Below are 57671 nucleotides of genomic sequence, written 5' to 3' on the forward strand. Positions count from 1 at the left end.
TTTTTGTAATCACTAAAGCAATCTTCATCGCTAGTAATTCCTGTGGATACATAAGGAATCGAACCTTATAAATGTCGTAAAAAACACCCTACTCCTGTACTATCTCTAAACTTATGAACTTCGCTCTGTTTCTGTAAGCGGGTGCAAATATACAACCCTTTTTTATTCTACAAAGCTTTTTTTAATTTATTTTTGAAAAGTTTTTCTAAACCTCAAATCCAATATAAAATCCCAAAAACATAACCGCTCTGAGCGGGCGCAAACATACAACCCTTTTTTATTATATCAAGAAATTTATTAAGAAAATTTAAAACATCTTAAATCCCTAAAAAAATAAACCAAATCTCAATGAACTAAACAAAACAATACCCCGTTTTGCGGGTGCAAATATATACTAATTAAAACAAAAGTAATATCTTTTTTTAGAAAAATTCTCAAGAAATAAGGAAACTCCTGATTTTAAAAAAGATAGAAAGCTAAGATAATAAAATTAATTAAACTGAGTACGAGTTTTTTAGACTTTTTTACTTAACTCTGCCCTATTCTAATTTTTATCTAATACCTGTATTAAGGATGGAAGTGGCATCCTTTTGTTTATATTATATGGTTTAAAATGCATTATTCTTAACATCACAACTTCTAATCCCTAATAGAAGATCTTCCTCTACAACAAAAGATATAACGGACAGCCTGACCCCAGCATTGGGGAAATACCCAAAAATTAATTCTTACCTGAGGCTGTTTTTGTTGTATCTGACCATTTGTTTCTCAAATCATAAAAACTAAAATCTAATGCAGTTTTTTGCTCTTTAAGAATATTTGATTGAAAACTACGCTGTAAAATATCCTCTATCCAGTAATCTTCCTCTACATTAATAGGGTCATATTTCTCTTTTAATGAAATATTAAACAATTTGGCAGTACTATTGTACCAAAAAGCTTTCCATCCACTTCTATATTCTTTCACCAATTGAAACATGGTATTACCTGTTTGACGATAAATCAATTTTACAAGTATCTGCCCTTCTGTACGTGTGAGTTTTTTTAACTCTGCTGTAAACTCCTCCTCCATATATTTTTGCAATATTTTTATATATCGCTTTTTCTTTTTCTTGGACTGGATACTTTCTAATCGATTATTAAGTGTTGTTAATCTTTCTGCAGCTAATTTTGCATAAGGATATACTTTTCTAGTTTTACGTCTAAGTATGAGATATCGTCTTCTGGACAGTTTATCTTTAAATTTTAATCTTCGTAAAATAATAACCTCATCGAGATTTATAGCTTCATGAGGTATCGTATCCCCATCAATAATATAATACTGTATAAATCCTGTAGTATCTACTAAAGAAGTATCAATCTGCTTTTGAGTTCCTTTTTGAGAGTATAGTAAGGACACAAACATTAGAGATGTTATATATAATATTGAATGTTTAGACATAATAGACTTTGAGAGCTTCTAAAATTGTTCCAAAATTAGCAATTAACCAATAGTAAACTGTAAAATGAATGTGAATATTATTATTTTCGCAATAAAACCAAATAATACCATGGCAAAAAAAAGCATTCTAAATAAAAAGTCCTTGACTTTTCTTGAAAAATATTTAAATAATCCTGCTCCAACCGGATATGAATGGGAAGGGCAAAAAATCTGGATGAATTATCTAAAACCATATGTAGATGAATTCATAACAGACACTTATGGAACTGCTGTTGGTGTAATCAATCCTAAGGCTAAATACAAAGTTGTTATTGAAGGACATGCTGATGAGATTTCATGGTATGTAAACTACATTACAGATAACGGGCTTATTTATGTTATCAGAAATGGAGGAAGTGATCATCAGATCGCAACTTCTAAACGTGTTAACATTCATACAAAAAAAGGTATTGTAAAAGGTGTTTTTGGATGGCCTGCCATACATACAAGAAAAGGAGCAAAAGAACAAGCTCCTACTCTAGAGAACATTTGTATTGATGTGGGTTGTAACACTAAAGAAGAAGTTCTAAAATTAGGAGTTCATGTTGGTTGTGTTATTACTTATCCTGATGAGTTTTTTATTTTAAATAAGGATAAATTTGTCTGTCGTGCCCTTGACAATAGAATGGGGGGATTTATGATCGCTGAAGTTGCCCGTTTATTAAAAGAAAATAAAGACAAGCTTCCTTTTGGATTGTATATCACTAATTCTGTGCAAGAGGAAATTGGTCTTAGAGGTGCAGAAATGATTACACATACTATTAAACCAAATGTTGCCATTGTTACTGATGTTTGTCATGATACTACTACTCCGATGATCGAAAAGAAAACTCAAGGAGAAACTAAAATCGGAGATGGTCCTGTAATTTCATATGCTCCTGCTGTTCAAAACAGGTTAAGAGAGCTTCTTATTACTACTGCAGAAAGTAAAAAAATTCCTTTTCAGCGTATGGCTTCCAGTAGAATGACAGGAACAGATACTGATGCTTTTGCTTATAGCAATGGTGGTGTTGCCTCTGCTTTGATATCATTACCGTTGCGTTATATGCACACTACAGTAGAAATGGTACACAGAGATGATGTAGAAAATGTTATAAAATTAATTTACGAAAGTCTGTTAAATATTAAATCTGGGGAAAGCTTCAGCTATTTTAATAAATAGTATTTCTTTTTAGAATAAGACTTTAAAAAATACTTAAGACCGCAAAGACGATTATCGACTTTGTGGTCTTTTTTCATTTGGAATATTATATTTGTCTTTATTAAGTTTACGTAAAACTCTCAGAATGAATAAAAAAACTACTTTAATAGTATTTTTACTATATCACTTAGTATTGTTTCCTCAAAAGAATATTGACCCTACTTCTGAAGATATTCAACTCGCTAAAGAATTAAAAAAAAAGTACCTAGAAGATGATGTTGCTATTTTAAACCATGTTGAAGATATTTCTTTTGATTTTGACAAGAAAACAGAACAAGTAATTGTAAAACACAACAATAATCAGGAATACATTAACCTGGACTCCAGAACCAAAATACCTCTTTATCTATTTTATGACGAACAATCTACAATAGATAGATTAAAAGTATCTTATAGAAATGATAAAAACGCAGGAATATATTTTGGTGATGAATACTATAATAATGAGGAATTGTTTCATACCGATGCCAGAGTAAAATGGACGACATTAAAATTTCCCCTTTTAGGTTATAAATACAACTTTAGCTATACCAAAACATATAGCGATATAAAATATTTTGTCAACACTTATTTTGACGACACTTATCCTATTCTTAAGAAAACGATTAAAGTTCATATCCCGGATTGGCTGTCTTTAGACATAAAAGAGATTAACTTTGATAATGCATCTATTACAAAAGATTCTAAAAGAGATGATGAAAATGGTATTACTACCTATATTTATACTCTTGAAAACAGCAATGCTATTCCAAAAGATGAGAATAAACCAGGGCCAACATATTACAGACCTCATTTACTGTTCTTGGCCAAATCTCATCAAAAAACCGGAGAGAAAAAAACACTTTTAAATAATACTGGAGATTTATACAATTGGTATTATTCTCTTGTTCAACAACTAAAAGATGATCCCGAAACTATAAAAGAAAAGACCTTATCAATAATCAAAGACAGCCAGACAGAAGAGGATAAAATAAAAGCAATTTACTATTGGGTCCAGGATAACATAAGATATATAGCTTTTGAAGATGGAATTGCCGGGTTTAAGCCCGATGAAGCCCAAAATGTATATCGCAAAAAATATGGTGACTGTAAGGGAATGGCTAACCTTACTAAGCAAATGTTAAAAATCGCAGGTTTTGATGCAAGACTCACATGGATTGGTACCAAGCGTATTGCATATGATTATTCCTTACCAACTATAGCTGTAGATAATCATATGATTTGCACAGTTATTAATGGTGATAAAAAATATTACCTGGACTCTACAGAAAAATACAACCCATTAAATTATAGCGCAGAACGAATACAAAACAAACAAGTACTTATCGAAGATGGAGACAGTTATATTCTTGACAAAATCCCTTTATATGAATCAACTCAAAATCTTGAAACATTTGTAGGCGATTTTATTATTGAAAAAGAGGAGTTAATAGGTAAGATTTCCAGAGAATATAAAGGAGAAAGTAAGTCTCACTTCTTATATAGTATTAACAATTTAAAAACAGATAAAAGAGAACAAATATTAGAATGGTATATCAAAAGGGATGACAATAATTTATCCATAGCTAATATAGATGTTACGGATATTACAGATAGAGATGGTGATCTAAGTCTAAAATATAATATTAATCAGAAAAATGCAGTGAGTGCTTTCGAAGACGAATTGTATATTGACATTGATTATTATAAAGAATATAAAAACCTTAACCTTGACAAGAGGTCTATCGATTATATGTTTCCATACAAAATCTTTGAAAAAACCGCTATCAATTTAGAAATACCAACAGATTATAAAATTAAAGAATTACCAAAAGATTTAAAAATCAAAAATGACGATTTCGAAATCATTTTTAGTTACAAAACAGATGGTAAGAAAATAAAATATGAAAAAACAATTCATTTTAAGAACGCAAAAATTAGTGCTAATGCGATTGATGCATGGAAGGGTTTTCATTATAATTTAAAGGAACAATACCAAAAACAAATCATTTTAACAAAGGGAAAATAAAATTTTATACCCACTAAAAAAACATGAAAAAATACCACAATCATCAATCTACCTATTTCTTTACTCTATTTTTCTTATGCATTACTTTATTTGCATATGCACAACCCAAAAAATCCGAAGACATTAAGGCTTTTATTTGGGGAGAAAATGATACCTATAAAAAAATCCCTACTATACCAGAAAAATGGAAAAACGAATCTGCTGTTGTTATTTTGGATAACCAAAATCATTATTATAATAAAAGTAAAAAATCATTAGATAATTTTTTCTTAACCAGAAGAATCATTAAACTAAATGATAAAGCAGCTGTTGAAAAATTCTCTGAATTTAATTATCCTACTTTTCTAATTGAAGGAATTAAAGAGATTAAAACCTGGATGGGGATAAAAATCATCAAACCCAATGGAGATGTAAAAGAGGTTGATGTCGAAAAAGAAAAAATCAAAACCTCTTCTGATAAAGCCGTATACTATTATGGTTTTATAAAGAGTAAAATTAAATCTGATGAAATCTATAAACTTGCAGTTCCAGAATTAGAAATTGGCGATATTATTGATTTTTACATCTATTCTTATGAAGAATACAAAACCTCCGGGAGTTATGTAATGGATGCTATAGAAACTACTTTAGGAGGAGAATACCCTACCATGGATTTTTCACTGAAACTAAAAGTAGAAAACGATTTCTTTATTAACTTTAATTCTTATAATGGAGCTCCCCAATTAAAGGATATTACCGCACCTAAACAACGTGATAAAGAATATCAATTATCCGCAAAAAATGTAGAGAAAGTAGAATCTTTACAATGGTTATACCCATTGGTAGAATACCCGTCTTTTAAATATCAAATATCGTTTGCTAAATCAAATGTATACGAAGATAGAACAAACGCATTTTTATCAGAAAAAGAAGACATTATAAAAAAGGGGATGACTTCTGAAGAAATGCTGGAGGAATATAAAAATGGATATCCTTTAAAGTATGTAGCCAAAGACATCAAGAAATTTTTTAAAGAAAAAGAGCTTAGTCAAAAAGAATTAGTAGAAGAAGCTTATTACTATATGCGTCATGTCTATCTCAATCAATATCTAGAAGGAGTGATAGCAACTGAAGAGAAATTAACCGACTTATATTATCCACTAGTATTATATAAAGACCCTATTTTGGTAACAAAACAGTCCCAGTTTTTGCTTCGTTTTGGTTCCTTTCTAAAAAGAAATGACATTCCGTTTGAAATTATAAAAGCTAAGCATAGGTATGATGGTAGTATTGATGATCTATTAATCCGAAAGAATCTCACTTCGATAATAAAAGTGAACTTAGAAGAACCTATTTATGTATACCCTTTTGGCAACAATACCTTTTTTAACTGGATTCCTTCTTCTGTTGAAGGCACAAAGGTTTATGCCATGAAGTTTACTGAAAAATATGATAAGCTGGAAAAAGTCGAGAAATCCAAATTACCCATATCAAAATATACAGATAATAACACAAAAGAAATTTCGAATATTACTTTTGATGATACATTTTCTAAAATCACAGTGCATAGAGAGTCTTTTCTTAAAGGACACAATAAAGTAAATCAAATGAACGAAAGGCTGTTCTTTTTTGATTATGTTGAAGCCGAATATAAAAAATATGGAACGACTCCTTTTATAGATCTTCTAAATAAGAAAAATAGAAAAAAATACGATCAAACCTTTGTTGCTTATAAAGAAAAACGTTCTAAAAAGAGACTTAAACGATTAGAAGAAAGTACTCAGGGCGAATTCGATTTTAAAATTGAGGACTACACCTATGATATAGTAAATACTGGAAGAAATTCTACAGATGATTTATTAAATTATAAAGAAAAATATATTATAAAAGATGATTTAATAAAAAGAGCTGGACCTAATCATATCTTAGAAATAGGAAAGCTAATTGGTAACCAGGTTTCTATAGAAGACAATGCTAAAAATCGAAAAGAAAACATTTATATGCCATATCCAAGGTCATATAATAATGAAATTATTATTAACATCCCAGAAGGATATACGGTCTCTGGTTATGAAAAGTTAAACATGAAAGTTGAAAATGAAACTGGTGGATTCATTAGCGAAGCTAATCTTAACAAAGATACATTAACGGTAAAAGCATATAAATACTACAAAAACAATTATGAACCCAATGGTAACTGGAATAAAATGTTAGAATTTTTGGAAGTTGCTTTTCAGTTTTCTCAGGAAAAAATTCTGCTTAAAAAGAAATAACTAAGTTTATACTATAAAATTCAAAAAGACAGCCCTCTATGATTAACATAGAGGGCTGTCTTTTTAACAAAACACTTAAGCAAAAGCTGATAAATCTCATATTCTTCAGGTTACTTTTTACATAAATTAGTAGTATGAAAAATACAATTGCAGAAAGAATTTTTGATTTTTTAAAAGACTTTCCTCCTTTTCATCTATTAACTCAAGAACAGCTTTCTAACGTATCAAAAAACGTAAAAGTTGTTTATCTACAAAAGGAGAAATATGTATTCAAAAATAATGATGAAATTCATAATCATTTCTATGTGGTAAAAGATGGGGCTATTGGAATTTTCAGAGAAGAAGATAATTTATTAGTTGACAAATGTGATGAAGGAGATATCTTTGGTCTACGTGCACTCATAAGAAAAGGAAATTATATTCTTAGTGCTAAAGCTATAGAAGAAAGTATTATATATAGTATATCCTCTGAGTTATTAGAAAAGATTATTACCACAAATATTGAAGTCAATAAATTTCTATTGGCAAGTTTTGCTACAAATACTCGAAATCCATATTCTAATGAAAACCAGGGCACTCTCTTTGGACAAATAAAAAAAATTCAAAAAAACGAATTAAACTTTACCGAAATTCAATCTGCACAATATTCAAAAAACCCTATTACATGTACTCTGGATACTACTATTTCAGAAGCTTCTATACTTATGACCAATAAAAGAATTGGATCCATAGTCATTACAAAACAAGGTAAACCAATAGGTATAATAACAGATAAAGATCTAAGGACCAAAATTGCTACTGGTAAATTTTCTATAGAGGATAAGGTTCATAAAATCATGTCTTTTCCGGTAATAACCTATCCAGAAAACATCTCTATTGCAGAAGCCCAGATCGCTATGCTTCAAAACAAAATTACGCATTTATGCATTACCAAAGATGGTACCGTAAATTCTAAACTGACAGGGATTTTATCAGAACATGATATTGTGGTTATTCATGGAAATAACCCTTCTGTACTTATTAAAGAAGTAAAACGAGCCACAAAAGCAGAAACATTAAGGTATATCAGAAATAAAGCAGAACAACTTATCCAAGGATATATTAATCAGCATATTCCTATTTTTTTTATATCTAAAGTTATATCTTCTATTAATGATGCTATTATTCAAAAAGCTATTGCTCTTTCTTTAGAAGAAATGGATACTCCCCCACCAACAACTTTTGGTTGGTTATCTTTAGGAAGTCAAGGCAGAAAAGAACAACTGCTACTCACAGATCAGGATAATGCTTTAGTTTTTGAGAATGTTCCTCAAAAAGATTATAATAGAACCAAGGATTATTTCATTTCTTTATCTAAAAAAGTAACTCAAAAACTTAATACTGTAGGTTTTGAATTTTGTCCTGCAAAAATGATGGCCAGCAACCCTAGATGGTGTCTATCCTTACAAGAATGGAAAAATCAATTTAATAATTGGATTACTCAACCCGACCAAGATAAAATAATGCTCTGTACCATATTTTTTGACTATACTCTAGTTTATGGCAATCAAGAATTAGTGAATACTATGTCTGATAGTATTTTTAAATCCATAAATACATATGAGATCTTTCTAAATTTTTTAGGCCTAAATGCACTAAAAAACCCTCCACCTTTAAGTTTTTTCAGAAATTTTCTGGTTGAACATAGTGGTCGTCATAAAGATCAGTTTGACATCAAAACCAGAGCCATAATGCCAATGGTAGATGCTGCACGATTACTTGTCTTATCCCATAACATCAAAGAGTATAATAGTACAATTTTGCGTTTTGAAAAATTAACTCAAATTGAACCTCAGAATAAAGACTTATTTACATCATGTATCAATGCTTTTGAAATATTACTTACGTTTAGGACTCAGCAAGGATTACTTCATAAAAATTCTGGAAGGTTTATTGATCTTAAGTCACTGAGTAAGGCCGATCGATTAAAACTTAAAGGTTGTTTTAAATCTATAAAAGATATTCAAGACCTCATCAGAATACGTTTTAATTTATCTCAATTATTGTAACATGTTGTATTGGTTTAGACATAAGAATTATCCTGACTTCTGGAATCAATACCGAAATCATTTTATCAAAAAGAAATCATTTGATCTAGACATAACCCGTTTTATTGTATTTGATACTGAAACTACTGGGTTACACATAAAAAATGATCGTATTTTATCAATAGGTGGAATTAGTATTATTAGTAATACCATGGATGTTTCAGATAGTATCGAATTGTACTTAAAACAGGATACATTTAATCCAGAAACAGTGGAAATACATGGTATTCTAAAAGATGGGAACAATATTAAAATCAATGAGAAACAAGCTATAATTGAATTTCTGGAATATATCAGGGATGCCGTTTTAATTGCTCACCATGCCTCCTTCGACATTGCAATGATCAATGAAATTTTGGCAAGGCAAAGATTACCTAAACTCAAAAATAAAGCACTGGATACTGGGGTGTTATTTAAAAAAACTGAATTATGTCACGTCAACAGTAAACCTTATTCTTTAGATGAACTCTGCGCTATATTTAATATCAAAAAACATGATAGACATACAGCCTCTGGAGATGCATATATAACCGGACTGATATTCTTAAAAATCCTTGGTGAATTAACCAGTAAAAAAAGGATAACTCTAAAGGATCTATTTTATAATCGCAACAGACCAGGATTACTTTAACAATATACTAAGAGCAAATACTTTCTCCTATTTACCATAAAAACAATGAAGTATTAAAAAAATACTTCATTGTTTTATTTCATACTTATATATCACAACGCTTTATCCATAATTTCCTGAACAACTTCAGGGTTCAGCAATGTACTAGTATCCCCTAGATTACTAGTATCTTTTGAAGCTATTTTACGTAATATTCTTCGCATAATTTTTCCACTTCGTGTTTTAGGAAGCCCTGGTACAAATTGTATTTTATTTAACTTAGCTATCGGTCCTATTCGATCTGTAATTTGTTGATTCACCTCTTTACTAAGATTATCCCTATCGCGATACTCGCCTGTTTCTTTAAGAATAATAAATCCATATAGAGCATTTCCTTTGATATCATGAGGAAAGCCTACAATGGCAGATTCTGCCACTGCCGGGTGTTCATTTATGGCGTCTTCAATTGGTGCAGTACCCAAATTATGACCAGACACGATTATCACATCATCTACTCTTCCTGTTATCCTATAATATCCAACTTCATCTCTTAGTGCTCCATCTCCTGTAAAATACTTATTTTCAAAAGCTGAAAAATATGTCTCTTTAAAGCGTTTATGATTTCCATATATTGTTCTTGCTATAGATGGCCATGGAAACTTAATGCATAATCTCCCATCTACCTGATTCCCTTTTATTTCCAGACCATTTTCATCCATTAGAGCAGGTTGTATTCCTGGCAATGGTAAAGTAGCATAAGTGGGTTTGGTTGGTGTAGAATATGGTATTGGCGAGATCATTATACCACCTGTTTCGGTTTGCCACCATGTATCTACAATTGGAGATTTTTTTTCTCCTACATGATCATTATACCAATGCCATGCTTCTTCATTAATAGGTTCTCCAACGGTTCCCAGAACTTTTAAACTAGAAAGATCTCGATTTGTTACATAATCCAGGTTTTCTTTAGCCAAAGCTCTAATTGCCGTAGGTGCAGTATAAAATTGAGTAATCTTATGTTTCTCTACAATATCCCAGAACCGTCCAAAATCGGGATAGGATGGTACTCCTTCAAACATAACTGTTGTTGCTCCGTTTGCCAATGGACCATACACAATATAAGAATGTCCAGTAATCCAGCCAATATCAGCAGTACACCAATAAATATCATTCTCGCGATATTGAAATACATTTTTAAAACTGTATGCAGTATATACCATATATCCTGCTGTTGTATGTAACATCCCTTTAGGCATCCCAGTGGAGCCAGAAGTATATAATATAAATAAAGGATCTTCTGCATCCATAATTTCTGGCACACAATCCTTATATGCTTCATCAAGCAATGGTTGCAACCATAAATCCCGGCCGTCTTTCATAGCAATATCTGAATTGATTCTTTTTGCTACTAAAACCGTATGAACACCGGGGCAACTTTCTAAGGCCTCATCTACAATACCCTTCAAATCAATTGTTTTAGCCCCTCGATAAGATCCATCAGACGTTATCACCATTTTTGCTTCACAATCATTGATTCTTGTCGATAATGCACTTGCAGAAAACCCTGCAAAGACAACAGAATGTATGGCTCCTATCCTAGCACAAGCCAACACAGAAACCGCCAATTCGGGAATCATAGGTAAATAAATACATACTCTATCTCCTTTTTGAATTCCTTTTTCTTTAAGTACGTTGGCAAATTTACATACCTTTTCATGTAATTGTTTATATGTAATATGTTGTGCATCTTCATTTGGGTCATTAGGTTCAAAAAGAATAGCGGTTTTATGTCCCCTATTGCGTAAATGCCTATCTATACAATTTTCTGTTATATTTAATTTAGCCCCTTCAAACCATTTTATTTCGGGTTTTGTAAAATCCCAACTTAGCACATTATCCCATTTCTTTCGCCACATAAAATGTTCTTCTGCAACTTCTGCCCAAAACGTTTCGGGATCCCTAAGTGATTTTCGATATACTTGATAATATTCTTCTAGATGTTTTATGTGATAATTACTCATTGTAGTTGATTTTTATATTTTCCTAATCTATGTGTTTTATATATATATTCGATTTCTTTTATTATAGCTACATCATCAATCGTTGATGGAGTCTTATATTCTGTATTATTCGCAATATTGCGTAATAATTTTCGTAAGATTTTTCCAGAACGAGTTTTGGGTAATCTCTTTACAACTAAAACATTTTTAAAAGATGCTACTGCCCCAATATTATTACGTACAGTATTGACTATTTCATTTTGTAATTGTTCATTGCTCGTTGTTTCTCCAGCTTTTAAAACAACCAATCCCAAGGGTTTTTGTCCTTTAATATCACAATGAATTCCAAAAACAGCGCATTCTGCAACGGATTTGTGTGAAGCTACAATTTCTTCCATTTCTGCCGTAGAAAGTCTATGTCCTGCTACATTAATTATATCATCTACTCTTCCTGTTATGAATACATAACCATCCTCATCTTTATAGCCGCCATCTCCCGAAAAATAATATCCTTCAAAACGTTCCAGATATCCTGCTTTATATCGTTCAGGATTTCGCCATAAATTTGATAATGTTCCTGGAGGCAATGGTAATTTTACTGTTACATATCCTTCAACATTTGCAAAGGTTTGTACTCCATCTTCATCTAGAATCTGAATATCATAGCCGCAAACTGGTTTGGCTGAAGAACCAGGTTTTATCTTTAGTAATTCTAATCCAACCATATTTGCCAGCATTGGCCATCCTGATTCTGTTTGCCACCAATGATCTATTACAGGAACTTTTAGTTTATTTTCTGTCCATTTTAGAGTAGCTACATCACAACGTTCTCCTGCCAGGAATTGATATTTTAAGCTAGACAGATCAAATTGTTTAATCAATTCTCCTTGAGGGTCTTCCTTTTTAATGGCTCGAATAGCTGTAGGTGCAGTAAACATAACTTTTACCTTATGTTCACTAATTACTCTCCAAAAAGTAGACGCATCTGGTGTTTTGATAGGCTTACCTTCAAAAAGAATAGTTGTATTTCTATTTAATAATGGTCCGTATACAATATAACTATGCCCTACCACCCAACCTACATCGCTTGCTGCCCAGTACACATCTCCTCCATCTACACCATACACATATTTCATTGAAAATTTTAAAGCCGTAGCATACCCTCCAGAATCTCGTATAATTCCTTTTGGTGTACCGGTCGTTCCTGACGTATATAAAATATATAAAGGATGAGTTGATGATACAGGCACAGGTTCTGTTATCGAAGCTTTTGCAATGAGTACATCATAATCTATATCATATGATTTATTTGAAATTTCTACTCCTTGTTTCCTATCATAGTTAACAACATAATTTGGTTTATGTTTTGATTCCTCTATAGCTTTATCCACAAAGGGTTTATAGGGAATAATGCGTTCTACTTCAATTCCATTAGAAGCTGTTATTATAACTTTAGGTTCACAATCATCAATTCTTATCGCTAATTCGTGAGGAGCAAAACCTCCAAACACCACTGAATGAATGGCCCCTATACGGGCGCAAGCTAACATAGCGTAGATCGCTTGCGGAATCATTGGCATATAAATAATAACTGTATCTCCAGTAACAACCCCTAGATCATTAAGTCCTCCTGCCAGTTTTGAAACCTCATATTGCAGTTCACTATACGTAATATTTTGTTTTGTATTGGTTACAGGTGAATCATATATAATAGCATTTTGATGACCATACCCATCCTCGATATGTTTATCTATACATAAGTAACTTAAATTAAGTTCACCATCTTTAAACCATTCAAAATGATTATCGCTATCTCTGGATAATATTGTATTTGGTTTTTTATACCAAGCTAAGTTTTGCATTTGTTCTTTCCAAAATTCCTCAGGATTTTGTATGCTTCGGTTATAAAATTCTTTATACTTCATGGCTTGGTGTTTTTAGTCTTAAATAAACCAAACCAATTTGGGTTTAATACTTTTAACTTTATAAGAACCCAAAGTATAATTACAAAACAAGCTCCCATTACAATAGAGTTAAGAGGGCTTATCGGTGTTTCGTTTTCGAACTTAAAGCGAAAGTATAATGAAACGATCACATAGATACATATAACAATATCAGATATTAAAGGATTTAATCTTAATTTCATCTTTACTAACTTTAGTTAAACAATTGTTTTATTCATCTTAATAAAAATCAATTCAGTAATTCTTCTATTTCTATAACTAATTTTTTAACTGAAAATGGTTTTGTCAAATACTTGTCTGCTCCTAACTTTAGGCCTTTTTCAATATCAGCTACTTTATTTTTGGCAGAAAGAAATACTACTTTGGTATTTTTAAGTGACGGATTACTCTTTATTTTTTTTAATGTTTCATATCCATCTACATTAGGCATCATAATATCCAAAAGCACCACATCTGGAATATTATCCTTTGCAATTTGTAAAGCCTCTCCTCCATCTCTGGCTATAAATACTTCAAAATTCTTTTTCTTAAAAGTATATTCAAGCGACATTACAATATTTGGTTCATCATCTACTATTAAGATTTTTTTCATAGGTATAAGGGTTTCTGTACTGTTGATTTTGAGACTATCCTCTTTATTTATTCTTATTTAGGTATGGTAAATACAAATCGAGCTCCTTTTTTATATTGTTTATCAATCCATATTTCTCCTTGGTGACTTTCAATAATTTCTTTACTAATTGCTAAACCTAGTCCGCTACCCATAGGTTTTTTGATATTTTGATGTTTTGATTGGTAAAATTTATCAAAAATATAATTGAAATCCTCTTTTGGGACACCTTTTCCATTATCTTCCACAATAATCATAATTTCATTTTTCTTTTCTTTTGTTACAACTTTAATAATTCCTTTCTCGGGTTCTGTAAATTTTAAAGCATTAGAAAGCAAATTCGTTAATACTTGTAACATGCGATCTTCGTCATATTTTGCGATAGTTTCTGATCCATTTTTATGAATTACATTTATACCTTTACTATCTGCAATTTGTGAAATCCCATAAATTGCTTTTTCTATGGTACTGCTTATTTGATTAGACTGTATCTCTAGCTCCTCTCTGCCACTAGATAGTTTTTCTAAATCTAGTATATTATGAATCAATCTAGCTAATCGGTCTGCATCGGTCACAATATTATTTAGAAATTTACTTTGAAGCTCGTCTGGCATATCATCTCCATCTGTTAAAACTTCTGAAGCAGCCTTTATAGAAGTAATTGGAGTTTTTAATTCGTGAGCAATCGTATCTAAAAACTCATCCTTTAAACGATCCTGAAGCAACAGTTCACTATTGGCTTCTTTTAATTGATTAGTAAGAATAGTTAATTCATTTGATTTTTCTTTTAATGCTTTATTTGTGGCTATAGTTTCTTTAGATTCTTCCAAAATTTTTAAAACCTCTAGTAAGCTTACTGGTTGTTCTTTGGCAACACTACCAATAAGAATTCGCGCAGAGGCACTACCTATACTACCTGTTAAGAGTTTTTCTGAAAAATTTATAAGTCTTGAATCTGCTCTTTCTTCTTCTTTTGATACTTTGTATTTTAAGTTGAAAAGGTTTAATGCCCGTTCTGTTCGTTCTTCTCCCAAAAATCGAGTCAATACATTTCTAATATCAGAAACATAGGCTTCTCCTTTCCATACAAATGCTCCTTCTTGTAAATTAGCATAGTTACTGCTATTCACAAACATTTCTGCATAATTACGTTCTCTATAATTACCTTTGGATAGTAATGAAAAAATTAGGAAACTAAATGTATTAAAAAACATACTCCAGAAAAAAGCATGAGCCTCTGGACTTAAAAAATCTATACCAAATAATGCATATGGTTTCAATAGTTCAACTCTGAACAGTCCTTGATCTACAAATGAATTATTTTCTGCTAACACATTAAACACAAAAGGCAAAATCAAAGTGTAAATAACTATAAAAACTCCTATGATCATACCAATTTTTGCTGCTCTTGCAGAACCTCGATTCCAAAAAAGACCTATAAAAAACGAGGGGGCAAGTTGTGCTATTACAACAAAGGAGATCAATCCTATTGAAAATAATGATAACTCATATGAAAAATTAATATAGAAAAAATATGCTATAATAATTAAAGAAAAAATTGATATTCTTCTGATATTCTTAATGTAATTTGCATTCTTTTCTGGATTACTTTTAATAAATTTATCTAGAAATCCATATGGAATAATCAAGTTATTACTTACCATAGTAGATAAGGCTAATGTAGAAACAACTACCATAGAAATTACTGCTGAGAATCCTCCTAAAAAAACTAGCATCGCCAATATAAGATTATCATGGTGAAGAGGTAACAACAGTGTATAATAATCCTGGTTTACTTCATCTGTTAAAGTCAAATTTCCTCCCCAGGCAATAAAAATTACAAAAACATTAAACAACAACAAATAGAGTGGAAATAACCAAATTGCCTTTTTTAGATATTTCTCTCTGTCATTTTCTACTACAGCTACATGAAACTGTCTTGGCAATAAGAAGATTGCAAAAAACGAAAGCGCAATCGTGAACATCCAATTAAATCCGGCTTCCAATCCATTGAAAGATGTGATTTCACGAAAATTATCGAGCTGAGAAGCTTTCTCATATATCTGTGTTGTTCCATCAAACAAAAAGAAAGTTACATAAATACCTATAACGAGAAAGAATACTAATTTTAAGATAGACTCTACAGCTACTGTAGTCATAATACCCTTTCTACGTTGAGAAGCATCTGTTGCTTGAGTACCAAAAAAAGCAACGAACACCGCTAATAACACAGCTATGTAAAATGTAGAATCATCCAAAACAGATGTAGATACATAACTGGTTTCATCAGTAATAATTTCGAAGGTTTCTGAAATTGCTTTTAATTGTAATGAAATATAAGGTACTATTGCAAAAACACAAATCATAGTGACCAACGCTCCTAAAAAACGGTTATTACCATATCTCAAGGAGATAAAATCTGCTATACTAGAGATTTTATGTTGTTTAGAAATTCGGATAATCTTTTTCATCACCACAATCCATAGCGGAATAGAAATTACGGGACCTAAATAGATTGTTAAAAAACTAATCCCAGATTGTGAGGCAATACCAACGCTTCCATAATATGTCCACGCAGAACAATATACCGCCAGAGAAAGCACATATATATATGGGTTGTTAACCCATCTGCTTTTCGAATTTTTTTCAGCCCAAAAGGCGATAAGAAATAAGAAAGCCAGATAGATTACAATAATCGTTATCAGGAGATAGTTATTCATAATGCTTACGCAAAATCACAAATGATATGGCAACGGCAATAATCCATATCAGGAAAATAAAGAAATAAATCATTGGAAACCCTAAAAATTCGCCAAACTGATCAAAAATTAATATCAAAGGGACATTCCAGAGTAAAAACAACACTAGAGATAGTACGATTAGCTTTTGTTGATGTCTTTTTTTCATTTTTATAAAATCACCCTTATAAATTTAGTAAAAAAACGGTGCCATACGAATTATACAGCACCGTAATCTTCTAACTAAAAAATTAATGTGAAGACGCTTCTCCAGCCCCACTCGGTATTCTAATATTTTCAACTATTTCTTGCACTTCTTTTGGAGGTGCAGCTGTCATTCTTGAGACTACTACAGAAATGATTACATTAACAATCATGGCAATAGTACCAAAACCTTCTGGTGATGTACCAAACCACCATTCACTAGCTGGTCTTGGGTCCATCACTCCTATTAATCCTGTTTTATATCTAATCATATAGAATAACATTAGAACAATACCTACTACCATGCCGGTTACTGCTCCTTGTCTATTCATACGTTTATCAAAAATTCCAAGAATTATAGCCGGAAAAAACGATGCTGCTGCCAGACCAAATGCTAATGCAACAACAGCTGCAACAAAACCAGGTGGATAAATACCGAATAATCCTGCAATAATAATAGCAACTAAAATACTAATGCGTGCTGCTAAAAGTTCTCCTTTTTCAGAAATGTTTGGTTTGATTTGTTTTTTGATCAAATCATGAGAAATCGAAGTAGAGATGACTAATAATAATCCAGCTGCTGTCGATAAAGCTGCTGCTAACCCTCCAGCTGCTACTAATGCAATTACCCAGTTGGGTAGTTTTGCAATTTCTGGATTGGCAAGTACCATAATATCTCTATCTACGTATAATTCATTGGCAGAATCATTCGCATTAGACACCAAACGTTCTCCATGTTCACCTCTCTCTCCAGTATACTTAGGTTTCCCATCAGTTGCTTTTCCATTTACATATTGAATTTTACCATCATTATTTTTATCAGACCAAGATATCAAACCTGTATTTTCCCAGTTTTTAAACCATTCTGGCACTTCTTTATATTGTGTGTTACTTACCGTTTCTATTAAGTTTGTTCTTGCAAAAACTGCAATTGCTGGTGCTGTAGTATATAAAATCGCAATAAACAATAATGCAAGACCAGCAGATTTACGAGCATCTTTTACTTTAGGTACAGTAAAGAAACGTACAATTACATGTGGTAGCCCTGCTGTCCCTACCATTAATGCCAATGTAATCGCAAAAACGTCCCATGTCGATTTTGATCCATCTGTATATTCATTAAACCCTAACTGGGTATGCAAAATATCTAATTTGTCAAGCAAAAATGTACCATCCTCTACAGTACCTCCCATACCTATTTGAGGTATGATATTGCCTGTCATTTGCATTGAAATAAAAAAAGCAGGAACCATAAATGCAAATATTAACACACAATATTGTGCTACTTGCGTATATGTAATCCCTTTCATTCCTCCTAAAAAAGCAAAAACTAAAACAACTGTCATACCTATGATTACACCTAAATTAATATCTACCTGTAAAAATTGAGAAAAAACAATCCCTACACCTCTCATCTGACCTGCCACATAAGTAAATGATACAATTAAAGCGCAAATTACTGCTACTGTTCTTGCCGTATTAGAATAATATCGATCACCAATAAAATCAGGAACTGTAAATTTTCCAAATTTCCTAAGGTAAGGAGCTAACAATAAAGCTAAAAGTACGTATCCTCCTGTCCATCCCATTAAAAACACAGAACCATCATAACCCATAAATGAAATCAATCCTGCCATCGAGATAAAGGAAGCGGCACTCATCCAATCTGCTGCGGTTGCCATACCATTAGCCAAAGGTGATACTCCTCCTCCTGCTACATAAAATTCTTTTGTAGAGCCTGCCCTTGCCCATATAGCTATTCCGAAATAAATAGCAAAAGTAATCCCTACTAAAATCCATGTCCATACTTGAACGCTCATAATAATATATTTTTTTGGTTAGTATTAAGATTACTCGTTGTAACCATATTTTTTATCCAGTTTATTCATCAATCGTACGTATACAAAAATGAGTATAACAAAAACATAGATAGAACCTTGTTGAGCAAACCAAAAACCAAGTTTAAATCCCCCAAGTCTAATACTGTTTAGCGCATCTTTAAATAAAATTCCTGCTCCATAGGAGACTGCAAACCAAATAGTCAATAAAATGACTAAATACTTGAGGTTTTCTCTCCAATAAGCAGTTGCTTTTTTTTGTTTTTCTGACATAATTATTAATTTTAGAGATAGATCATTGCTTGTAAGGTAATAAAACTTTGAGCGTCATTATCACCATACTTTGTATTTAAATATTCTAGTGTAAGTTTAGAATTATGACCGCTGAAGTATGCATTTGCTCCCACTCCAAATGTGGTTGCATTATCATCTATAAGGTCAATAGAACGTAAATTAAATGACCCATACGGTTGAAATTTAATCTTCTTATTATCATTAGGAATAACATACCCTACATGACTGTAGACCATAGAACCTGTTTCATATGTTTGTCCTAGTGTAAAATTGTCTCCATAATCATTGTTCTGATAGGATGCATAAGCGGTTATTGCAGATCCATTCTTTCCTATTGGAGCATCATAAAAGGCATCAACCGCAAAAATTGCGACATCTTGCCCTTCTAATGTTAGATCATCATTAACAAGAACACTTCCATCTGGGTGATAAAAAAACCCCGCTCCTACATTAAAAACTTTTTTACCTCCTAAATAAGATCCAACTTTATAGGGTAAAAAATTAGATTCCTGATCTAAAAAATTATAATCAAAATATCCTGCAAAGTTCTTCCCTGCATCTTTTGAACCTAATAGATCTCTCCCTGCATAATAAGTATCACCAGCAATAAAAGTATCTGGATTGGCAAGATCAATTGCAGAATCTAAAGTGTTTTTACCAGATTCATTAACTGAGACTCGATATTGGAGTTTTCCAAATGATCCTTTAAGATAAACTCCTATATGACGTGCAAACTGATCAGATAAACCTATAGTAGCCCATGATTGACGATTATTATCTAATGTCATGATATTAAGCGTACTTTGGTTATTAAGGCGTGAAATACCGTTCCAATAATGTAATCCTCCCCCGATTGCATGTTTCTCGCCTAAGCTATATTGTAACCAAAAATCGTGGAAGAAGAGTTGAGAGCTATCTCCTTTTCCTGTTGGACTTTGATTATCTCCATTTAAGCTATTTAATCCGAAATGAGTAAGAATCAAGAAATCTTTATTTATTTGAGAAAATGTTAAAATACGTGCTCTTCGAATGCTAAAATTTGTTTTACTAACATCGTCAGGCACTTCATCCTGATATCGTGCCCAGAACTGACCCCAAGAAATTATTCTAAAATATTTTGATCCATCTTCATTTAGTTTAACTTTTAGCCCACCTGTATAATCAGGTGATCCTTGAGAAAATCCTAAATATGGTACCAAAAAACAACCTAAAAAAAGTAGTAATATGAGCTTTTTCATAATTTAAGAATTAGATTTTAGAAAATGATTTGTACTACTGATGTAGTGTTGTGCACTTGTTAAAAGTCTAAAAATTATGTTAAGCAATAAAAATTAGTATAGTTTTTTGCTAATCACTATAGTTATTCTCTAAAACGTTCCCATTTAATAAGCATAAATTTATCCCCCAATTCTGTTACAACAACACCAGCTCCTTTTACATTATCGGGAGATTGAAAAAAAGTTGCTAATTCTGAAGCATTTAGAATCTTATAAGTCGGATGATATTGCGAATTATATGGTCTTTTAATATTATATTTCTTTACCCAATTGATTACGCTAACGTGAGAAATCCCCAAAATGCGTTCAATTTCGCGATATGTTAATCCCTCTAAATAAAGCTGCAAAGCTTTGTTCACATAATAATCATCTATCTTCTTACCAAGCTTATTTACTGTAAAATTATAATTACAATTTTTACATCGATATCGCTGCCTATGATTAATTACACCACTTTTAATATACTCTGATGAATTACAATTTGGACATACTTTTAAATTCATATATAGTATTTTTGCATAAATATATCATTTTAGCAATAAAAATATAACAACTATTTAATACTAATCATAAATAAATCTAATTTTTAAACGATAATTATTAAAAATATATCTTTGAATATTAATAAAAAATGAAAAATCAGTAATTACTTATGTCAGATGAATTGATAGATATATTAGATGAGCATGGAAAGAGCACCGGAGAAATCAGATTAAAATCTGAAGCTCATCAATTAGGGTTATATCATGCTAGTGTACATATTTGGTTTTTTACGGATGATGGTCGGATTTTATTTCAGAAACGTGCAAAGAATAAAGATAGTTTTCCTGATTTATGGGATGTATCTGTAGCAGGTCATATTGGAGCTGGAGAAAGTCCAGAGAATTCTGCCATTCGCGAAATTGAAGAAGAAATTGGTATATTGGTTCCGGTACATAAGTTAGAGTTTATTGGCACATATTTAGCAAAAAAAATACCCAAACCTGATTTTCTAGATAACGAGTTTCACTACATCTATCTAAGTAAACTAGATGTCTCTATCAAAAAATTAAAACTACAAGAAGAAGAAGTAGCTGGTGTTATTCTTTTTGATAGTAATGATTTTAAAAATATTCTTCATAACCCTATTAAGTATAAAGATTATGTACCTCATGGTCTGGAATATTATCACTTTATTCTTAAGGAAATCACAAATCGATTATAATAATACTTCTATTACAACTAACTATTGTAACTTCTACCGCTAATCTTTTATTATAGTATTTTTGTATTAAAATAACAAAAACAATAAATAAAAACTATAATGGATTTAAATAATAAAACTGTAGATACTTTAAATATTTTACTCGCTGATTATCATATACATTATCAAAAACTCCGAAATTTTCATTGGAATATAACAGGCCCACATTTTTTTGAACTTCATGCAAAATTTGAAGAGTTTTATGAAGATGCTAAATTAAAAATAGATGAGATTGCAGAGCGTATTCTTACACTAAGAGGAAAACCTGTGAGTAATTTTAGTGTATATTTAGATATTTCTAATATTAATGAAGCAAGTACTATACTTACAGACTATGAAATGGTTTCTACTATTTTAGAAGACCATAAACTACTTTTAAAACAACTCAAAATAGTAACTGTCGCTGCAGAAGAAGCTAAAGACGATGGGACTCTTGATATTACAGGAACGTATATAGGAGAAATAGAAAAAACAAGCTGGATGCTCAATGCCTGGAATCAGAAAAATTAAAATAATAAAACTCTCATATCTTATCCTTTTGACAACAATGACAATGAGTTGTCAAAAGGATAAACATTCTGATTTAACTAAAATCAAAAAACTCTCGCACTCTATTAACGAAATCTCAGGTATTACTATGTTGTCTGATGCTAAATTATATGCTATCAATGATTCTGGTAATGATAACACCGTATTTTGTCTAAATCAAAAAGGCGAGATTATAAATGAAATTAAAATTCCTGGCACTAAAAATATAGATTGGGAAGATCTTGCTTACGATCAAGAAAACAATATCTACATTGGAGATTTTGGAAATAATAATAATGATCGAAAGAACCTTGTTATTTATAAGGTCAATGGACTATTATCAAATACAATATCCGTAGAAAAAATTAGATTCATTTTTGAAGATCAAAAAAAGTTCCCTCCCAAAAAAAAGAATTTCAATTTTGATGTTGAAGCTTTTATTCACCTTAACGGAAATTTATATTTGTTTACTAAAAATCGTGCTAAAAATTCAAAAGGAAAAACCAAACTATACAAAGTATCTGCCACCCCAGGAAAGTATATGGCCAAACTAGTTGGAGAATACAAAACATGTGAAGATAGTTCTAATTGCTTAATTACCGGTGCTGCGATCAATCATTCTGGGGATAACATTGCACTTCTCACTCACAATAAAGTTTTTTTAATAACTGATTTTACAGAGGATAATTTGTTTAATGGAAATATTAAAAAAATAAAACTAAAGCATAATTCACAAAAAGAAGGTTTATGTTTTAAAAATGACAGTACCCTTTTTATTACTGATGAGAAAAGTAAGTATGGTAAAGCTACTTTATACGAATATAGAATTAAAAAATAAGTGATTTAATCTTATTGATTATCGTATCTTAGGATTTTTGATTTTAAAAACTCAAACCAAAACCAAACGTAAAACGCAACCCATCATCACTCCCAAACAACCCTAATTGCCCTCCTATAGTATCAATTGCATTAATCCACATTCCTCCTCCATAAGAGTCATGCCACTGATCAGAATTCTCGCCATCAAGCCAAACTCTTCCGACATCATAGCCTCCAAATATTCCTAATTGTAACGGCAATATACCCGTTTTAAACTTATTAAAACTATATCTTAAATCATTACTAAATGCTAATGCACTTTCTCCTGTAAAACGTTCTTCTCTATACCCTCTTAATCCATTAATCCCTCCTAAAACTGCTCCCTGATAAAACTCAAAACTATCTCCTATAATTACCTGAGCCATAACATCTGTTTTCAAGACTAATTTTCTATTTCTTGTAATTGCATTATAAAAGCCTAGTTTTGGATAAACATACCCATAGGTACGATCAGTATCTTCTACATTCATCCTCGCTCCTGTTTGCAATTTAAACAGCATTCCTCGAGAAGGGTTCACAGCATTATCATAACTCTCAAATTTATAGTGTAAATCAATATTTCCAAAAAGCTTTCTTTCAAAAAAATCAGGATCTTCACTTACAAAATCGAGACCAGAAGTAATAAATCTTCCTCCCGTATCCTGCACTTCTATTCCTTCATAATTTGCCTTTATCGAAAATGTAGAACCATAATTTCCTTTTTTAGAAAAGCCAAAACCTAAAGCCCATGTACCAATCTTTACCCTATTATAATCTAAACCTAATTCATCATCATTATTCACAGAACTATTACCTAATCCAAAAAAGTTTTGCGCATAATTTTCACTTGTGATTAAACCGCTAAGTAAGATATTCCAATTACCAAGGGCATTCATATATTCTCCTAAATAAGATATATCATATCCTCCTTGAGTCTGAAAATAATATGCCGCTTTAAAAGTATGTTTACTATGATATGGGTTATTTTTAAACCCTTTTATAGTAAACACATCGGTAAGACTTACATTTAGACCATCATCTGGATTAAAACCAATAAAAGGAGTTACGACATTAGTTTTTTCTATGTATTTATTATAGTCATACAGGTTATACTTATAAATATCGCTCCATATAAATTTTGCTCCACCTTTCTTTTCAACGGTATTAGGCTTTGAATGATGATCATACACCTTAACTTTTCTTCCATTTTCTATAGTATACACATCATTATTTTGTCCTCCTATAATTCTTATTCTAATAGGCTTCTTCCCCTTACCTCTTACAACAAACTGATCATCATCATCTAATCCATAAATCCAAATTTCTTTTGTCTCTTTAGCATTAAAAACTCTTTGACTATAAGGCTTTTTTATTTTCCCTCCCTTTATTCTTGATATTTTTATTGTTGTTTTATAATCTCCTCTTATGATTTCTATAAAATCATCTTTGTCTGTTCCTGTTAAAATAGCATGTCTTGATAGATATTTATAATATCGCTTAGCGATATCTTCTATATTATCTCTTCGTGATTTTAAATCCTTTTGGATTCTTTTGATCGTTTCATCCTGAAGTTCTTCTGGGAGATTTTTAAATGCTTTTTCTATATCATTATCAGATAGATTTTCTTTAATGTATCTAGCCTGTTCTATCCAAATCTTTTCTCCAGAATTCTGAGTTAGCTTTCTATCTAATGGCAGTCCTGATTGATTTACCCATCTTACCTTTTTAAGTTTTTCATCATAAACCTGAAATTTCCTGGCCAGTGGAACTACAAATTTTATAATATCTAAAAGTAATCCATCATAATTTGAAAATACCTGATCTCTATCCCTGGGAATGGGCTTAAATATCTTTTCCTTTTCTTTATCAAATTGAGCCCATCTCCACTGATCAGAATGACGATCCCAATCCCCTAAAATCATATCAAAAAGCCTGGTTCTAATATAATGTTCTTCATCCATTTTGTATTTTTCATCCTTCCTTAATTTACTAAGAAGATCATCTGTACTTTCTATATCATCAGGTTTTCCAAAAGACACTTCATCTTTGTATTCTTTTCCCGGACGTTCTTCAAGAAAATAGATTTCATCCCCAAATTTTTCATTATACTTCCCTAGTGCAGGATGTTTAGGAATATAATATAATTTTGGATTAGCATGATAAACTCCAATAGCATCGGCTAGGGTTCCTACGGTTAAAAATGCATAAGGATAACTTGACGTATAAAAATCAGAAAGCACATCTTCTGTAAGCGTATTATCAAATCCATCATCCAAATAGGTATATTTAAAAGCTCCTTTTTGTAAAAACTGCGTAACACTTTTTCTCATAGCTCTTAAACTATATCGTTTTCCTTCCTTATCTACAAGACGTAACGATCGTGTTACTTGTCCTCCTCCTTGTCGGTCAATAGTAAAACCACCCATAAGAGTATCTAGAGTTGCTACCGGTACTTTGATATCTGTTCCGTATATATTGCGATAATGATCCCCCCACATCGATTTATAAAACTTAGATTTCTTCACTTCTTCTTTTTTATAAATTGAAGCCGACACTTCTGTTTCAAAAGAATTTGGGATATCGTTAAAAGAATATTCTTTTTCTTTGGGATGCACCTCTGTCTGATAGACTAACTTAGGCTCTCCATTTTCATTTGCATAAAATCGAACGTTTGAAGCGCCATTTTTATATACATCTAATACAGCAAAACCTTGACCTGGATATGAAAATAATCCATCTTTCCCAAGAGCCGCCGCAGAAACCTTAGATCCAGAACCTGAAATAATTTGCTTGTCTCCGTCACTATCAATATACTGCAAAGAGTGTTCATGACCGGATACAAAAACTACTCGATCCATAGCTCTGGTCATTGTAGAAAGTCTTCTCATTAACTTGCTATAGTGAACATTAGATACATCCTGAGCTGTAACCCCTCCTTGAGAACGAATTAGAGTTGCTAACGAACCTAAGATCGGAAGAGGAATCTTTTTCTTTGAAGGAAAAATATGTTTACCAAAATTGTATTTCCCACCATGAGGGCCATTAGTATACATTGGATGATGCATTGCAATAAGAATTGTCTTCTTACTATGTTTCTTCAACTCTCCTTCTACCTCAAGAAAGAATTTTTCTCGTGTCTTAATCTCACACTCATCATTTATGGTTGGGTTTTTATCCCAATTTGCAAGATACCATTGTGTATCCAAAATTAACAAATGGACTTTGTCATTTATTTCTACACTTTCCAGAGGGCAACCTTTAGCAGGTAAGAATGCATTATCATTTCCCATTTTCTCTATTACATATTCCTCTTGTCGGTGTAAACCTTCTACTCCATTATTGTACCAATCATGATTTCCAGGAATAAAAGCCACCTTACCTTTAAAGTTTTCTATGCTTTTAATTTGAGCGTCTATTCTACGTTCTGATAAAGCTCTTTCTGGTGATTCTTTCTTAGGCATTCCCTTTTGATAGATATTGTCACCTAAAAAGAGTACATAATCATCGCTAGACTTGACCGTATCCAGGACTTTTTTTAAAATTGCTAATCCATCTGAAGTTTTTTTCATAGTGGCATAACCTGCATCTCCAATCAAATAAAATCTTTTTTCGATTGTAACCCCCTGACTGGGTAATGTTTGAGTGAATTTTTCGACTTTATACTGAGGAGAGTATGTTGCACATGAACTAAGTAATAGAGCAACACAGATTATTAGAATCTTATTATATTTATTCATTGTTTGAAGTACAATCTCTTTTTTTTAATTATTTTGGTTACCGAAAAAATGTACATATGTCTTCTTTATTAGAAAAAACAGATAATTTTGTTTCAGAGCTCTTTGAAAATGAGCTTCCGAACTCCTGTATTTACCATAATTACGATCACACCAAAAGAGTATTTAAAAGTACAAAAGAAATTATTGATAACACAAATTTATCTGATGAAGATAAAGAAGTTTTATTATTAACTGCTTTATTACATGATACTGGGTATTCTAAGAGTTCTGACAACCATGAAGAGCACAGTGTTGAAATTGCAAAAGATTTTTTATCTCAGCAAAATGTCTCTCAAGAGATCATTGACAAAGTTTCTAAACAAATTATGGCTACCAAAATGGAGCATCAACCTAGTGATCTAATGGAAGAGATCATTAGAGATGCTGATGCCTCGCACTTTGCCAAAGATTATTATGGTGAAACAAGTGAGTTATTGAGACGAGAGTTTAAACTAAATTCTGTTAAAGATTTAACCACTTCAGAATGGCTTAAAGCTAATATTGATTTATTTCAGAATAAACATCACTATTATACAGATTATGCCATTTCAAAATGGAAACCAAAAAAAGAAGAGAATCTTCATAAGATGATTGAAGAGCAGGCAAGAATAAAAAAGGAGAAAAAGAAAGAAAAAGAAAAATTAAAAAACATATTAAAGGAAGAAAGTCCAGAAAAAGGTATACAGACTCTTTTTAGGGTTACTTTAAGAAATCATCTAAAGCTAAGTGATATTGCTGATACCAAAGCCAATATTTTACTTTCTGTAAATGCTATTATTATGTCTCTGGCTCTGTCAAATCTCATTCCAAAACTTGACAACCCATCAAACCAATATCTTATTTATCCGACTTTAGTTTTTCTTATATTCACTATTGCCTCTATAGTTTTATCTGTATTAGCTACCAGACCCAATGTTACCAGCGGTGAATTTACCCGCAAAGAAATAAAAGAAAAGAAAGTCAATCTATTATTCTTTGGAAATTTTCATAAAATGCCATTGAATGAATATAAATGGGCTATGACAGAATTAATGGGAGATAAAGATTATATCTATGATACCATGATAAAAGATCTTTATTTTCTAGGAAAAGTATTACACAAAAAATATAAAATACTACGAATAACATATACCGTATTCATGATAGGAATAGTGACTTCAGTAATTTCTTTTGTCCTGGCATTTAACACTTTACAATAAGTACAAAAAAAGAGCTTTAATTAAGCTCTTTCATTAAATCTTCATACGTATAATATTCTTTGTCTTTTTCATTTTTATGATAAAGAATATTGACTCTAAGTGCTTTTAAACCAGTAACTCCCTGAAGATCATCTAATTCAACAATCTCTATTTCTTCTTCAAGATAGTTCTTAGATTGCAAAAAGTTAATATACTTAATATACTCACGTTCATCAGAACGTTGAGAATATATAATTACGAGTTTACCCTTCTCTGTAACACGTTGATCAGTACCTTTTATTTTTGACTTATCAACACGTTTCTTAACTACCTCATATCTTGCATTATATGTCCCATCTACATCAAATCGTTTTTCATCCATTCTAAACCTCACAGATAATGAAGTGTTAAAAACAAGAACCATTGAAGCAACATCCAATGCAACAGGTAAATCTTTTTGCATTTGATAATAAGCATTTTCCATCTCACACATAATCTGCAATTGCCATAACCTTAGATTATAGAGATACACCTTATTAAAACTATCCTGTTTGGTTATTGATTCTCCAATGTACATGTTATGCTCAACCCCATCAGACTTGAAACGTTCGAAATAATGAGGGTACATTCCCTGAGCTTCATCTTGTTTTTGATCTAATAAAGCCGCCATTTTTTTATTGATAAGCATTACTGACTCATCATATGCCTTTCGATGCCTATAAACCGTCTTAATACTAACATCAAGGATTTCTTCATATTCATCTATAAGAGTATCGAGTTCGACATTCTTCTTTTTAAGATGCTTAAACAACGGAGTAATCTCTTTCTTAATAAAATTAAGAATATTTTGTTCGCTATCTACTTGTAATTGCTCTGTTATTGCCGTTACATAACGATTTGTTCTGTATGCTAGTTGCTCATATATTGGTAATGGATCTGATTCAATTATTTTATTAATGATTTTAGCTATACCCTTTAGCTGTAACACCAAATCTTTTTGTATTGCTTCATTACGAGCATCTGAAGAGCCTTTTATATCTATTTGTCCATATAATGGATATACATTTTCAAAAACTACTTCTCTGAACGAAACTGGATTTTCATCCACCATAGCTCTCATAAATCGTTTCGCTTCTCTCTTAAATTTCCAATGCACACTTGGATGTATGGATGTACATTCTTGCTGAATGATTAACTCTAGCTCATTCTCTGATTTTGCTTTTGAACGTAAAACAGAATCTACAAGATATGGCATAACATCCTGCAATTTGTTTGCATTAATACTATTGAGTTCGTGGACATTTGGAGAAACAATCTCTAAAATTCCCAATAAATTACCATCACTTTTAATTGGAGCAAGAATTGCGCTATTAATACCTTGTGCCACCAGATTTTTATACATTATTTCATCTGGAGTTGATTTCTGATATCTTTTTACATCAGAAATTGCAAAGTATGTAGATTCTTCAAAAAGATAATGATACGTTCCTTTACACAAAGCCGTTTCACAACAATCTGTATATCTATCATACAAAATGTAACTATCTATATTTTTAAAAGGCACACGTTCTAGTACCTGGTCTTCTGGATTATAGTTCGAAAAACCAACTTTGATCTCTCGAAGATTAAATATCGCTCTAAAAATATCCTGAAAACTACCTACAAAATCTCCTTGAGTTTTATCATACTTTATTAAGCTAGTTTTAAAATCGGATAAAGAAACATCTGTAGTAACATCAAACATGTTTGCAATGATAATCCCCTTAAAAATCCAACTATGAGGAGGGAATTTTTCTTTCCAAATATCTATGTTATCAAAATTATCTAACAATTCGGCTACATCTGCATCTGTAATTTCTTTTGCTTTATCAGTTTTAATGATATCGATAAAATCACCATTATACATAATTCTATAATTCCTCATTACACCGAAAGCATCAGGAATATCATAAAAGAAAGGTCTTCTAAAATCTATATTATAGTTATAATAGTGTCCCAGAATAATACTACATCCCATTATATAATAGTGATCCTCATTCAAATTCTTGATTTGAGGTTCAAAATTCTCTCCTGCAGCTTTTACAATATTTTGATAGCGTGAAGTAGACTTTAATACTTTATTATGAAATGGAATTGTAGCAATTTTAATTTCATTTTGCTGTAATATATCAGGAAAAGAATCTTCTAGAACCAAATGAATAGGTTCTAATAACTCATATACTCGTTTTTCTTCTTTGATCCCATTATCTAATTCAGGATACTGCTCTGCTATCTTTAAAATACGCGCAGCTCTATCCTTGATAATTTCATTATCACTTTTCAGTAATTCTTTATATTGTTCAAAAAATTTCGAAAAGCTAATCCAAATATCTAATGGAAAATCATGCTCTAACCCCGTCATGTTTGCTCTTTTATTCTAGGATACAAAGGTAATACAAACCAAATTGTATCACTAGTTATTAACAATTAATTAAACTATATTTTTTTAACTTAAAAAAAACTTCTATTTAACATTTAAGACGATTGAATTATTAAAATTTGGACATTGATTTAATCTTTATATCCAAAATATTAACAAATATTATACCATAATAGACGAACTACCATAGTGTTTTGTTACACAAAATATAAGATTTTTATCCGAGTTTTGCACATTATTGGTAAAAGTATCTTAACAATTCTTCTATATGCAACGTTAATTTTTGGAGTATGTAATGAGGATTCTTTATTTTTACAACCAATAAATCTAATTGCCATGAAATGAGTATATCAATAATTAATTACTATTTTTAATAATGAAATTGATTAATTCTTAATATACTGATTCCCAAATATGCCAATTTTTTTGTCATATCAAAAAAATAAAAAAACGAAAAAATGAAAAGAATTGCACTTCTGGTTACAACACTTTTACTTGTAGCTTGTCAAAAAGATCAAAAAAGATATTCTATTACTGCTGACACCGAAGGTTTTGAAGAAGGAACCATGGTATATGTAAATGCTGTGAGTCAATCTAGAAGGCCAATAATTATAGATTCTACAACTATACAAAATCAAAAGTTTCAGATTAAATTACCTGCCCCAGAAAGTAATGATTTTAATTATTTAACATTTAAAGATCTAAGAGGAAATGTTCTCTTTTTGGCAGAAAACAACCCTATAGAAATGACTATCTATAAAGATAGTATGAGATCTTCTATCGTTAAAGGAGGAACAGAAAACGAACTCTTCTTTTCATATGCCAAGACTGTTAAAAAATATGGGGAAGAAAAATTAAAACTTAGTAATGAATATCAAATTGCTACTAAACTAGGAGAAACAAATAAAGCTATAAAAATAGCTGCAAAAAGGGAGGAATTAGTCGAAGCAGAAAAACAATTTAGAAAAGATCTAGCGAATAATAATTCGAGTTCTCTTGTATCAATAATGGCTTTAACTGACCTTTTAAACCTTAAAATTGTTTCTGCAAAAGAAGCTAAAGAACAATTTAACTCTATTGCTGACACCTTAAAAACTAGTCGATTAGGCAAAAACCTTAATCAACTTATTGCTAATGCAATGGCTGTATCCATGCAAAAAAGAATAGATATTGGCAGTACTGCCGAGGATTTTTCTGCTCCTACTCCAGAAGGTAAAATGTTATCCTTAAAACAGTCAATGGGTAAAATCACAATTATTGATTTTTGGGCTTCCTGGTGTAAACCATGCAGAATGGAAAATCCTAACGTAGTAAATGTGTATAAAAAATATCACGATAAAGGACTTAATATAATTAGCGTTTCGTTAGATAAAAAACAAGAAGCATGGACCAAGGCTATTTCTGATGATAATTTAGATTGGAATCATGTTTCTAATCTACAATTCTGGCAAGAACCTATTGCACAGGCTTATGGAGTACGATCTATCCCAGCTACTTTTATTCTTGACGAAAAAGGAAATGTAATTGCTAAGAATTTAAGAGGACCTGCATTAGAGGAAAAAATTTCAGAATTGCTTGCTCAGCAATCTCTATAAAATATATAAACATAATATCATAAAAAAGGCAACCAATCTATCATAGACATAGAGTTGCCTTTTTTTAATGTTATAATTTCCCCATTCTTTGTAAAACAAAAAGAATGATAATTGGTATCGCTAGTAAACCAATCATGAACAGGTTTTCTTGAAACAACCACGGAGCCAGTATCAAAGTAATAATATATCCTCCTACTGCACCTCCAAAATGAGCATCATGTCCTATATTTCCGACTTTATTTTTCATCCCGAAAATAGAATATAATAAATATCCGATTCCAAATATATAAGCAGGAATAGGAATTGGAATAAACATCAAATACAAACTCATGTCTGGTCTGAATAAAATCCCTGCATATATTATCCCAGATACAGCTCCACTTGCACCGACAGCGCTATAGTAGTATTCATCTTTATGAAAAAATAATGAAAATAAATTTCCAACTAACAAGCTTCCAAAATAAACGATTAAAAACTTAATATTACCTAAAAACCCAATTACCGTTGGAGCAAAAAAGTAAAGTGTAAACATATTAAAAAACAAATGCATCATATCGACATGTAAAAATCCAGATGTTAGCATTCGTATCTGCTCTCCTCTACGTATTCCACCAATATTGAATTTATACTTTTCAAAAAAAGAAAAATCATTAAATCCCTTTAATGACATCAGTATATTAGCTCCAATAATTATGATAACAATAAGATCAAGTTTCTCCATTAACTAAAATTTTTGTTCAAAGATACATATATTTTTACCTCAAGAAATCTAAAACAATTGTACTTTCTAATTAGCAAAAGTTTATGAAAAAAAAAGAAGGATGTTTTTATATTTGTACCCTTTAATTTAGGGGTTTAATGCAATTGTTAGTTTATCGTTTGGTCTATCCAATCCTATGGGTAATCTCAAAGTTACCTTGGCGTCTATTATATATCCTATCTACCGGAATATATGTACTCATGTATCATATTGTTGGATATAGAAGAAAAGTAGTTTCTACAAATTTAGCTCTCGCTTTTCCTGAAAAATCGGACAAAGAAATTAAACGGGTATGTAAAAAAATTTATAAACATATGTGCGATATGTTTATGGAAATGATAAAAAGCTTATCTATATCCAAAGAAGAAATGACTAAACGTTTTACGATAATTGATCAACATACATTCAAAGAATTACAAGCCAAAAACAAAAGTATTATTGTACTTATGGGACATTATGCCAGTTATGAATGGGCCATTGCTGCCCAATTTGTAATGGATTTTCCCATTGTTGGAGTATATAAAAAGATTAAAAACAAGTATTTTGATCAGCTAGCACATCGTATTAGAGGAAAATTCAATACAAGACTAATAGATAACCACAATGTGATTAAAGAGATCACCAGAGATAAAGTACATGGAAGACTCTGCGCTTATGGGCTATTATCAGATCAATCTCCAAAATTAAAAAATGCTTTGTATTGGACTGATTTTATGAATATTAAAGTTCCTGTAATTACCGGAGGAGAAGTTTTATCCAAAAGATTGGATATGCCTGTGACTTATCTAAAAGTAGAAAAAGTAAAACGTGGATATTATCAAGCTAAATTCATAACCATTACAGATGATCCAAAGAATTGTGATGATCATTATATTACAAAAAGATATCTGCAATTATTAGAGCAACAAATAAGGGAGAAACCAGAATATTACCTCTGGACTCACAGACGATGGAAACATAGAAATGCAAAACTTCCTAAAGGTGCACAAGTAGACTAAACAATAAACAAACATAACCAGCTGACTAACAGAACTTTTAGTTCCTCTTATTTTATTTAGTTTTTTTATTTTTAACAGATGAGTTTGGTAAAATACTTTTATTTTCGCAAACCAAACCCCATCTATCTATGCAATTATTAATTTATAAGCTAGTTTATCCTGGTTTATGGCTAATTTCAAAATTACCATGGAAATTGTTTTATGCTTTTTCTACTAGTATTTTTTTTATCATTTATTATATTATTGGATATAGGAAAAGAACCGTTACAGAAAACTTAATATTGGTTTTTCCTGAAAAGGCTGAAAAAGAAATCAAAAAGATTAGAAAAGAGTTCTATAAGCATATGTGTGATATGTTTTTAGAAATGATCAAATCTATTTCTATTTCTAATCAAGAAATGATGGAACGCTTTAAAGTCACTAATCTGGAAAAGATACAGAACCTAGAAGCTAAAGGACAAAACATTATGGTTTTTATGGCTCATTATGCTAGTTATGAATGGGCAAATGTAATAGATATACAAACAAATTTTCAAGCGGTTGGTATATACAAACCTATAGGGAATATATATTTTGACAGATTAGTCCGTAGAATACGTGCTCGTTTTGGTTCTCGTGTTGTTACAAACAAAAATGCTATGAGAGAAATTACCGAGGACCAAACCAAAGATGGCTTATATATGTATGGATTAGCAGCAGATCAATCGCCCAAATTACATAAAGCCATGTATTGGACTAATTTTATGGGTATAAAAGCACCTACCTTCTTAGGTGCCGAAGTGTTATCAAAACGCTTAGGAATAAACACTTACTATTTACAAGTAGAAAAAATTAAAAGAGGGTATTATGAAGCTACATTTGTTTCAATAACTGAAGATCCTAAAAACTGTGAAGATTATTCTATTGTAAAAAAATACTTAAGACTTCTCGAAAAACAAATTACCAATAACCCTCAGTATTATTTGTGGTCCCATAAGAGATGGAAGCATAGAAATGCATTGGCTCCAGAGGGCGCAACAATAGATTAAACACATCTGTAAACTATATCTAATAAATAAGCTTATATTGTAAGCTTTTAACCATCCATATGCAATTACTAATATATAGCCTGGTTTATCCAATTATACTAGGGATTTCAAAACTACCATGGCGATTATTTTATGCTTTTTCCACTGGTATTTATTTTATTATTTATTATATCGTACGATATAGGAGAAAGACAGTAACAGAAAACCTACAATTGGTTTTTCCAGAAAAGTCCAAAGAGGAAATTTTTAGTATTCGTAAAAAATTCTATAAACATATGTGTGATATGTTTTTAGAAATGACAAAATCGCTCTCTATTTCTCGTGAAGAACTTATAAAACGGTATAAAGTAACTAACCTTGATGAGTTTCATGAGTTTGAAAAGAAAAACAAAAGTATAATTGCCCTGATGGGGCATTACGGAAGTTTTGAATGGTCAAATGCAATAGATTTAGTATCTATTAATCCATGTGTTGGTATTTATAAACAGATTGAAAACAAATATTTTGACAGATTGGCACACCGTATCCGCGGACGTTTTAATTCAAGGCTTATTGCTAGTCATAAGGTCGCAAGACAAATTATAAAAGATAAACAAGAAGATACTGTATGTGCTTATGGAATGATCTCTGATCAATCTCCAAAAATTGGAAATGCAAAATATTGGACGAATTTCATGGGAGTAAAAGTTCCTATATTTTTAGGTGGTGAATTTTTAGCACAGCGACTTGATGTAATTGTTCTATACTTACATGTAGAAAAAGTGAAACGAGGGCATTATGAAGTTCGATTTATACCTATCTCAGAAAATAGTAAAACCGAAGAGAAATATCACGTTACTAAAGAATATCTAAGATTATTAGAAGGTCAGATACGAGAAAAACCTCAATATTATTTATGGACTCATAAACGTTGGAAACATAGAAATACTCCAATTCCTGAAGGTGCAGTTGTGGATTAATTTGATGTATTTCTATAGCGTATTTGTAATCTATGGCCTTAAATCGATATACTTAAATATTCTTCAGAAATTGAACTTATTATTATATAACGTAAATGACTATTATTTTATACAGTAAAATAAGTAAAGAATTTCAAGATGAATGTTTTGAAACTCATATAAATACTATACCTGAAAAACTAAAAAATAAGATTAATGCATTTAGAAGATGGCAGGATAAGCAGACCTCTTTACTAGGATTATTACTTTTACGACATGGGATTTCCAGGTTTTCAGACTCTCAGGATGATCCTCTACATCTTTTGAAATACAATTCATATGGCAAACCATTTTTGGATATTGATCTAGATTTTAATATCTCGCATTCTGGAGATTTTACTTTTTGTATCATCAGCAATGATAATAAAGTAGGTATTGATATCGAAAAAATAAGGGATATTGATGTGACTATATTGAAGTCACAGATGACTATTACAGAATGGGAAAATATAGTAAAAGCAGATCCCGTAAAAGATTGTGCTTTTAAATACTGGACACAAAAAGAAGCAGTGGTCAAAGCTATAGGAAAAGGACTTAGTATTGCACTATCTTCCTTTGCAATTGTAAATGATAAAGCTACAATTGACTCAGACACCTGGCACGTTTATCCTCTTCCAATAAACATTGATGGCTATAGTAGCCACATAGCAATTAATAAAGAATTATCACCTATAGAATTACCTTGTGAGTTTGTGAATTTTTATAAAAGCTAACCCAATTTTATAACTCCATTTGTTTTTTTATTATTCCTAAAAGCTATACTTTAATCGGGCTTGAATTCTATTGTTATCCTCATAATTACCAAAAAATGTTTTTCTTTTACCATTAAAGAAATCTCCTATCAAACTAAGGTTAAGACCACTACTTAAATCATATTGTAATTCTGTTTGTACATATGTATTATCTACTTTGATATCATGAGTCGCCTCAATTATAAATTTTGCAGAATTACTAATTTCATATTCTGCTCTTCCAACAAAAGACTCTTGAAAAATATTATTAAGATTAGTATTCGGAACATCTTCTCCACTTTCAATAATCTGATGAACCCATTGTAAAATAATAAATAAGTTATTTTCTCCTATTACGCTTCCAAAAGTCCTATCTAACCCCACTACATATTGATAAAAAGAATCGTCAATAAAAGGATTAGTTCCTTTATGATCTTCTGTTCTAAAATATCCAACTTCACCTCGTAAACCATAGTTACCAATTATAGTAGAAAAGTCTGCACCAAACACTTGTAATTTTTTAATTTTTGGAGTAATCAAAACATTGGTAACTCCGTCTTGACCCAGTATAAACTCCTGATATAAAGAAGGCAAATCATCGAATCCATTGAAGTAACTTACCGAAAAATCCCACCCTTTAAATGTTGTACTTACTTTAAAAGCAAACTGAGCACTTCGAATATCTTTTTCGGGTTCATCAAAATCTTGTAGTTCGAATAATGCAGGTACTATTTCACCTGTTGGAAGAATTGCTTGTTGAGGAAAATCAACAAACCACCTCGAGTTCGTTGCAGGAATAATACTAGATTGAAAAACAGGAATAAATACACCGTGTATTGTAATATCATCAATATAATATTTAGACAATATAGAATATACTCCAATACGTTCATCATCTGTATCAATAATATCAGAATAGTCTATGGGGTTTAAATTATTGGTAGGGTTAATCCCATCTGCCTCGCCCCATGTAATTATTTGTTTTCCTATTCTTATATCCATAGTATTCATATAGATATCAATGTAAGCTTCATCTAAAAACACTCGTCTTCGATCAGGATCTGCTATATCATCACGGATTTCAACACCACCAAAAAAATGATAATTTTTAATAGCCTTGCTTTCTACTTCTAGTTGTAAAATCCCTTGATTTCTCGAATTGATTTTCTCTTCTTCAATATCATTATTCTCAAAATAACTAATGTGATCTAACTCTATAAAACCACCTATTTGGTATTTTTTTTCCTTTTGAGCTTGCAATGATGCCATACAAGCTATAATCATTAATACAAGACTGAAATATTTCTTTTTAGAAAAAAACTCAAATGTACTTTTTTTTATATCGTGTTTACGTTGTTTATAATTCAAGGTTATAGTCAATTATAAATTAAAGAATTCTTTTTTTTCACAAAAGAGATTACTTTTGTCAGGGTAATATTTAATTAAGAATAAGTATCCGATTAAAATACATGATGATTAAAACACAAATCAATCATTAATAGACCATCATCACCTCTTCAAAAGGACACTTATTCTATTACTTTTTAGGTTATTTTGATACTATACTTTCATAAGGTTATTAATTAAGGTTAAACATTCTACTTTATTATTCATAAGAGTATTCTTTCTCTAAATTTCGTTTAGAAAAAATATCGGTTTCCACTCCTGTATTTATTTGAAAATCAGCAAATTTTAAAATAGTTTTATGATTTGTTTTATGATTATTCATAGTAATTACATAAGCTCTTGATTTTTCGCTATTAGCCACTTTTTTTACATCAGAGGTCGTTAATGTTTTTATATGCACTTTGTTTTTATTGTAAAAGTTTATTTTGGCAATTACAAAATCAGATTTTCTTACATATATTTCTCTTTTTGAATATCCAGTTTCTTTGATTTTTGATGTCGAAACCGGTATTGCTTCTACCAAGAAACAATTTTGTCCATCTATAGTTTCTTCTTTGATAATAGTATATTTAAAATCTTCAAGATCCTCTGTTCCCATATCTTCATAAGTAAAATCAGATCCAACAAAATTATCGGTTTGATTACTGGATGAAATTCTTCTGGTTTTACCTAAAGCAGGTAAATACAACCATTGATCATCATCACGATCAGAATACTCTATCGCCAAAAAAGAAGTTCCTTTGACATCAGAAGGTGATGTAAATCTTATAATTGATGATCGATTTCTTGTCTCATCACTTTTTATAACCTGATTTATAGTCCTAGCTCTTGTTTTTCCTTTTTTATTTACCAATGTCATGGTAATATCTATTTTCTCATCATCTGCAAAAACTTGTCTTTCATTTTTGGTCATCACCTCTAAGCCAGTTTGTGCAGATAGCATCGAAATATTAAAAGAAAACACGGCTAGAATTACTGATATTCTTACTATTTTAAAAGTTCTCATTGTTTTAAGTTTTATAAAGTTTTAATTAGATTCTTCAGATAAAGCCATTGTCTTTTTTATAACTTTCTGAGGTGTTTCTTCTTTGATTGCTTCTATGGTTTTTTCTTCTTGTTGCCCCTTTTGTTGAAACAATGATTTTGGTTTAAAAATTCCTAAAAGCGAAGGAAACAATACCAATGATCCAAATGCTACTGTTATCATTGTTAATGATATTAACCATCCGAAATATTGTATTGGCAGAAACCCTGAAAAAACGAATACGATGAAACCAAGAATATTAGAAACTACATCATAAATTATGGCTTTCCCAGAAGTTAAAATAGTGGTTTCTGTTGCCCTTTCTAAATTAGAATCTATCATCATTTCTTCTTTAAATCGTAATAGATAATGAATTGCAAAATCGATCCCGATTCCGATTCCGATTGCAGTTATTATAGCGGTACCTGTTTCTAGTCGAATCCCCAGAAACCCCATAAAACCAAAGGTTAATATGCTTGATACCGTAAGAGGAACAATACTTAAAAATCCCAGTGACATGGATCTTAAAACGATCATACAAAAGATCAAAACGATTAAAATAGCCAGAAAAATATTTTGGATTTTTCCATTTACTATATATCGTATTTGCGCCAGCCAAAACATTACTTCTCCTCCAAATTCTATATTAGCATCGCCTTTAAAATTTTCATTTACATAAGTCTCAAAAGTTTTATACAATTGTATATGTTCTTCTTGTTCAGAGGTAGTCAAGAAGAGTTTTACTTTTGCTCTCTGATAATCATAATCGATAAGATCTCCAAAATCCCCAGGGTCACCAGACATGGAGTATAACAATAGATACTGTGCTATTGTGTTTTTTGAATCAGGAATGGTGTTATACCTTGGATCTGCATCATTCATCTGCAGATTCATTCGTTTTATAATATCTGAGAATGAACTACTATATCCAATTCCTGGTTGAGATTCTGCGAATTTTTGAAAACCAGCAATCTTTTTTAAGAATTCAGGATCTTTTATCATATTGGCTTCTTTGGCCTCTATCATGATATCCATGGTACGTACTCCTCCTAATTTGTCATTAAATTTCTCGAATGTAGAACGTAAGACATGTTCTTTTGGGAAATACTTCACAAAGTCGTTTCCTACTCTAATCTTACTTATTCCAATACCCGAAATAACAAATAAGAGTAATGTACCGATCAAAATTCTTACTCTATACTTTAATGATACTTTGGCAACCCATAATAAAAACTTATTAAGAAGAGCTTCTCTATTTTTTCTGGTTTTCTTCTCTCCTTTCTTCTTTGATAATGATAAAATTGCAGGAATAAGTAATATAGATACCAACAAGGTAGAAATGATACCTAAAGAAGTGATGATTCCAAATTCTTGTATCGATGTTACTTTAAAAATAATTAAAGTAGCTGATCCAATAGCCGAGGTTATCCCTGTCATTAAAACTGCAGGGCCAATCTTTTTTACAGTTTCTCTAGCGGCCGCTTTTCTATTCTCACTAGTCAGAATTTCTTCATAATATCGATGAAGAACATGAATACCATAAGAACTCGATATGGCAATCATAAGCATTGGAAGAACTGAAGACACAACAGTTATAGGAAAACCGATATGCCCCATTAATCCCATTGTCCAAATAATACTTAAAATAACAACCACAAAAGGCAGTATTACTCCTTTTGCCGAGCGAAATGAAATAAAATATCCTATCAATACTAATAGCAGTCCTAATGGTAAAAGAAGATTAACATCATCTTGAATACCTGTATCAATTTCATGAGAATTTATTGGTGCTCCTGCTAGATAAAATTTCTCATCTCCTTCATACTTTTTAATGATTTCAGAAATTTGATTATACACTATCGTTTGGTCATAATCCTCATTGAGATTAGCAATAATAGATGTAAATTTAGCATCCTTAGATACTAAACGTCCAATTACTAACTCATTAGAAAACACCTCTTTTCTCAATTCCCATATCTCTTGTTTGCTTGCTGGAACTTCTTCCATCAAAGGACCAACATCTAATCCCCAATCCTTACCTTGTATGTTATTGATTGTGGATAAACTTGTAATTTCATCTCCGATAACACCTTCAACAGTTTCTATTTCTTTAGAGATATTTATAATCTTATTAAGTGTTTTTTTATTAAAGATATTTTCAGTTTCTATACCTACGATTAAAACATCTTTTTTACCAAAAACTTCTTCCAGGTAATCATTTGTTTTTACAATAGGATCATCTTTTGGAAGTTCTGAATCCTGATTATTTTTGGTTTTAAGTTTAGTTACTCCTGTTCCTAAAAGAATAGTAGTGACCAAAAGTGCAATAAGAATCAACCATGGTCTCTTATATATAATATTGGCTATAAATTTCATTTTGAAAGATTATAATTGGTTAGGGGATTTAATAATTTAGACACTCATCATACTTTGAGAGATCAACTTGTTAAGATTAGTTCCATCTTTTTTCATGACTTTCTCAGTAGCTTTTTTTATAATCATCAGCGGAATTAGTCCAAAGTATTTTCCTGGATCCATTTCAAAATACCAGTCAAACTTTGTTGCTTTACCATTTTTAATAGATTCAAAACTTTGCTGCCCTTTCATAGGAAAAGCTCCTTCGACACTTTTATAATTTCTAAGATGAAATGCTTCGGTGCTAATTTGCATAACGAAGGTTTCTTTTCTACCTAAGAAATCATATTGTAACCTTAGTTGATCATCAACCATTTGCTCAACTTTTTTTACAGAAGAAACCCAGCTGACTTCATTTACGGGATCATTGACGAATTCATAAACATCTTTGATGTTATGATCTAAATAAAATGTTTGTTTAATAGATATCATAATGTTGTTTTAGTTTTAGGTCGACCTTATTTAAATATGTATAATTGGTTTATGGAAACTTATCAGAAAGTATTCATATGGTTACATAATACGTTCATTAGAATTAGCCAAAACTTGCGAAACATACTCTCTGACAAGTCCATAAAATGAAATGTGATATATAAATTTTAATAGTTCTGCTATATCAATACAGCACTTTCAACCTTGTTATATTCTGTGAATATTTGTTGTAAAGTTCCTGCTAATACTGTTGCATTAGGTTGGTACATCATTGTACTATGATTACCGGGTACATCATACACTTTTAAATCTTTAATATTACAACGATCCCACCCTAGATTAATTCCTATTTGCTCTATAAGAGGCTCTTGTACAGCTCTTAATAAGTTAATCTTACCATTATAGGGTTTTGCTTCATATAGAGATAATGCTGTACCATTGGATATATACACATCAAGATATCTTCTCATCTGATCCTTATTGATGTCATCAGTAACAATATGACCTTTCTTTGCCCGCTCTATTACCATGTCAAACATTTTATCTACAGATTCACATGCTCGAAGTTCTTCTGGGTTAATAGTAAGTGTTTTTCCGTAAGGTATTGCCAAATCTCTGGCAAACCAGGATAATAAAATAGCATCATCAAACTCTTCTGAATCATCATATAAAGGAGATCTGGTATCTAATAGTGTCACTGTAGCGACTTCCTCTCCTTGATCTTTTAATTGATGTGCGATTTCTGTAGCGATTAAACCACCAAAACAATATCCAACCAAATGAAAAGGTCCTTCTTTCTGTATCGATTTAATGTTCTTTATGTAATCTGTAGCGATATCTTCTACCGTGATATGCGGAGTTCCATCCTCATATAAATAAGGAACCTGAAGTCCATAAATACTATATGAATCTTTTATTGATTCTACCATCGAAGAATAACAAAACACATTTCCGCCAATAGGATGAATACAAAATATAGGTTCTTGAGCAGAAGTTCCTTTTTGTAATTGAACTACAGGGGAACCTTTAGAAATTTCTTTTTTATCTCTTATTATTTCTCCTAATTTTTCTATTGTAGGGTATTGAAACAATACTGAAATTGCTAAACTATCACCAAAAATCAATTTAATATCACTCATTATACTTACAGCAAGCATAGAATGTCCTCCCAAATGAAAGAAATCATCTTTTACTCCAATTGGAGAGATTTTTAGTGTTCTCTCCCATATCTTTTGCAGCTCTAATTCGACTACATCTCTTGGAAGTACCAATTCTGTTTCTTCTCTTTTATATTCTGGTACAGGAAGTTTCTGATAATCAATTTTTCCATTGTTTGTTAAAGCGAACTCTTTCATTTCAATAAAAATTGAAGGAATCATATAATCAGGGAGCTTGTCTAATAAATAATTTCTTAGTTTTTTATCGATAGCTTCCCCTTCTTCCTCTAAAATATAGTATGCAACAATGCGTATATCATCATCTTGCATAATCCTGGTGGTCACGACTGCATTTTTAACTTCAGGATGAGAAACTAATAATGTTTGTATTTCGCCAAGTTCAATTCTAAATCCTCTTATTTTAACTTGTGCATCTGCTCTACCTACATATTTTAGATCTCCATTTTTATATAGCTGAGCCAAATCCCCGCTTTTATATAATCGAGCTTTAGAATCACTACTAAAAGGGTCTTTAATAAACCGTTCTGATGTAAGTTCTGGGCGGTGTAGATACTCTACTGCCAAACCTTCTCCTCCAACATAAATCTCTCCAGTCACACCATATGGTACAGGTTTAAGTTCACTATCTAATAAGTAAATTTTCATATCAGGAATAGGTTCCCCAATCATACTTTTTGATGATAATAAATCATCTTTAGTTATTTCTCTATATGTAGTATGTACCGTTGTTTCAGTAATCCCATACATATTAATGAGTTGAGGTTTACTATCTCCATGATAATCCATCCAAGGTTTTAAAGTGGGAATATCCAAAGCTTCTCCTCCAAATACCACGTATGATAGTGCTAATTCTTTTGATTCATTGACAGAAACCTCATAATCAATAAGTTGTTTAAATGCAGAAGGTGTTTGATTTAATACAGTAACCTTATGATTAGCTAATAAATTATAAAATGATTCTGGAGTTCTGCTCTCTTCATAAGAAACGACTACAAGTTTGGCTCCATATAAAAGAGCTCCCCAAATTTCCCACACACTAAAATCAAAGGCATAAGAATGAAACAAACTCCAAACATCATTCTCATTAAATCTATACCAATGATCCGTAGCAGAAAATAATCTTAATACATTGTGATGTGTATTTAATACTCCTTTAGGTTTTCCTGTAGAACCAGAAGTATAAATTACATATGCTAATTCATCTTTTTGAGTTATTAGATTAAGGTTTTTTTTTGAATTGGTTTCAATTACCCTCCAATCGGTTTGTAAGTCAACTATTTCGATTTGCTCTCCTAATGTGGTTAATTTCTCTTTTCCATGAGTTATAACTATTGGTGTTTTTGCATCATCAATAATTAGTTCTAGTCGTTCTTTAGGATTTGTAGGGTCTAAGGGGACATATGCTCCTCCAGATTTTAAAATCCCCATTATTCCTATGAGTACTTCGATAGATCTATCAACGCACAAACCAATTAAAGTTCCTTTTTCTGCACCTAAGCTTCTTAAATGATGTGCTAGCGCGTTTGCTTTTTTATTAAGCTCATCATAAGTTATTTCTTTGTCCTCAAAAACGGCTGCTGTGGCATTTGGATTTCTGGCAACCATAGTTTCAAACCCTTCATGTAAGGTGGCAAAATCAGGAGTTTTTTGTGGCTTTTCTTTCCATATGTTTAAAATTTCTTGTTGTTCTTCTTCCAACATTATTGGTAGTTTTGCAACAGATGATTTTGGATTTTCAACTATTGCATACAATAGATTTTTAAAATGTTTAATAACCTGAATCACCGTCTCACTATTTAACAAGTCGGTATTATATTTAAATAATCCTTGTAATTCTTCATTGACTACATTACCCATTTCGAGGCTAATTTCGAACTGTCCTTCTTGTTGATCTACATCAAATAATTGTATATCTAATAACGAATTCTCTTCATTTGCCCCTAAAGACGCCATAACATCATCTAGAACCGGTAATTTTTCCCATGCAAATGCTGTTTGTATCAAAGGTGATCTTCCCGGATCTCTATCCGGAAGCAATTCTTTTACAAGTTCTGAAAAAGGATATTCCTGATGTTTCATTCCATCAATGACATCTTTACGAATATCTTTTACAAAATCAGAAAAACTAGATGATATGTCTAAAGAAGAACGCAATACAATTGTATTCACAAAATTTCCAATGATGTTTCGAGTTTCCTTTTTGTTTCTTCCGGCAACAGGTACACCAATTAAGATATCATCTTGATTAGAATAACGTTGTAAAAGGATTCTATACGTAGCCAAAAGCAACATATATAAGGTAACCCCTTCTTGTTTAGCTAACTCAGCAAGTTGAAAACTTAACTCTTTATCTAAAGCAAAACGTTCTATATTTCCTGAATATGTTAATAGTTTTGGTCTTACTTTATCAATGGGGAAATCTAATACTGGTAATTCTCCTGATAGTTTTTCTTTCCAATATTGTAATAATGTATCTCCTTTATCAGAAAACAAAAGTGTTTTTTGATCATTTACATGATTTCTAAAATTTGTCGTAATAGTTTTTAATTGAGGTGTATCATTAGTACATAATGCAGTATATACCAATCGTAATTCATTAAGCAATATTGCCAGTCCCCATAAATCCATGGCAATATGATGAGCTGTTACAACCAAAATATAATCTTGGTTAGCTTGATGGTATATATTGGCACGGATTAATCTATCAGTACTTAGATTAAATGGTTTTTTAGTATCTTGATCAATACGACTCATTGTTTCTTCTATACCAGAAACACCTCTATCTATCTGAATATCAAAGTTTTTATCAATATTTTTTTCGAAATTCTGATAAGGTTTACCATCAACTATCTCAAATGTTGTATTTAAAACATCATGACGTTCTATCAAAAAATCGAAGGTCTTTTTAAGAACTTCTATATCTAATTCTCCTTTTATTTCTCCTCCAAAAACAACATTATAGGCTGAAATATCGGGGTCCAATTGTTGAAGAAACCATAAGCCTTCTTGTTCTTTTGATAGCGGATGTAATTGAAGATTATTTTGATCTGTGTTAAAATCAGTTTTCATTATTTTTTTAGGTTTTAAGAATATTGCAAGCATTAAAAGTTGGTAAAAAAATGAGCAATAATGCATTTGTCTGTCTCCTCGAATTTTATAATTCGCTATGTTTTTTTTACATTTTGTCTTTAAGAAATAACATAATGTCGTGAATTGTAGGATAATCCCATAAGGTAGTAGAAGGTAATTCTACATTTAATTTTTCTTCGATATCCCCAGAAATCATGATGGCACTCATAGAATCTAAACCATAAAGAACTAATTCTTCATGTATAGAAATCTTCTCGCTATCCATACTTAAATGTTCTGCTACTCTATTGATTAACCAATTTTCCATTTCAGTTATAGAAGCACTTTTTGCAGCTACTTCTATTGCTCCAGTTTTTTCAGACATATATTTGATTTTTAATTAATTTGAAAGTTGAAAAGGCGTTATCGAAAATAATTTGCCTTCGGTATGTAATGTCAATAAATGTTTTGCCGTATTCTCTAGATATTCCTTATCCAGTTCTTTTTTATAAATAGTAAAAGAATCCAGAGTTCGTTGCAGTGAAAGCACAAGCCATTCTCCTTTAGAAAAATACTCCCCTAACTCTTCCTGATTATAGACCCACATAAATACAGAGGTTGCTGCTGTATGCAATTTGCAATAGCTTTGAGCCAGATCAAAATATTCGGTTTCAAGATTATGTCCTGATTCTACAACAGGTAATTTATCTACTTTATTCTCAAGATCCATTAAATTACTAATAAGGTCTATTGTTAAATTAAGTATTTCGGATAATGTTTTAGGAGAAACACTATTCTTTCCTTTTAGATTACCAAGCTTGGATAGAGCAAACTCTATTCCTTGTAAAACAATGTTGTTTCCTTTACTAAAAAGATCAAGTTTGTTATAGTCAATATCGCTAACCTCTTTATTCAAAGAAAATATATTTTCTAAAGTTTTTTCTAGTTCTATACCTGTGCTTTTAGCTCTTTTTTTTGCCAGAAATTTAAGTTGAAGAGAGAGAGAATGTTTGTTAATAATTGTACTACCATCAAATAGGCTTATGATAGAATTATCTCTCATCATTTTTTGGAAAACACCATGATCATGATCATCTCTAAAATAAAATCTTGACCCTAGGATAACAGACAACTCATGTATGCTTTGTTCTACTTTTTGAGGAATGTAATTTTTGACAATTGCAGACCAAACACTAAACTGAGAAGTAATCTCATGTAACCCTCTCGAGGAAGCTATTGCAAGGCAATCACAGCTTATAATATCGATGAAAATTTTTGCCAGGGTGTGTCTTGAATGCTGTATATCAAAAACAGTTTTTCCATACAATTGTCTTTTTAAAACAAAGTTTAGTGTTGTTCTAAGAGCAGTATCTACAGCTCCCAAAGATAAACCTGCACATAATGTCCTGGTTATCTGAAATCCTTTTAAAGTAATTTCGAGGCCGGCTCCTTCTTTTCCTACGAGCATGTTTTTTGATAGTACTGCTTTATTAAAAACAATTCCACTTATATCACATCCTTTTATCCCCAAAGTATTAATTTTGGGCTGATAAGCATATGTATCGGGTGATAATTTCTCTTTATCTACCATTAAAATGGATAGGCTTCGGGAATCTTTTTTATCATTAGTTTTTGCTAAAACACATAAAATATCAGATAATGTAGCTTTATTAATAGGCCATTTTTCTCCGGTTAATAAATAATTGGTATTATCATCAGTTTTTACTGCACATACTCCATTTGCATTGAGATCACTACCATGTGATCTCTCTGTCACTGCTAAACAAGCAGATCTGCTATTTCTAATTTCTTTTGCCAATTCCTGCTTTTGCTCTTCTGATCCAGCAATCCAAACTGGTAATGCACCTAAAAGTGTATGAGCATCGGTTATAGAAATCGATAAATCTCTTCTGGAAATTGATCTTGTTAAAAAAAGTAATTCTTCAAATGATTTTAATTTTCCGCCAAGCTGTTCTGGAATATAATATTCATTATACCTCCATTTATGCAGTTCTTCAATTTCCTGATAAGGAAAAATTTCATTTTCATCAAGCTCAGCTGATTTTTTAAATGATACTACTGATGATTCATCAAATGGGCTTTTCAGAAATTCTTCAAGTTCCTCTACAGCAACAAGTCTATCAAAGATTGTTGGCCTTTGTATTTTTATTATATCTACAGACATATAGTTTCTTAATTTGGTATGATGATTTATCAAAATGATAACGAGAATATCCATTAAGGTATAGATATACCTATCCTTACACGAATATTTCTGAATGCTAAAAAAATAAATTAACTTTTTCTATTTGGTACAGTTAATTGGCGTTTAACAGACCAAATAAGCTTTTATCGGTTGTAAATTATTTTTTAGATATAACTCTTTTGAAGCCAATCTTTGTAATTTCCCACTAGTTGTTTTAGGAAATGAAGAAGGCTCTATAAGTACAACATCTTTAACCTGAATTTGATACTCCCTGGACACAGCCAAGTATATAGCGTTTGTAACCTCTTCTATATCAATTTTTCTTCTAAATTCTCGTTTAACTTCCTGCACAATTATCAAGGATTCACCACCATCTTCACTTTCTATCGCAAAAGCAGAACCACAACCTGGTCTCAATGACTCATGTGCTGTTTGTACCGTATGCTCAATATCCTGTGGGTAATAGTTTTTACCTCTTATAATGATTAAGTCTTTATGCCTTCCTGAAATATATAAATTTTGGTCTATCATAAATCCAAGATCCCCTGTTCTAAAAAATCCTTCTTCATTAACATCCTGAATATAAGCATTAAACACTTCCTGTGTCAGTTTTTCATTCTGCCAATAACCAACAGCTACACTAGGGCTTTTAATCCATATTTCTCCTATTTCTCCATCTTTAGATAAAGTACAAGTTTCGGGATTTACGATATGTATTTCATGTCCCTCTTCTTTACTTCCGCAGGAGACAAATGATATTTTATTAGTGTCTTCTTTGGTTATTACTTGTACTTTTTGATTTTTAAGAGCTTCTTTATCTATATTTATAGTGAATGGTTCTTTTGTTTTTTCTCCAGAAGAAACCAATAATGTTGCTTCTGCCAAACCATACACTGGTAAAAATGTTGACATTTTGAAGTTAGACACTTTAAATTTTTGAAAGAAATCAATCAATGTACTCTCTTTCACGGGCTCTGCTCCACTATAAGCTACTTTCCAGTTACTAAGATCTAAAGATGCTAATTTTTCTTCTGATATTTTTCTCACGCACAATTGATATGCAAAATCGGGAGCCCCACTAATCACACCTCCTTGTTCTTTTCTTTTAGAGATTTGATCTAACCAAAGAAAAGGGTTTCTTAGAAATGTCATCGGAGCCATTGAAGTTAATCCAATCCCACTATATAAAGGCTGAAGAATCCCTCCTATTAGTCCCATATCATGATAAGGAGGTAACCAACTTACCATATGTGTTCCAGAGTAACATCCTAAAGCATCTCGTATTGCTTTTAGGTTGTCTAACAAATTAGTATTATTAAGAATTACTCCTTTTGGATTTCCTGTTGATCCTGAAGTATATTGTAAAAAGACTATATCTGTTGGTTTTACTTTTTCTGGAACATATTCTATATTAGGTGAAGAAACAATCAAATCGGTTGCTATCCATCCTATCTGACTTAGACATTCTACACCTTCTCTTCTATCATCATTTACTATAGTAGCTTCAGAAAGGGAATCAACATAATTCATTATACCAGATGTACTTAATGCATATTTAGATTGAGAATCCTTTATTATCATTAATAATCTTTCTGTATTTCTACTATCTGGCGGATAAGCAGGAACAGGAATAACTCCTGCATATAAGCAACCAAAAAAAGCACTTATATATTCGATTCCCGGGGGATATAATAATAAGACTCTATCTCCAAAATCTAATTTCTGTTTTAATTCTAAAGCTATTGCTTTTGCCCTATTGGATAACTCTCCATAAGTAACTTTCTCTTCTTTTTCTTTAGACTGTAAGAAAATGATAGCGGTTTTGTCTCTTTCAATTTCACCCCTTAGATATAAAATCTCAGCGATTGATTTAAATTCTTTTGTTTCCATTTAAAAGGTTTTAAGAGTAATTTGTATATAATTAAAGTTGGGTTATTTATAATTTTTTTTCAACATCCTGACACACATTAAAATAAAAAATATAAAAAAGTGATGACAATTAATAAGAACATGGTTAACTATCCTTATCTATCGTTATATAAAACTAAAAATTATTTAAGTTCAATATATTTCATCACATTTCATTATTAGCTTTATGCATTGCTCCATTCTTTTAAATTCAAAATTATCAGACATACAAAACAACATCATTAATTATGAATTTATAAATATATAGCAATAGGTTTTAATTAATTATATAGTCAATCAATATAATATATTCATCACTTATTTATTTATTCTTTCAACCACTATAATTAATTCAATAATTATATGATATTAGAATAAAAATAAACAACTAGGGGTAGGTAATTTTACTTGATTAACAATACAAATATGGATAATTAAAATCTAACAAAAAGTAATTCTGCTTTTAAATAAATGTTAAATAAATATAATCTTAAAATAGGTGCTTTAAAATCATGAAAATAAAAAAAACACTGTTTTTATTAGAAGATTTTACATTATTATTTTATTCAACCTCTTTATTTTGAGGTTAAAACCTCAACCGTTTTATTATGATTACTTGTTTATTGTATAGTCTGTAAATATGTAGAAGCTATTCTTTTTTGTGTTTTTGGGTAGTAAACATTATTTAACATTAGAATACTAAAGTCTAATTATTTTTTTACTTCTTGATTATATAACACTTCTAATTCTAACTTATTAATTTGTTTTTTTAATGATTTCAAAGAGCTTTTATCCTTGTTTTTGATTAAAGAATTAACAGCAGATAATATTTTTCCTTTTATCAAATTAAGTCTACTGTCTTGATCTAAAAACAAAGTATCTACACCACTTACTAATTCATATGAAGTATCTACTTTATCGTATTGAGCAATACTCTTTTTTCTTTCTAAATTTTCTTTTGTAATTTTTATTTTATGTTTTAAGTCCGATTCGTTAACAATAACCCAATCTTCTGTACCTTCTGCCTGTAGCAAAATAGCGAGGTCTGATTTTTTCATTTTAATCTCACCCATTAATATTTGCAGTTTAAGCTTAGGGTTTGTTTCACTAATCAAATTAAGAGCCATTGAATATTTTTCATCACGTTTAATCGTACTTTCACTTACATTAAACTCTTTAGAAAGTAATTTAGATGTCGAAAGGTCAATTTGACCCTTCGATGATACATTTTCATATCCACCCTTATTTTTTTTTGTCATACAGTATTTTAACCCTCGATAATAGCTTAATTGGTCTGGATTAAGGTTTCTTCTTCCTAACTGATTATTTAACATCCAAAATTTTACTTCCTCGATGTCTGCAAAAACCATTTTTTTAGTTCTATAACGAATATTATTCTCTGTGCAGATCTGATAACGATTATGACCGTCAATTAGAATTAACTCATCATTTTTTTCCCATACCAAAAGAGCCTCTCTACACCCTTCAGAAATTATACTTTTACGTAGTAATTGATATTCTTCTTTGGATAAAGGAACAATGTGCTCCTTTAATTCCTGAATAATCCTTATGTTTTTCATGCAATCGGAAATAATATTGGCTTAATGATCAAATATACAAAATTCATTAAGTCTATAAACCTTAAAGCATTACTCTATAGAAAAAGAGAATATTACTTGAAATATACTAGTAAAAAACAACAAGTATCAAATTATTCTAATTTTAGAATTCTACAAATCATCAAAAAAAATCAAAATTCTGATTATCAGATATTTAAATGCAAAAAAACTTAATTATGGATACAAACTAGGTTTTATATTCCTGCAATGCTCTTTAATGTAACAATAGTATCTTCTGCTAACTCATCTGCTTTTTCCTGACTTAAAGCTTCTGTATATATACGAATGATAGGTTCTGTATTACTTTTACGTAAATGCACCCAATTATCCTTAAAATCAACTTTTACACCATCTACGGTAGAAACTTCTTCAGATTCATGTTTTTTATGAAACCCTTTCAAAATGGCGTCAACATCTAAACCAGGAGTTAACTGAACTTTATTTTTGCTCATAAAATAAGACGGGTAGCTATTTTTTAATTCGCTTACGCTACATTTTTTTTCTGCTAAATGCGTAAGAAACAAAGCTACTCCTACCAAAGAATCTCTTCCATAGTGTGATTCTGGATAAATAATACCTCCATTTCCCTCTCCTCCAATGACCGCTTTATTTGCCTTCATTTTTTCAACTACATTAACCTCTCCTACTGCACTTGCTTCATAAGTTCCATTATGTTTTTGAGTTATATCTCTCAATGCTCTGCTAGATGATAAATTTGAAACCGTATTCCCTGGTGTTTTACCTAATACAAAATCTGCACAAGCTACCAATGTGTATTCTTCTCCAAACATTTCACCATCTTCACTCATAAAGGCTAATCGGTCTACATCTGGATCTACTGTAAGTCCAAAATCTGCTTTCTCTTTTACTACTAAATCAGATAAATCTGTCAGGTGTTCTTTTAATGGTTCTGGATTATGAGGAAAATGCCCATTTGGTTCACAATACAACTCCACAGTCTCTACTCCCATTTTTTGAAGTAATTTTGGTATTGCAATACCTCCTGTAGAATTCACCGCATCAACAACCACCTTAAAATTAGCTTTTTTTACTAATTCTGCATCTACTAAAGAAAGGTTCAATACTTCTTCAATATGTTTATCAATATAAGTGTCATTTACAGTAATACTTCCTAAATCGTCAACTTCTGCAAAGACGTATGTATCATTTTCTGCGATTTCCAAAATCTTTTTACCATTATCGGCATTCAAAAATTCTCCTTTATGATTTAAAAGTTTTAAAGCATTCCATTGTTTTGGATTATGACTGGCCGTGAGAATTATTCCTCCATCCGCTTTTTCTAATGTTACTGCTATTTCTACCGTTGGTGTAGTAGAGAGTCCTAAATCAATCACATGAATTCCTAAACCAACCAAACTATTCATTACTAATTGTTGAATCATAGAACCAGATATTCTGGCATCACGCCCTACCACTACCTTTGGATGTTTTGTTTTTGTTTCCTCTTTTAGCCAACTACCATAAGCAGAGGCAAATTTAACCGCATCTACTGGTGTTAAGTTATCTCCAACAGTTCCTCCAATTGTACCTCTAATTCCTGAAATTGATTTTATTAATGTCATGCTTATAATTGATTGTATATTTTTAAGTGTAAATGTACGAGCTATGGCAGACTACTACAACTTTAGTATTAAAATTTACAAAAAAACAATATTAACTTTCTAAAAAATTGTAAATTCCCATAATGAACTTTCTAGCCCATATTTATCTTTCTGGGGAAGATCCAGAGCTTAAAATAGGTAATTTTATTGCTGATTCTGTTAAAGGAAAAAAATACCTAAACTATCCGAATCGTATTCAACAAGGAATTACATTACATCGTAAAATTGATTCTTATACCGATACTCATCCTATTGTAAAAAAAAGTGTGTCACGACTATTTCCTAAGTACAGGCATTATAGCACTGTTATTGTTGATATTCTATATGACCATTTTTTAGCTAATAATTGGGTGGAATATTCTGAAATTCCTTTAGAGGAGTACACAGTCTCTTTTTATGAACTGCTCCATCAATATCATCAGGTTTTACCTAAGCAAATTCAAAATTTTTTACCATATATGATTAAGGACAATTGGTTACTAAGTTACGCTTCTATTTCGGGAATAGGAAGTGCTTTATCTGGTATGAATAGAAGAACAAAAAACAAATCCAGAATGGATCTGGCAGTAAATGAGCTAGAATTTTACTATTCGGAATTTGATAAAGAGTTTCGTTCATTTTTTGAAGAACTCAAAGTATACACCGAAAATGAAATAAAAGTATTATAATATATTACAATGTATTGCTAAATCATCTTAATCAGCATATTATAACGGTTAAAAATAAGATATCAAAACTACACCTAATGAAACACACATTTCTTTTATTACTCTTCTCTCTTTTCTTCTCCTGTAAAAATAATAGTATTGATCAACAAAAAGAAACCGAACCTGTATTAGGTCTGATTACTCAAAAAGCCATGGTAGTTTCGGCGAGAAAAGAAGCTTCAGCAATTGGTGCTGCTATTATGAAAAAAGGAGGTAATGCTTTTGATGCTATGGTCGCTACAGAAATGGCACTTGCTGTGGCCTACCCATTTGCCGGAAGTCTTGGTGGTGGCGGTTTTATGGTATATCGTAAAGCAGATGGAGAAACAGGAGCATTAGATTATAGAGAAAAAGCCCCTCTTGCCGCTTATAAAGATATGTATCTGGATGAAAATGGCGATCCGATACCCGAAAAAAGTCAAGTCGGAGCTCTGGCAATTGGAGTTCCTGGTACAATAGCTGGAATTTTTGCCGTACACAAAAGGTTTGGTACATTGCCAATAGAAGAAATACTTAGTCCGGTAGTTGATCTGGCTAATCGTGGTTTTGCAGTTACTGAAAAACAAAGAAAACGGTTTGAAAATTATAAAGAATTGTTTTTTGAAGTTAACAAAGACACTATTCTCTTTGCCAAAAATTACAAAGCAGGAGACACTATCAAAAACATAAAACTTGCAGCAACGCTAAAACGTATCATTAAAAATGGAAAAGAAGAATTCTATGCCGGTGAAACTGGTAAAAAACTAGTTGAACACATACAATCAAATGGAGGAATAATTACTTTGGAAGATTTGTCAAAATATGAAGCAAAATGGAGGGAACCGGTACGGTTTAACTACAAAAATCTTTCTGTAATATCCATGTCTCCTCCATCTAGTGGAGGGGTTTGTTTAGCACAAATCATGAAAATGATAGAGCCCTATGAAATTTCTAAATATGGTCATAACCAACTTAAAACGATTCAGGTTATTACAGAAGCTGAACGAAGAGCATATGCAGATCGTAGTTTTTATCTTGGTGATCCAGATTTCACAAAAATACCAATAGACACCCTAATTGGGATGCCATATCTTACCGATCGTATGTCTGATTTTAACTTTGAAAAAGCAACACCATCATCAGAAATAAACTGCGGAATGATTCCTGGTTATGAAAGTGATGAAACCACCCACTACTCTATTGTTGATCAATTTGGTAATGCAATCTCTGTAACGATAACGCTTAATGGTGCATATGGATCTAAGTTATATGCTCCAGAAATCGGAACGTTCTTAAATAATGAAATGGATGATTTTAGTGCTAAACCAGGAGTTCCGAATATGTTTGGTCTAATTGGTGCACAAGCCAATGCAATAGCGCCTGAAAAAAGAATGCTAAGTTCTATGACTCCTACTATTGTAGAAAAAAACGATACATTCTGGATGTCTATTGGTACTCCAGGAGGATCTACAATTATTACCTCTGTATTACAAACGATACTCAATGTAGAAGAATTTGGGATGACCATGCAAGAGGCCGTAAACGCTCCTCGTTTTCATCATCAATGGTTACCTGATGTTGTAGTTTTTGAACCAGAATCTTTTGACCCCGTATTATTAGATAGTTTAAGTCAAAAAGGATATAAAATTGATGAAGAAACTTCAAAAATTATTGGTAAGGTTGATGGAATACTAGTTTTACCAAATGGCACCCTGGAAGGAGGAGCGGATAAGCGTGGAGATGATACTGCAGTTGGATTTTAATTTAGTACTCCATTTTTTTCTTATTGTGATACAAATACCAAATAAAAAAACCAGATAACAGCTATGATTATCCGGTTTTTTGGAAAATAAATTATTGATAAAAAACGGTTTTTATCAAATTTAAAATTAATTTACTTTTTTGATTTTACCTATACCTTTATGATCTAACTTCGTAGTTTTGGCATTTCCTTTATAATAAACACTTCCAATACCTGAAGATGTGATACTTATTTCTTCTTCTGCATTAACTTCAACTTTTCCGATGCCAGAATTATTAACCTCTAATTTTTGTGCAATTAAATTATATGCTCGTAACGCCCCCGTTCCATTATTATCAAGTTTCATTTCTCCAACTTTTCCTTCAAGGGTTAAATTCCCTACCATAGAAATCTCTCCTTCTAATTTATTACAGTTTAATTTTAACGATGTATTTCCTACTCCTGAAACTTTTAGGTCAAGTTCTGTCAAAGAAAGTTCTGAAGCCGTTTTAACATTTCCAACTCCGGTAACTTTAAGTCTTTTTAAATCCTTTAAAGTTATGTAAACATTCATTTTTGTTTTTTTCTTGACATTCATTCCTTTTTTCCAACCTAAAACAAGAGTATTACCTTGGTTCTTTACCGTAACTACCTGTTGTAAATTTTCATCTGCTTCTACAGTAACAGATTCTTTTTGTCCTTGTGCTAAGTATACATTATACACTCCTTTTACTATAAGCTCATTAAAAGAAGATATTGTTCTTTCTTCCTTAGTAACATTACCATTACCTTTTATTTTATTTTGAGCAACGCTCAAATTAATTGTAAATAATGCAATCACAATGAATAATAGTGAATTGATGATTTTGCTGTTTGTTTTCATATGATTCGTTTTTAAATAATGAATGAATTGATTTGTTATGAGATTCCTTTAATGATTGTATGTTTGATAAATAGACAAAATTCTTCTCTTATTGTTACAGTTTGTACTATAAATTTTACTTGTTTGTTTATTCTCTACATCTATTAAATTTAAAAATGTGCATAAAAAAAATGCGCAACCTATGGTTGCGCATTTTTATCATTATGTATAAGAATAATCTACTTTACTTCTTCAAAATCAACATCCTCTACATCACTTCCTTCAGAACCATTATCTCCAGAAGGTTGATCTGAAGCTGTATCAGGTCCAGGTTGTCCATTCTGTTGTGCTTCGGCCTGAGCTTTGTACATTTCTTCACTAGCTACTTTCCAAGCTTCATTGATTTTATCAAGAGCAGGTTGGATAACAGCAAGATCTTTTGTCTCATGTGCTTTTTTCAATTCTTCTAAAGCTTCCTCGATTGGTTTTTTCTTATCATCAGATAATTTATCACCAAACTCAGTAAGTTGTTTCTCTGTCTGGAAAATCATTCCATCAGCTTCATTAAGCTTATCAGCAGTTTCTTTGGCTGCTTTATCTGCTTCTGCGTTAGCTTCAGCTTCCTGCTTCATTTTCTCTATTTCTTCTTCTGTCAATCCTGAAGAAGCTTCGATACGAATATCCTGAGATTTATTTGTTGCTTTATCTGTAGCAGAAACTTTTATGATACCATTGGCATCAATATCAAAAGTAACTTCGATTTGCGGAGTTCCTCTTTGTGCTGGCGGAATTCCATCAAGATGGAAACGACCAATGGTTTTATTATC

Annotated in this window: 41 protein-coding genes (1 of these 41 running past the window's edge); 16 read left to right on the forward strand and 25 right to left on the reverse strand. The window is 31.2% G+C overall.

All coding sequences use genetic code 11. The features are described from left to right. Positions 1-721: 721 nt before the first annotated feature. Positions 722-1441: a DUF4294 domain-containing protein gene (locus DK442_RS08170; protein ID WP_109435376.1), complete on the reverse strand. Its 720-nt coding sequence runs from the start codon at positions 1439-1441 to the stop codon at positions 722-724. 109 nt (positions 1442-1550) lie between these two features. Between DK442_RS08170 and DK442_RS08175 the strand changes: the two genes are divergently transcribed. The 5 genes from DK442_RS08175 (at position 1551) to DK442_RS08195 (ending at position 9659) form a co-directional block, all read left to right on the forward strand. Continuing rightward, positions 1551-2642 carry a M42 family metallopeptidase gene (locus DK442_RS08175; protein ID WP_109435448.1) on the forward strand — a complete coding sequence of 364 codons (1092 nt, stop codon included), beginning with the start codon at positions 1551-1553 and terminating at the stop codon, positions 2640-2642. Positions 2643-2766: 124 nt separating this feature from the next. Beyond that, positions 2767-4689, forward strand: a complete 1923-nt coding sequence (locus DK442_RS08180; protein WP_109435377.1) for a transglutaminase family protein — start codon at positions 2767-2769, stop codon at positions 4687-4689. 23 nt (positions 4690-4712) lie between these two features. Next, on the forward strand, positions 4713-6941 hold the full coding sequence (locus tag DK442_RS08185; RefSeq protein ID WP_109435378.1) for a DUF3857 domain-containing protein: 2229 nt from the start codon (positions 4713-4715) through the stop codon (positions 6939-6941). A 134-nt stretch (positions 6942-7075) separates the two neighbouring features. Then, a complete protein-coding gene (locus tag DK442_RS08190) occupies positions 7076-8989 on the forward strand; it encodes a DUF294 nucleotidyltransferase-like domain-containing protein (protein WP_109435379.1) in 1914 nt (637 codons plus the stop codon). A gap of 1 nt (position 8990) precedes the next feature. Further along, complete coding sequence (locus DK442_RS08195) at positions 8991-9659, forward strand: PolC-type DNA polymerase III (RefSeq protein WP_109435380.1); 669 nt, start codon at positions 8991-8993, stop codon at positions 9657-9659. A 92-nt stretch (positions 9660-9751) separates the two neighbouring features. Here the strand turns inward: DK442_RS08195 and acs are convergent, their stop codons facing one another. From acs to DK442_RS08245, 9 genes are all read right to left on the reverse strand, one after another. Continuing rightward, the gene (gene acs, locus DK442_RS08200; protein ID WP_109435381.1) at positions 9752-11659 is read right to left on the reverse strand and encodes an acetate--CoA ligase; all 1908 of its coding nucleotides are present in this window, start codon (positions 11657-11659) and stop codon (positions 9752-9754) included. Continuing rightward, positions 11656-13563 carry an acetate--CoA ligase gene (locus DK442_RS08205; RefSeq protein WP_109435382.1) on the reverse strand — a complete coding sequence of 636 codons (1908 nt, stop codon included), beginning with the start codon at positions 13561-13563 and terminating at the stop codon, positions 11656-11658. The genes acs and DK442_RS08205 overlap by 4 nt, the downstream gene beginning before the upstream one ends. Before the next feature lie 268 nt (positions 13564-13831). Beyond that, positions 13832-14194, reverse strand: coding sequence for a response regulator transcription factor (locus DK442_RS08215; protein WP_109435384.1), 363 nt, complete (start codon positions 14192-14194; stop codon positions 13832-13834). A 53-nt stretch (positions 14195-14247) separates the two neighbouring features. Continuing rightward, positions 14248-16932 carry an ATP-binding protein gene (locus DK442_RS08220; RefSeq protein ID WP_109435385.1) on the reverse strand — a complete coding sequence of 895 codons (2685 nt, stop codon included), beginning with the start codon at positions 16930-16932 and terminating at the stop codon, positions 14248-14250. Further along, positions 16925-17119, reverse strand: coding sequence for a hypothetical protein (locus DK442_RS08225; RefSeq protein WP_109435386.1), 195 nt, complete (start codon positions 17117-17119; stop codon positions 16925-16927). Before DK442_RS08225 ends, DK442_RS08220 begins: the two co-directional genes overlap by 8 nt. An 82-nt stretch (positions 17120-17201) precedes the next feature. Next, complete coding sequence (locus tag DK442_RS08230) at positions 17202-18974, reverse strand: sodium:solute symporter family protein (RefSeq protein WP_109435387.1); 1773 nt, start codon at positions 18972-18974, stop codon at positions 17202-17204. Between the two features lie 30 nt (positions 18975-19004). Further along, positions 19005-19265 carry a DUF4212 domain-containing protein gene (locus DK442_RS08235; RefSeq protein ID WP_109435388.1) on the reverse strand — a complete coding sequence of 87 codons (261 nt, stop codon included), beginning with the start codon at positions 19263-19265 and terminating at the stop codon, positions 19005-19007. An 11-nt stretch (positions 19266-19276) separates the two neighbouring features. After that, positions 19277-20524 (reverse strand): hypothetical protein, encoded by a 1248-nt coding sequence (locus DK442_RS08240; protein ID WP_109435389.1) that lies wholly within the window; start codon positions 20522-20524, stop codon positions 19277-19279. Positions 20525-20646: 122 nt separating this feature from the next. Next, positions 20647-21066, reverse strand: coding sequence for a helix-turn-helix domain-containing protein (locus tag DK442_RS08245; protein WP_109435390.1), 420 nt, complete (start codon positions 21064-21066; stop codon positions 20647-20649). A gap of 149 nt (positions 21067-21215) precedes the next feature. Between DK442_RS08245 and DK442_RS08250 the strand changes: the two genes are divergently transcribed. The 3 genes from DK442_RS08250 (at position 21216) to DK442_RS08260 (ending at position 23172) form a co-directional block, all read left to right on the forward strand. Then, positions 21216-21767 (forward strand): NUDIX domain-containing protein, encoded by a 552-nt coding sequence (locus tag DK442_RS08250; RefSeq protein WP_109435391.1) that lies wholly within the window; start codon positions 21216-21218, stop codon positions 21765-21767. A gap of 99 nt (positions 21768-21866) precedes the next feature. After that, a complete protein-coding gene (locus DK442_RS08255) occupies positions 21867-22316 on the forward strand; it encodes a Dps family protein (protein ID WP_109435392.1) in 450 nt (149 codons plus the stop codon). Between the two features lie 43 nt (positions 22317-22359). Continuing rightward, a complete protein-coding gene (locus DK442_RS08260; protein WP_160114089.1) occupies positions 22360-23172 on the forward strand; it encodes an SdiA-regulated domain-containing protein in 813 nt (270 codons plus the stop codon). Positions 23173-23215: 43 nt separating this feature from the next. Here the strand turns inward: DK442_RS08260 and DK442_RS08265 are convergent, their stop codons facing one another. Next, positions 23216-26929, reverse strand: a complete 3714-nt coding sequence (locus DK442_RS08265; RefSeq protein WP_109435394.1) for a metallophosphoesterase — start codon at positions 26927-26929, stop codon at positions 23216-23218. Between the two features lie 56 nt (positions 26930-26985). Here DK442_RS08265 and DK442_RS08270 point away from each other — a divergent pair, with 56 nt between their 5' ends. Continuing rightward, positions 26986-28167, forward strand: a complete 1182-nt coding sequence (locus DK442_RS08270) for a Pycsar system effector family protein (RefSeq protein ID WP_109435395.1) — start codon at positions 26986-26988, stop codon at positions 28165-28167. 16 nt (positions 28168-28183) lie between these two features. Here DK442_RS08270 and DK442_RS08275 read toward each other — a convergent pair whose 3' ends face one another. Then, on the reverse strand, positions 28184-30547 hold the full coding sequence (locus DK442_RS08275; RefSeq protein WP_109435396.1) for a GAF domain-containing protein: 2364 nt from the start codon (positions 30545-30547) through the stop codon (positions 28184-28186). Positions 30548-31023: 476 nt separating this feature from the next. On the opposite strand from DK442_RS08275, the gene DK442_RS08280 reads away from it, so the two are divergent. Then, positions 31024-32160, forward strand: a complete 1137-nt coding sequence (locus DK442_RS08280; RefSeq protein WP_109435397.1) for a TlpA disulfide reductase family protein — start codon at positions 31024-31026, stop codon at positions 32158-32160. Positions 32161-32230: 70 nt separating this feature from the next. Here DK442_RS08280 and DK442_RS08285 read toward each other — a convergent pair whose 3' ends face one another. Continuing rightward, positions 32231-32881 carry a rhomboid family intramembrane serine protease gene (locus DK442_RS08285; protein WP_109435398.1) on the reverse strand — a complete coding sequence of 217 codons (651 nt, stop codon included), beginning with the start codon at positions 32879-32881 and terminating at the stop codon, positions 32231-32233. A 137-nt stretch (positions 32882-33018) separates the two neighbouring features. Here DK442_RS08285 and DK442_RS08290 point away from each other — a divergent pair, with 137 nt between their 5' ends. The 4 genes from DK442_RS08290 to DK442_RS08305 all read left to right on the forward strand — a co-directional run bounded on the left by DK442_RS08290 (position 33019) and on the right by DK442_RS08305 (position 36657). Then, positions 33019-33918, forward strand: a complete 900-nt coding sequence (locus DK442_RS08290) for a lysophospholipid acyltransferase family protein (protein ID WP_109435399.1) — start codon at positions 33019-33021, stop codon at positions 33916-33918. A 128-nt stretch (positions 33919-34046) separates the two neighbouring features. Next, positions 34047-34946, forward strand: coding sequence for a lysophospholipid acyltransferase family protein (locus tag DK442_RS08295; RefSeq protein WP_109435400.1), 900 nt, complete (start codon positions 34047-34049; stop codon positions 34944-34946). Between the two features lie 59 nt (positions 34947-35005). Beyond that, positions 35006-35905, forward strand: coding sequence for a lysophospholipid acyltransferase family protein (locus DK442_RS08300; RefSeq protein ID WP_109435401.1), 900 nt, complete (start codon positions 35006-35008; stop codon positions 35903-35905). Between the two features lie 95 nt (positions 35906-36000). Continuing rightward, positions 36001-36657 carry a 4'-phosphopantetheinyl transferase superfamily protein gene (locus DK442_RS08305; RefSeq protein WP_109435402.1) on the forward strand — a complete coding sequence of 219 codons (657 nt, stop codon included), beginning with the start codon at positions 36001-36003 and terminating at the stop codon, positions 36655-36657. Between the two features lie 36 nt (positions 36658-36693). Here DK442_RS08305 and DK442_RS08310 read toward each other — a convergent pair whose 3' ends face one another. The 10 genes from DK442_RS08310 to glmM form a co-directional block, all read right to left on the reverse strand. Beyond that, positions 36694-37944, reverse strand: a complete 1251-nt coding sequence (locus DK442_RS08310; RefSeq protein WP_160114090.1) for a DUF1302 family protein — start codon at positions 37942-37944, stop codon at positions 36694-36696. A gap of 337 nt (positions 37945-38281) precedes the next feature. Further along, on the reverse strand, positions 38282-39088 hold the full coding sequence (locus DK442_RS08315) for an outer membrane lipoprotein-sorting protein (RefSeq protein ID WP_109435404.1): 807 nt from the start codon (positions 39086-39088) through the stop codon (positions 38282-38284). A gap of 21 nt (positions 39089-39109) precedes the next feature. Further along, positions 39110-41482: an RND family transporter gene (locus DK442_RS08320; RefSeq protein ID WP_109435405.1), complete on the reverse strand. Its 2373-nt coding sequence runs from the start codon at positions 41480-41482 to the stop codon at positions 39110-39112. 36 nt (positions 41483-41518) lie between these two features. Beyond that, positions 41519-41953, reverse strand: a complete 435-nt coding sequence (locus DK442_RS08325) for a hypothetical protein (protein ID WP_109435406.1) — start codon at positions 41951-41953, stop codon at positions 41519-41521. Between the two features lie 179 nt (positions 41954-42132). Further along, positions 42133-46200, reverse strand: coding sequence for a non-ribosomal peptide synthetase (locus DK442_RS08330; RefSeq protein WP_160114091.1), 4068 nt, complete (start codon positions 46198-46200; stop codon positions 42133-42135). A gap of 106 nt (positions 46201-46306) precedes the next feature. Continuing rightward, positions 46307-46585 carry an acyl carrier protein gene (locus DK442_RS08335; protein WP_109435408.1) on the reverse strand — a complete coding sequence of 93 codons (279 nt, stop codon included), beginning with the start codon at positions 46583-46585 and terminating at the stop codon, positions 46307-46309. Between the two features lie 15 nt (positions 46586-46600). Then, positions 46601-48385, reverse strand: a complete 1785-nt coding sequence (locus tag DK442_RS08340; RefSeq protein ID WP_160114092.1) for an acyl-CoA dehydrogenase family protein — start codon at positions 48383-48385, stop codon at positions 46601-46603. Positions 48386-48529: 144 nt separating this feature from the next. Next, positions 48530-50296 carry a fatty acyl-AMP ligase gene (locus DK442_RS08345; RefSeq protein WP_109435410.1) on the reverse strand — a complete coding sequence of 589 codons (1767 nt, stop codon included), beginning with the start codon at positions 50294-50296 and terminating at the stop codon, positions 48530-48532. A gap of 728 nt (positions 50297-51024) precedes the next feature. Continuing rightward, the gene (locus tag DK442_RS08350; protein WP_109435411.1) at positions 51025-51894 is read right to left on the reverse strand and encodes a hypothetical protein; all 870 of its coding nucleotides are present in this window, start codon (positions 51892-51894) and stop codon (positions 51025-51027) included. Between the two features lie 233 nt (positions 51895-52127). Next, positions 52128-53516, reverse strand: a complete 1389-nt coding sequence (glmM, locus tag DK442_RS08355) for a phosphoglucosamine mutase (protein ID WP_109435412.1) — start codon at positions 53514-53516, stop codon at positions 52128-52130. A gap of 122 nt (positions 53517-53638) precedes the next feature. Here glmM and DK442_RS08360 point away from each other — a divergent pair, with 122 nt between their 5' ends. After that, positions 53639-54223 carry an ACP phosphodiesterase gene (locus DK442_RS08360; RefSeq protein ID WP_109435413.1) on the forward strand — a complete coding sequence of 195 codons (585 nt, stop codon included), beginning with the start codon at positions 53639-53641 and terminating at the stop codon, positions 54221-54223. 77 nt (positions 54224-54300) lie between these two features. Continuing rightward, positions 54301-56004, forward strand: coding sequence for a gamma-glutamyltransferase (gene ggt / locus DK442_RS08365; protein ID WP_109435414.1), 1704 nt, complete (start codon positions 54301-54303; stop codon positions 56002-56004). A gap of 126 nt (positions 56005-56130) precedes the next feature. Here the strand turns inward: ggt and DK442_RS08370 are convergent, their stop codons facing one another. Continuing rightward, positions 56131-56865: a head GIN domain-containing protein gene (locus DK442_RS08370; protein WP_109435415.1), complete on the reverse strand. Its 735-nt coding sequence runs from the start codon at positions 56863-56865 to the stop codon at positions 56131-56133. A gap of 218 nt (positions 56866-57083) precedes the next feature. Beyond that, positions 57084-57671 carry the 3' portion of a molecular chaperone DnaK gene (dnaK, locus tag DK442_RS08375; RefSeq protein ID WP_109435416.1) on the reverse strand. Its footprint extends 1329 nt past the window's final position, so only the last 588 of its 1917 coding nucleotides appear in the window; its start codon lies off the right edge, out of view; the stop codon is at positions 57084-57086.

It is taken from the genome of Aquimarina sp. AU119, from assembly GCF_900312735.1.
Classification (GTDB): Bacteria; Bacteroidota; Bacteroidia; order Flavobacteriales; family Flavobacteriaceae; genus Aquimarina; species Aquimarina algiphila.

Excerpts from the sequence above, each read along its gene's own strand:
- DK442_RS08175 (WP_109435448.1), top strand. The coding sequence starts at position 1,551 with ATGGCAAAAAAAAGCATTCTAAATAAAAAGTCCTTGACTTTTCTTGAA.
- DK442_RS08275 (WP_109435396.1), bottom strand. The coding sequence starts at position 30,547 with ATGACGGGGTTAGAGCATGATTTTCCATTAGATATTTGGATTAGCTTT.
- DK442_RS08265 (WP_109435394.1), bottom strand. The coding sequence starts at position 26,929 with ATGAATAAATATAATAAGATTCTAATAATCTGTGTTGCTCTATTACTT.
- DK442_RS08360 (WP_109435413.1), top strand. The coding sequence starts at position 53,639 with ATGAACTTTCTAGCCCATATTTATCTTTCTGGGGAAGATCCAGAGCTT.
- ggt (WP_109435414.1), top strand. The coding sequence starts at position 54,301 with ATGAAACACACATTTCTTTTATTACTCTTCTCTCTTTTCTTCTCCTGT.
- DK442_RS08335 (WP_109435408.1), bottom strand. The coding sequence starts at position 46,585 with ATGTCTGAAAAAACTGGAGCAATAGAAGTAGCTGCAAAAAGTGCTTCT.
- DK442_RS08215 (WP_109435384.1), bottom strand. The coding sequence starts at position 14,194 with ATGAAAAAAATCTTAATAGTAGATGATGAACCAAATATTGTAATGTCG.
- DK442_RS08295 (WP_109435400.1), top strand. The coding sequence starts at position 34,047 with ATGCAATTATTAATTTATAAGCTAGTTTATCCTGGTTTATGGCTAATT.
- DK442_RS08225 (WP_109435386.1), bottom strand. The coding sequence starts at position 17,119 with ATGAAAAAAAGACATCAACAAAAGCTAATCGTACTATCTCTAGTGTTG.
- DK442_RS08250 (WP_109435391.1), top strand. The coding sequence starts at position 21,216 with ATGTCAGATGAATTGATAGATATATTAGATGAGCATGGAAAGAGCACC.
- DK442_RS08240 (WP_109435389.1), bottom strand. The coding sequence starts at position 20,524 with ATGAAAAAGCTCATATTACTACTTTTTTTAGGTTGTTTTTTGGTACCA.
- DK442_RS08195 (WP_109435380.1), top strand. The coding sequence starts at position 8,991 with ATGTTGTATTGGTTTAGACATAAGAATTATCCTGACTTCTGGAATCAA.
- DK442_RS08370 (WP_109435415.1), bottom strand. The coding sequence starts at position 56,865 with ATGAAAACAAACAGCAAAATCATCAATTCACTATTATTCATTGTGATT.
- DK442_RS08255 (WP_109435392.1), top strand. The coding sequence starts at position 21,867 with ATGGATTTAAATAATAAAACTGTAGATACTTTAAATATTTTACTCGCT.
- DK442_RS08185 (WP_109435378.1), top strand. The coding sequence starts at position 4,713 with ATGAAAAAATACCACAATCATCAATCTACCTATTTCTTTACTCTATTT.
- DK442_RS08345 (WP_109435410.1), bottom strand. The coding sequence starts at position 50,296 with ATGGAAACAAAAGAATTTAAATCAATCGCTGAGATTTTATATCTAAGG.
- DK442_RS08220 (WP_109435385.1), bottom strand. The coding sequence starts at position 16,932 with ATGAATAACTATCTCCTGATAACGATTATTGTAATCTATCTGGCTTTC.
- DK442_RS08170 (WP_109435376.1), bottom strand. The coding sequence starts at position 1,441 with ATGTCTAAACATTCAATATTATATATAACATCTCTAATGTTTGTGTCC.
- DK442_RS08290 (WP_109435399.1), top strand. The coding sequence starts at position 33,019 with ATGCAATTGTTAGTTTATCGTTTGGTCTATCCAATCCTATGGGTAATC.
- DK442_RS08260 (WP_160114089.1), top strand. The coding sequence starts at position 22,360 with ATGAGTTGTCAAAAGGATAAACATTCTGATTTAACTAAAATCAAAAAA.
- DK442_RS08320 (WP_109435405.1), bottom strand. The coding sequence starts at position 41,482 with ATGAAATTTATAGCCAATATTATATATAAGAGACCATGGTTGATTCTT.
- DK442_RS08180 (WP_109435377.1), top strand. The coding sequence starts at position 2,767 with ATGAATAAAAAAACTACTTTAATAGTATTTTTACTATATCACTTAGTA.
- DK442_RS08310 (WP_160114090.1), bottom strand. The coding sequence starts at position 37,944 with ATGGCATCATTGCAAGCTCAAAAGGAAAAAAAATACCAAATAGGTGGT.
- DK442_RS08235 (WP_109435388.1), bottom strand. The coding sequence starts at position 19,265 with ATGTCAGAAAAACAAAAAAAAGCAACTGCTTATTGGAGAGAAAACCTC.
- DK442_RS08280 (WP_109435397.1), top strand. The coding sequence starts at position 31,024 with ATGAAAAGAATTGCACTTCTGGTTACAACACTTTTACTTGTAGCTTGT.
- DK442_RS08350 (WP_109435411.1), bottom strand. The coding sequence starts at position 51,894 with ATGAAAAACATAAGGATTATTCAGGAATTAAAGGAGCACATTGTTCCT.
- DK442_RS08285 (WP_109435398.1), bottom strand. The coding sequence starts at position 32,881 with ATGGAGAAACTTGATCTTATTGTTATCATAATTATTGGAGCTAATATA.
- DK442_RS08340 (WP_160114092.1), bottom strand. The coding sequence starts at position 48,385 with ATGTCTGTAGATATAATAAAAATACAAAGGCCAACAATCTTTGATAGA.
- DK442_RS08330 (WP_160114091.1), bottom strand. The coding sequence starts at position 46,200 with ATGAAAACTGATTTTAACACAGATCAAAATAATCTTCAATTACATCCG.
- DK442_RS08190 (WP_109435379.1), top strand. The coding sequence starts at position 7,076 with ATGAAAAATACAATTGCAGAAAGAATTTTTGATTTTTTAAAAGACTTT.
- DK442_RS08245 (WP_109435390.1), bottom strand. The coding sequence starts at position 21,066 with ATGAATTTAAAAGTATGTCCAAATTGTAATTCATCAGAGTATATTAAA.
- DK442_RS08205 (WP_109435382.1), bottom strand. The coding sequence starts at position 13,563 with ATGAAGTATAAAGAATTTTATAACCGAAGCATACAAAATCCTGAGGAA.
- DK442_RS08305 (WP_109435402.1), top strand. The coding sequence starts at position 36,001 with ATGACTATTATTTTATACAGTAAAATAAGTAAAGAATTTCAAGATGAA.
- glmM (WP_109435412.1), bottom strand. The coding sequence starts at position 53,516 with ATGACATTAATAAAATCAATTTCAGGAATTAGAGGTACAATTGGAGGA.
- DK442_RS08230 (WP_109435387.1), bottom strand. The coding sequence starts at position 18,974 with ATGAGCGTTCAAGTATGGACATGGATTTTAGTAGGGATTACTTTTGCT.
- DK442_RS08270 (WP_109435395.1), top strand. The coding sequence starts at position 26,986 with ATGTCTTCTTTATTAGAAAAAACAGATAATTTTGTTTCAGAGCTCTTT.
- acs (WP_109435381.1), bottom strand. The coding sequence starts at position 11,659 with ATGAGTAATTATCACATAAAACATCTAGAAGAATATTATCAAGTATAT.
- DK442_RS08300 (WP_109435401.1), top strand. The coding sequence starts at position 35,006 with ATGCAATTACTAATATATAGCCTGGTTTATCCAATTATACTAGGGATT.
- DK442_RS08325 (WP_109435406.1), bottom strand. The coding sequence starts at position 41,953 with ATGATATCTATTAAACAAACATTTTATTTAGATCATAACATCAAAGAT.
- DK442_RS08315 (WP_109435404.1), bottom strand. The coding sequence starts at position 39,088 with ATGAGAACTTTTAAAATAGTAAGAATATCAGTAATTCTAGCCGTGTTT.